Source organism: uncultured Chloroflexus sp., assembly GCF_937129525.1.
Lineage (GTDB): Bacteria > Chloroflexota > Chloroflexia > Chloroflexales > Chloroflexaceae > Chloroflexus.
Genome location: NZ_CAKZNK010000051.1, coordinates 1 through 57,671 on the forward strand (window position 1 = coordinate 1; position 57,671 = coordinate 57,671).

Consider the following 57,671-nt stretch of genomic DNA (forward strand, 5'->3'; position numbering starts at 1 on the left):
TCGAAGGGGTGACGGTGACGTTGAGCGGCACGACCGGCGCGGGGGTGACGGTCAATCAGACCACGACGACCGATGCGAACGGCTTCTACCGGTTTGATAACCTCGCGCCGGGCACATACCAGATTCGCTTCAGTGACCTTCCGTCTGGCCTGACCTTCAGTCCGGCAGATAGCGGTAGCGATGATGATCGCGACAGCGACGTGGTCAATGCTGCTGGCGAGACGGCAAGCTTTGTTCTCAGCAGCAATCAGACCGATCTGAGTCGCGATGCCGGTCTCTATCCCTTACTCAGCCTGGGCAACCTGGTATGGGTAGATGCGAACAACAATGGCATTGTTGACAGCGGAGAAGAGGGCGCAAGCGGTATTCAAGTTCGTCTCTACCGCGATAGCAATGCCAACGGATTGTGGGATACGACCGATCACCTGGTAGCGACGACCTTGACCGATAGTGATGGCCGCTATCGCTTCTCTAACCTGCCGCAAGGTGACTACTTTGTAGTCTTGCCTGGCCGACAGTTCGAAGCCGACTCACCGTGGAACGGTTATCGCAGCAGCTCTGGCGGTCTGGCTTTGGGCAGCGGGCCATACGAGCCGGGTGTTGCCGCCAATAGCGATCAGGATAACGACGACAATGGCAGTCGTCAGTCTGGTACCGAATCAGACTTCAACATCGTGAGCAGTCTGGTTACCTTACGGCCCGATACCGAGCCAGATATGGCGGTTGACGGTGACGGTCGCCATAGCAACCTGACGATCGATTTCGGTATCTTCCATCCGGCTGTGCTTGGCGATCTGGTCTGGAATGACCAGAATGGCAACGGCATCCAGGAGACGGAAGAGCCAGGCGTGGCCGATGTGACAGTTACGCTCTACCACGTTGGAACGGACGGAATTGCCGGCACCGCTGACGATGCGCTCATCGCGACCCGGGAGACCGATGGTAATGGCTTCTACGAGTTTGCTGAACTAACGCCGGGTGATTACTACCTTGTCTTCAGCAATCTGCCGACGGGTGGGCGATTCACCGCAAACGATCAGGGCAGCGACGATGCGCTTGACTCAGATGTCGATCCGTTGAATGGAACCACTGCTGCCTTTACGCTGGTCAACGGCGCGCTTGATCAGGATTGGGATGCCGGTCTCGTGCTGCCATCCAGTGTGGGTAATCTGATCTGGCTTGATGTCAATGGTAATGGCGTCCAGGATGCCAGTGAGCCGGGAATCGAAGGCGTAGTGGTGCGGATTGTCGGCACTGACATCGATGGAAACAGCGTCAATCGCAGCGAAACCACCGCTGATGATGGGCGTTATCGCTTCGATGGTTTGCAACCGGGAACCTATCAGGTAACAATCGAGGTGCCGACAGGTTATCGGGTCACAGCAGCCAATCGAGGTGGGAATGACAGTGCCGACTCAGACAGTGATCTGAATGGCGCAATGACAACGTTCTTCTTACCCGGCGGCGCAAGCGACCTGACGTGGGATGCCGGCCTCTACCAACCGGCCAGTGTCGGCGATCGAGTCTGGCTGGATCTGAACGGAAATGGCGCGCAAGACGACGGCGAGTCGGGCATTGCAGGAGTGACCGTAACCCTGGTTGGTAGCACCGGTGCGGGCGAGACGGTCAACCTGACGACTACCACTGACAGTAACGGGCGCTATCGGTTTGAGAACCTCGTGCCGGGCACGTACCAGATTACGCTGGATGTGCCGGGCGGTTATGCGGTCACAGGCAGGGATCGTGGGAGCGATAATGCCATCGATTCAGACTTTGATCCGCTCAGCGGGTCAACGACGACCTTCACGCTGACCAGCGGCGCGAGCGACCTGACGTGGGACGCCGGCCTCTACCAACCGGCCAGCATTGGCAATCGGGTCTGGAATGACCTCAACGCCAACGGTATTGCCGAGAGTGGTGAAGAGGGGGTCAGTGGTGTAATCGTCAATCTCTACCGGGAAGATGGGACATTGGTTGGCACTGACGTGACTGACAGCAGTGGCTCCTACCTCTTCACTGACCTGCCACCGGGGAGCTACTACCTGGAGTTCATATTGCCAGGCGGCTGGCTCTTCAGTGCGCCGGCGCAAGGTAACGATGACAATCGTGACAGCAATGTTGATCCGAATACCAGCCGCACATCGGTCTTTACAATTGACAGTGGCGAGAGCGATATGAGCTGGTGGGCGGGCATTCATCAGCCGGCGCCGCCGACGGCGATCACGTTGCTCAGCTTTACTGCTGAGCGGCAGGGCAACGGTGTTGTGTTGCGCTGGGTAACCGGTAGCGAGCGCGATACGGTTGGTTTCCTGATCCTGCGTGGCGTCAGTAACGATCGCGCTGAAGCAACGCCGCTCTTCACGCTGCCAATACCGGCACAGGGCAGCGCAGGAAGCGGAGCGAGTTATCAGTGGTTTGACCGAACAGCGCAGTCGGCAACGACCTACTACTACTGGTTGGTCGAACTGGAAAGCGATGGCGATCGCAACGAGTTTATGCTGCACAGTCCAGCAGTGCAATTTACTCATCGCGTGCTGGTGCCGATCATTCTGCGCTAGCAAAGCGCGATGAAACTGCCCGGTCAGCAATGATCGCCGCTCCTCACAATTGCATGAGGAGCGGCGATCAGATTTTAAAGAGTATCAAGCCGGAAGCAAGTGGTGATTGAAGGGGTTGGCGATAGCGCAGGTGTTGTCCTGGCAGACTGGTATTTCCGACTGGCGAAACCAGCGAGAGCGTTTTTCAGACAATTTTTTGACTTCTATGCAAAAAATGCATGCTAAAAGCGTCACAGTATGGTATAATAGGCAAACAAGAATAAAAATAGCCATTTACAGTTAAACAGGTTAGAAGCAGCTAGCCGGAAGACTCTGGTTGCAACTTGTCTGACAAGGGTCAGTACACTGGTGAAACGATAAGAGAGGGTCTCTGCACCACTGCCTGTTCTGACCCTGGTTTCGCTGCAAACACCTGACACGAGATCGGACAATGAGTGCGAGGAGCCAGCGTTATGTACATTCGCTGGGTAGTACGGCGGCACAAAAATGCCGAGATAGCCAATACCAACTTCTATGATGCTTATCTGGTCGAAAGTTATCGTGATGAGCGCGGCCAACCGCGCCAGCGCACAATTGCCTATCTCGGTAATATCCGGCAGATCGGGGGGGAATTTCCGACGATTGAACGAGAGTTGTTTTTACTCCGCGCCGATCGCATTCTAGACTCATTGCCTGACCTTACTGAGCAAGACCGGCAAGATGCGCGCGCAGCATTGCGGCGCAAAGTGCCGCCATTGAATCGCGATGAGGTCATTCGCGGCTTTACCGCCAACCTGAGCTGGTATCGTCGCTGGTGGGAACAGAATGGCAATCCACTGAGCGATGAAGAAGTTTTGAGTATTGTGCGGTCGACGCGAGGAGATATTGGGCCAATTTAGACATGGCAAGCGATCGAATCAATCATTTTTTATACCAATGGTAACCGCTCCGTGGTAGGATATAACCATGGAGCAAAACATTGTCCTTATCGTCGATGATGATGAGCAGATGCGATTGCTGCTCATTGAAATTATGGCCCATCTGAATCTCCGCCTGCTCGCTGCGCAACGCGGTGATCAGGCCTTGCAATTGGCGCGCCAGTACCAGCCCGATCTCATCCTGCTCGATGTGATGATGCCGGATATGGATGGGTTTGAAGTTTGTCGGTTGTTGCGCGACGATCCCAAACTGGCGCAGATCCCGGTTGTTATGATCACCGGTTTGCATGATCGCGAAGCCAAGTTGCGTGGTTTTGAGGCCGGCGCTGATGAGTTCATTACCAAACCGTTTGATCCTGGTGAGTTACAGGCGCGCATCAACACGGTATTGCGGCTCAACCGCTATCGACGACTCCTCAATGAGCAGGCGCGGGTTAATGCTGAACGGGCGCGATTTGAGTGGGTAGTAGAGAAATCTGACAATGCCTATCTGATCATCAATCGCAACGATCAGATTGTCTACGCCAATCCCCGCGCGCGCATCTATCTTGGTCTAGGGGCTGATGAACCGCTGGCTCAGCCGTTTCGCGCGCTGGCCGCGCATCGTTATCGACTGGCGCCGCCGGAGGCATGGGAGAACTGGCCAGATTCAACCGATCTTCAACGTTTTCTTGTGCATCCCGAAACCTTGCGCAGCGCCGAACAGTGGCTTAGTGTTGAGACCGCCGTCGTTCATCCAGTCGATGATCAAATTGTCGTGACGATCCGTGATGTCACGGCGCAAATTACCGCGCAACGTGATATGTGGACGTTTCACACCGTGATTTCGCATAAACTCCGCACGCCGCTGGTGAGTATTATTGGCGGATTAAACATCTTACACGACAATATGGATCAGATCGATCGCGCGATTGCCCGCAATATTGCCTCAATCGCGTTAAGTGGCGCGCATCGCTTGCAACATGCGATTGATGATATTTTGCATTATGTGCGTAGTCCTGGTGATGCCCATCACATGGATACCTGTACAGTGTTTGATTTACCCACGTTGCTGTCATCGCTCAGCCAGGATTTAGGTATGCAGACGGTCAGCGTCTATCTTGATCCAGCGCTTGATACACGACGTTTACGCATTTCGCGTCGCAGTCTGGAAGTAGTATTGCGGGAATTGTGCGAAAATGCTATCAAGTTTCACCCAAATCATTCGCCAGGTGTAACGGTGCGGGTCGATGCCGATCTCGCGCGCGATCAGGTGCGTTTGATCTTCTGTGACGATGGCATCCATTTGCCGCCCGATCAATTACGGAAGGTCTGGCAACCTTATTATCAGGCCGAGCGCAGTTTCACCGGACAGGTCGAAGGCATGGGGTTGGGTCTAGCGCAGGTGGCGCGGGTTATTCTGGCAGTTGGCGGTAGCTATCAAATGCGCAATCGGCCCGACCGACCGGGCATTTGCGTTGAGCTGCGCATCCCCTTCGCTGAGGAGCAAGCGCAAGGCTCAGTGATTGGCTTGACGGAGCTGTCAAGTTGACGCTGATCGGCTCTTCTGCTACTCTGTAAAGCCGGTTCATTGCAGCGAAGGAGCCGATACGTGCGAATTGCCATTACCGGAGCAAATGGGCAATTGGGCCGCGCCCTGATTGCGGCGCTGGCCGATCATCACGAGATTGTGGCCTTGAGTCACGACCAGCTTGAATTGGCCGAACCGGCAACCGCCGATCAGATTGCTGCCACTGGCGCTGATGTAGTGATCCACGCTGCTGCTTATACGAACGTCGATGGATGCGCGCGCGATCCCTTGCTGGCATACCGGGTCAATGGCCTGGGAACTCGCTATGTTGCGCTTGGCTGCCGTCGAATTGACGCGGCGCTGGTTTATATCAGCACCAATGAAGTGTTTGCCGGTGATGCGCAGCGGCCATACCTGGAAGACGATCTGCCTCGTCCGATTAATCCTTATGGTCAGAGCAAACTGGCCGGCGAGCAGGCAGTGCGCGCGTTGTGGCCACGCCACTTTATCGTGCGGGTAGCCTGGCTGTTTGGCGGCGAGCGCAATTTTGTCCGCACAGTGCTGCGATTGGCGACTAACCCGCCTGCCGATGGATTGCGAGTGGTAGCTGATGAAATTGGGAGTCCGACGTATACCGTTGATGTGGCAGAGGGGTTGTCGCGCTTGATTACGACCGACTATTACGGCACGTATCATTTTGTCAACGATGGCATCTGTTCGCGCTACGATTTTGCCGCCGAGATTGCGCGGCAAGCCGGAATAGAGGTGTCGATGCGTCCGATCCGGTTGCGCGATTTTCAGCGTGACAGCACGCCGCCGCCTTACACGCCGCTGGCCAATGTCGCCGGAGCGGCGCTCGGTATCACGTTCCGGTCGTGGCAGGCTGCGCTCGATGATTATCTTTCTCGTTTGCGACGCGAGTCTGCATTGCTATGATCGATGTTATTGTGCCCAACTACAACGGCAGCGCATTGCTGCCAACCTGTCTCGACTCATTGCGGGCGCAGACGCGGCGCGATTTTGTCGTAACGGTGGTTGACGATGCCAGCACGGACGATTCGGTTACGTTGCTGAGGTCACGTTACCCTGAAGCGCAGGTGCTGGTAATGCCGCATAATCGTGGCTTTGCCGCCGCAGTCAATGCAGCGCTGGCGGCAACGCAGCGACCATTTGTGGCTTTGCTCAACAACGATACCGAGGCCGATCCGCGCTGGCTGGAAGCGTTGATCGGGGCGCTCGAACGCTGGCCGCAATTCGCTTTTGCTGCCTCGAAATTGCGGTTATTCGACCGACGTGATGTGTTGCATTCTGCTGGGGATTTCTATCGAATCAACGGTGAACCGGGCAACCGTGGCGTTTGGGAGTTTGATCGCGGCCAGTACGATGCCTACGTGGAAGTGTTTGGTCCGTGTGCCGGCGCTGCCGCTTACCGGCGGAACGCGCTCGATCTGCTGGCGGAAGATGGCAACGTATTCGACGAAGAACTGGTTATGTATTGTGAGGATGTTGATCTCAATCTACGCGCGCGACGTAAGGGTTTGCGGACCATCTTTGTTCCGACTGCTGTGGTCTACCATCGCCTGAGTGCCAGCGGGGGTGGGGTGTTAGCCAGTTACTATTGTGGGCGTAATTTTCCGCTGGTCTGGGCCAAGAATATGCCGGCGCCGCTGGCGCGCCGACACTGGCCGGATTTGCTCGTTTCCCAGGCACGCTTTGCAATGCATAGTTTACTCCACATTCGTGAGCCGGCAGCCCGCGCTCGTCTGCGCGGTCAGCTTGCCGGTTTGCGCGCATTGCCCCGCTTCCTGGCTCGTCGTTCGGCAGAGCCGGAAGAGTCAGCAATGGTTACGGCAGCCCTGGCACTTGGCCAGCCGCCAGTACAGAGATAGCCATGACAAACAACAGCGAACCATTCCTCTCGATTGTGATCCCAGCATACAACGAAGAGCGGCGGCTGCCGGCTACGCTCGCGGCAATTATCGCGTTTTTAGCCACAGAACCATACGGCAGTGAGGTGATAGTTGTTGATGATGGCAGCGATGATCGCACAAGCGAGGTTGCCCAATCTTTCCCTGGCGTGACAGTGTTGCGTTGCGATCATCGCGGTAAAGGCTTTGCAGTGCGAGCCGGCGCGCTGGCGGCCCGGGGCGACATTATCTTGCTTTGCGATGCCGATCTGGCCGTGCCGATTGAAGAATGGCCGCGCCTGCGCGCTGCTATTGAAGCCGGTTATCCAATTGCCATTGGGTCGCGGGAAGGCGTAGGGGCGTCGCGAGAAGGCGAGCCTTGGTACCGTCATGTGATGGGGCGCGTCTTCAACTGGATCATCTGGCTGGTTGCTTTGCGCGGTATCAATGATACTCAATGCGGTTTTAAGGCGTTGCGCCGCGAGGTGGCGCGCGATCTGTTTCGCCGGATGCGCATCTATGGCGATGATGCGCCGATCGTGCGCGGCGCTGCCGTCACTGCTTACGATGTCGAATTACTCTTTCTGGCTCAACGCCGTGGCTACCCAATAGCTGAAATTCCGGTGACCTGGCGCTACGGCGTCGAAACAAAAGTTAATCCGTTCCGCGACTCGTGGCGCAATCTGCGCGATGTGTTGCGAGTTCGTTTCAATGATCTCTGTGGTCGCTACGATGTTACATCCGCTCCGATTGAGGAGGTTGCGCCGCGATGACCCCTGCTCAACGCGCTTATCTGCGTCGGTTAGCCCATTCGTTGCCGGTCACAGTGATGATCGGCAAGCACGGCCTTACCGAGAATATTCTGTCGAAGGTCGAACAAGAGCTTGATGCGCATGAGCTGATCAAGCTACGTTTTATCGACTATAAAGATGAAAAAGCCGATCTGCTTGAAACAATAGTGTCGGTAACCGGCGCCGACCTGGTTGCGATCATCGGCCATACTGCCATTTTCTATCGACAACACACCGATCCAACCCGGCGCCGGATTCATCTCTAGACACTGCTCAGCAGGTGTGGAAGCTTCGCCTTGCCTGGATCGAGGGCAAATGCTGCCAATGATTGGCGGTCGCCTTGCCCGATCTCTGAGGTTGCTGTCGGGTCTATCGTATGGAAAGCCTGCTATGAATACGAAAGCTTTGCAACGTGGGTTCTGGATCTCGTTTTGGTCGGTAGTCACAATAATGACTGTGCGGGGAGCGGTCATTGCGGCGCGTTTGCGCAATCCGCGTGTGACCAGTCTGAGCGGGATCGGGCCGGTCTATGCCAATCTGAGCTGGGGATACAGCGCTGGCGCTCGGCCCGTTAATGTTGTCTTTGATGTGCAGTTTGCCGGCGGCGCAACCGGGAGTGTTACCGTTGACGGCGAGGCGCTCGAGGCTGAGGTACCGTTAATCAGAACGGCTCGGGTCGGTGAAACCTACACCATCACGGCGACTCTGGTCTACCGCCGGTTAGGCTGGACAATTACCCGCCAGATGCAGGTGTCGGGTCAGGTTGGGTAGTCTGCGCCTCGAGTTCGGCGATACGGGCGCGTACCTGAGCCGCCAGGCGTTGCAACTCGCGGTTGACTACGTACTGCCACTCAGCAGCCTCGTGATCTTCAAGCGCGCCACCGCCATACTTTAGCTCCATTGCCAGATGCCAGCCTCTGCGCTCGGCAAATTTTTCCAGTTCTGCGCATCGGCTGGGTGACCAGCGCCGCCGGATAAACTGACGGAATGCGCGCTCCATCCGTCCTGAGCCATCGGGGTTGAGCGCTGGAAGCGGGAAGAAGGGCTCCTGATCGCGTGGATCGGGGGCGGCGGCTTTGCTAAAGTAGAGTGTGCGTTGGGTGATCGAGTAACGCCACTCGCCATCGCCGTGGTAGTTGCCGGGATTGTTGGCGATAGCGCCGGTGAGCATGCGATCAGTGATGGTCATCGTTGCACCTGTTCCTCAAAAACCGATCTGACGATAGCAGCCTGTTCTATACAGCATAGCACAGAGATGGCGTCGCGACAACCGTTTCGCATATTGTGGATAAAGAGATGACCGGTTGTTGCCTTGCCTGATTGAGCCGAATCGGCATATACTTATAAAAGGATAATGTTTTGAAATTAATTGAGCTGTTACATGGCTATCGATCCACGAGAATACCGCGCCACGATGGGCCTCTTTGCCACCGGTGTCACCGTTATTACCGCCGGTGACGGCGACCAGATTCGGGGCATGACGGCCAATTCGCTCACATCTGTATCACTCGATCCGTTGCTCTTGCTGGTGTGTGTTGACCGCCGCGCCCGCATGGCACCGGTTATCAGCACAGCAACCCATTTCGCAGTCAATATTCTTCGTTCTGACCAGGAAGCAATTGCGCGCCATTTTGCCGGCCAACCGCACCCTGAGGTTGTCATTCCGCTGACCGAAATGGCGGGAGCGCCAGTGTTGAGCGATAGTCTCGCCACGCTTGTCTGTCAGCGCGATCAGATCCTCGATGGCGGCGATCACCTGATCGTGTTGGGGCGCGTGATTGCGCTACGCCGCGCCGCCGATGGCGATCCATTGCTCTATTTTGGCGGCGCTTATCGCCATCTGGCCGAGCTTTCATCTTCGCTGGTGTAAACTGCTTCTCCGACTTCTGCCGGCGCGCTACGACGCGCCGGCATCGACATTGGCTACCGCCGGGCCAATTTCACCGGGTACGCCTCACAACGATGCGCTAGCCTGTCACCAGCGCTGATTGCCATAGCGCGCGCTCATCTGCGCTAGCGCGAATCTGGTCAGCGTGCTACGATAGTAGGTGTGGGCATGCGGTTGCGTGCTGGTGTGACGATTGGAGTTGGCGGCGATGACCCATTTTCGCCGACGCGCCCTGATTGGCCTTGGCTTTATATACGCCATTCTGATCTGGGCAGGCGCTCAGCCGATCCTGGTGACGCGCGGCTTGCCGCTCGTCTGGTTCGCGGCAGGAGTTGCGGCAGGAAGTGCGCTATTGTTTGGGCGTCGGGTGTTACCGGTCATTTTCGGTGGCGCTCTGGCAGGATATAGCGCTGTCTTCTGGCAATTGGGCGTCAATGACCAACGCCTTCTGATAATTGGCCTGATCTTTGCCGTTAGCGCAACCGGGCAGGCGTGGCTTATTGATCTGCTGGTGCGTCGATTTGGTGGTTTATTCCCGCCGACAGACGTGCCCGGCGTCTTGCGCGTGAGTGGTTTGTTGACGCTGGCCGTATTGCCGGCGCCTTTCGTTGGCGCCGCGACGATGGCAATAGCTGGCGTGCAATTGGCGTTTGTCTGGCCGCTGGCGGCGCTTCAGTGGTGGCTCAATTTTGTTGCCGGAACCTTGTTACTCGCGCCGTGGATTGTGTTTGGGTTTTACTACTGGCAAAAACGCGCCGTTTCTGATCTATGGCTGTGGCCGATCAGCAGTCTGTTACTCGCACTGCTGCTGCTCAGTCTCCAACTCATCTGGCGTGATGCTGAGCAACGATACACCGTTGCATTGCAAATCGATGCCCGTGAGGTTGCCAGCCTGGTCAATGATCGCTTGATTCGCTATGAGCAAGCAATACAGAGTGTTCGCGCGTTCATTGCCGCCTCGCAGCGGGTCGAACAGCACGAATTCACGACCTTTACGCGCGCCCTGTTCGACCAGTTGCCGGCGTTGCAGTCAGTCGGTTGGGCGCCACGAGTAACGCGAGCAGAACGGTTAGCCTTTGAGCGCCAGATTCAAGAGACGGGCATACCTGACTTTGCCATTCGCGAGCCTGGAGCGTATGGGCCGGTCGCAGCAGATCGTGACGAATACTACCCGCTCACCTACGCTGAGCCGTTTGCCGATCGGCGTCCCGTATTGGGAATGGACATGGCGGTTGAGCCGATCCGTCGCGAGGCGTTAGCGCAGGCTCGTGATAGTGGTCGGACAGTGATGACTCAGGCTATCCGACCGTATACCGGTAATGTTGTTTCACCGTCAGTATTGTTGATCACGCCGGTCTATACGTCGGGACCGTTACCGCAATCGGTCAGCGAGCGTCGCGAACGGATTCGCGGTGTGGTCTTGCTCCTGGTGTCTCCGGAGGAGCTGGTGGCGCAGGCGCTTGGCCCGATTCAGGCGCCTGATCTTGAGATCATGCTGCTCGATCAGACTGAAACACCACCGCGCCTGCTCGCTTTTCTGGCGCCGGCGGCGCCGACATTGCCGGTTCCACCTGATCCAACTGCATTTCTGGCTGATTCCAGCGCGCGAATTGAGCTGGCAAGTTACCAACGCTCATGGTTGCTGGCAATGCGACCGGGAGCGACGTATCCGAGGTTCTGGTTTAATTGGGATGTGATCACGCGCTCAGTGGTCGCCGTTGCCAGCGTCGTTGTTTTCTTCATCTTCTACAATGAGCGCCAGCGCCATGAAGCGCGCCAGCGCCGACTTACCCGCACATACATGCTATTGAGCGCAATCAATCAGGTTATCATTCGCGAACGCGATCCGGCCCGAATCTTGCAGGCAGCCTGCCAGATTGCAGTGAAAGAGGGCGAGTTTCGGCTGGCGTGGGCCGGGGTCAGACAAAGCTATGCAGATGGTGATTATCTGGAACCGGTAGCGATCGATGGCGCAGGGCAAGACTGTGCTGGCGCGTTGCGCGCGCGCATGACCGAAGATAGTTCTTGTCCAATGGTTCAAACGTGGCTGACCCGGCAATCGTGCATCATCGACGATGTTGCCACCGATCCGCGAGCCGTGCGCTGGCGGGAATGGGCGTTGCGTTGTGGCTTTCGCTCGCTGGCCAGCTTTCCGCTGATTGTGGAGGGCAAGGTATATGCCACGCTGGGTTTATATGCCGATCAACCAGATTTTTTCACCTCAGAAGAGCTGCGCTTACTTGATGAGCTGGCCCAGGATATTGCTTTTGGAATTACCGTTTGTCGGCAAGAGGAGCAGTTGCGGGCCAGTGAGCAGCGCAACCATATGATTGTCAGCGCGCTGCCTGACATTGTTTTCCGGTTAACCCGAACAGGCTTGATTATCGATGTGGAGTCGCCGGCGGGTGTGAAGCTGCTGAGCGAACCGGAAACGTTTCTGAACCGACCATTGGAAGTTGCGCTGGACGAAAAGCTTAGCCGGCAGGTGCGCGCGGCGCTGGATGCGGCCTTCACCAGTGGTGAATTGCAGGCTTTTTCTTATCAACTGACAATCGATGGTCAAGAGCGCTATTTCGAAGCGCGGATTAAGGCCATTCCGGTTGGCGATGAAGCGATTGCGATTGTGCGCGATGTAACGGCGTGGCGCGTGGCCGAATTGCAACTACAGGCTGAGCGCGATCTGTTGAGCCGGCGGGTAGCCGAACGCACTGCCGAGCTGAGTCGGGCCAATGCCGAATTGGGGCGCGCGGCGCGGGCTAAGGATGAATTTCTGGCCAATATGAGTCATGAATTGCGCACACCACTCAATGCCATTCTGGCCTTGAGCGAGAGTATGCTGGAAGAGTTGCGCGGCCCGCTGAATGAACGGCAGCGCGCCGCGATTCAGACGATTGAAACGAGCGGTCGCCATTTGCTGACCTTGATCAACGACGTGCTCGATCTGGCTAAAATCGAAGCCGGTCGCATGGATATTATCAAAGAAGTGGTAGCGCTCAGTGATATTTGCGAAGCGAGCATGACTCTCGTGAGAGAGCAGGCCAGGAAGAAACAGATCCGGCTCACGCTCCAGCTTGCCGAGCCGCAGGCGCGTTTTCTGGCCGATCCTCGCCGTCTCAAACAGATTTTGGTCAATCTACTCAGCAATGCAGTCAAGTTTACCCCTGCAGGCGGTTCAGTGACGCTGCGAGTTGACACTGATGTGGCGCAGGGTACGATTACCTTTACCGTGAGTGATACCGGGATTGGTATCGCCCCCGACCGGTTACAGCAACTGTTTCAACCCTTCGTTCAGCTCGACAGTGGTTTGAGTCGTCATCACGAAGGCACCGGATTGGGGCTGGCGCTGGTTCGACGGCTCGTCGATCTGCATGGTGGGAGTGTCGCAGTTGTCAGCGAAGTGAATAAAGGCAGCGTGTTTACGGTTACGTTGCCATATCAGGCAATTACGTCAGGACTGGTCGTATCGCCGATGGAGAGTCAGCTTCCACCGCTCCGACTGGCGCTAGTGATTGCAGCATCGGCAACGACAGCCGATCAACTGGCGCGTTATCTGGAAGAGCAGCAGACTCAACCGGTGATCTGCTCTTCCGGGCAAAGCGCAGTTGCGCAGGTGGCGGCGCTCCATCCCGATCTGGTTATCCTCGAGCTGCAATTGCCTGATCGGTCGGGATGGGAGATTATGGCCGATCTTCGACACGATCCCGAATTGCAGCACATTCCGGTCATCCTGGTCGCAGAGACGGATGAGGTAGAGCGCGGTCTGTCAACCGGCGCGGTAGCATGTCTGGTAAAACCAATCGATCGGATGGAGGTACAGCAAGCATTGCGTCAGATCACAACGGCGCGACCGTCAGCAACGGGTGACATTCATCTCGGAGCGCGCGTGCTGTTGGCCGAAGATAACGAACTCAACCTGATGACGATGAGCGAATACCTCCAGGCGCGTGGGTATGAGGTGCGGGTAGCGCGCAATGGACGTGAAGCCATCCAGATGGCTGTCGAATGGATACCTAACCTGATCATCATGGATATCCAGATGCCTGAAATGGATGGTCTGGAGGCCATCCGGCAGTTGCGCGCCTATGAGCAGTTTGCGACCACGCCGATCATTGCCGTGACTGCGCTGGCCATGCCTGGCGACCGTGAACGATGTTTGCTGGCCGGCGCGACCGACTATCTGGCCAAACCGGTGCGGCTGCGCAATCTGGTTGAGCGGATCGAGCGATTCCTCAAACAACGGCAACATGCAATATAATTCCACGGATATTGGTATGAGGCATGTGCTACAATCAGACATAAGGTAAAAGCCGGTCTGGCCATTTCGGCGCTACCGTCACAGCCCTCGCGTAACACCAGGCAATGATCCTTGTTCACCGGCTACCACGCTTTCGCTACGAGTGAGTGCAGCGATTGCTGTAACGTTCGTCACCGGCGTCACTACGCAGACGTATCAGCCCCACAACCAGCTTTGTTGCGAGGGACGCGCCATTTTACCCAACCTGAGCATTCAGCCACTCCCTCGAGCGATTCAGACAACACCTGCAACCACAACCCTGAGAGAGGAGCCGCTATGCTAGCCCGAATAGCGCTCAGTTTACTGCTTGGCTTCATCTGTGGCACAACCGGTCTCGTCTTTATGCCAGATCTGGCTCGTGTCATCGGCCCGTTTATCTGTGTAGGCGAATTGCAACCGGTGCGCAATGAGGGAACTCTCCACTTTCGTTGTCGCACAATTAATGGTGAGGAGCAACGACTTGATCTCAAGCAGATGCTGCCATACGCGATTCTCAGCACTTCACTGCTGTTGATACCGCCGGTACATACTGCTATACGTCGTTTCGAGCGACGCTACACAGCGATTCGGCAAGCGATGGAGCGCGACCTATCGACATCGGTACCGGTGCGGGCCGAACTGTTAAAGGTTGAGATGGTTGGTTCGTACAAACGAGCGATTCTGATGCGCGCCGTGGAGGTTGAGTTAACGCTATGGGTATACCCGCCGGGGAACCGCCCTTACGAAGCGCGGGTGGTGTGGCTGGTTGAAGAAGCCGGTTTGCCGAAATTGCGACGTGGCGCATTGCTGGCATCCCGGATCAATCCACTACGACCACAGCGGGTCTATCCAGCGGAGGAGTGGGCAACATATCTGTGGAACGAAGCGACGCCAGCCGGATAAAACGAGGATCAGCATGCGGGTAGTGTAACGACCCGCATGCTTGCTGTTATGATTGCCCATTGTGGGCGAGGCGTCCTTCTGACTGCCGCTGATCAAGGAGGATCCAGAGTATCAGTGCCAGCAATAACCAGTGCAACTGATCACGAATCAATGCAATGACACCAATGAGTTCACGCGCGAAAGGCATCGTGTCGTAGACCATCTGCAACAGGCGCGCAGGCAATGCTTCGAGTTGGGCCAGCAGATAATCAGCTCCGAGCTGGAACCAGACAAGCTGGTACAGGTAGCTGGCGCCGATAATCGATACCAGCGCGGTCACTACAATAAGCACTACGGCCAGGTAAAAGCGCCAGCGCGGCAGCGGCGCTGGATCGGGCGCTGTGATTGAGGTGCCGGGCACCAGTTGGAGCAGGCGACTCGTCAGCTCAGGTGGCGCTTCCCAGCGCAACTCGTGGCGCAGGGCTGCATCGAGCAGCTCGTCGGGTGGTGGTGTTGACAATGGAGCGCTCATCATTCACCTCCTTCCCCACTCCGGCAATAAACGCAATGGAGTAATTTGCAACAGCCGGTCATCGGCAGGCTTGCGCGGCGACTGATTGACGGCGCGAGTTGCCGGTGGTTCATGCGGTTGCAACAATTGCGCCAATCGTTCTTTACCGCGCCGGATGTGACTTTTCACCGTATTGAGGGGCAGGTCAAGGATCTCGGCAATATCGGTATACTTGAGATCTTCAAAATAGTACAACGTCAAGACAAGGCGATAGTGTGGTTCAAGTTGTTCGAGCGCGCGCCGCACTTCGAGGCGGAGCTGGTTTAGATCGAGAGATTGCGCCGGATCGACCAGGCGGTCGGGATCGGCGACGGTATGGAGTGCATCAAGTTCTTCATCGTCGGATGCAGGCGGCACGAGCGGCGCCTGACGGCCCCGTCGGCGCAATTCATCGCGGCACAGATTGACCACCAGTCGATACAGCCAGGTTGTAAAGCGGCTCTCGCCGTTGTATTGTGGCAAGGCGCGAAAGAGGCGGATAAATGCCTCTTGGGTCAGATCGGCAGCATCGTCAGCGTTTTTTAGCACGCTCATCGCGATGCTATAGACATAATGTTGCTGACTGATAATCAGATCAGTCAATGCCTGTTGATCGCCCTGTTGGGCGCGCACAATCGTCTCGCGAGATGGTTCAGCCACCGATGTATAACTCCCGGCGCTGATGATCAGCGCCATACGTTTACTGCGGTCATGCAGCAAACAACCGGCTGATAAATAGACGAAGGCGCGGAGAATAAAGTTGCAGGCAACACGAAAGTCTGAGCGCCATATGGTGAATGGCGCTCAGACTTTTATCAAGGTACCGGATCGTAGCCGCCGCGAGCGAAGGGATGGCAGCGCGCAATCCGTTTGATCGTCATCCAGCCACCGCGTAGCGCGCCGTATTTCTTAATCGCTTCGTAGCCGTAGTGCGAGCAAGTGGGAGTATAAATGCAGCTCGGTGGTGTCCACGGCGAAATAGCGACCTGATAGAAGCGAATAAGCTTAAGCAGCAACCAGCGGATCATCGGCTTACTCCAGGGGATCCTTGCCGATCGCGAAGGCGCACGACGAGCAATTACCTTGCCCCATGCATGATATCTGCTCGACCGAGAAGCGGCGACCACCGCTCACCCAGGCGGTTGCCTCTTCGAGAATACCGCGAGCGATATAGAAGACGGGACCTGGCTCAGGGCGCGTGATACAGTTCGAGCAACGAGTAATGTGATAGACGAACCGTCCGCGCTCTTCTTCGACATGGCTCGACTGGTCTGAGAAGCGATCAAATGTCTGGGCAGTGGCATTGAGCACGATCTTGAGCTTCATGGTGATCGGCATCAGTTTCAGTGCCAGATCAGCCATTCCAAGCAGCGGACCGAACTCTTTCAGACCAAGCGAGAAGGCAACACGTCCGGCGCGCAACTCAAGACCGCGCGCTCCACGCGGCCCGTACATCGTGCCGAGCGCCACCGAGTATTTCGAGATGGCCTCAAAGGGGAACTCACGCTTGAGGTCATTCGGTGGGTAAGCGTCGATGTACTGTTGCAGATCGGCAAGCCGGAGGAGGGCCTTCACGCCGTTCTGACCCATGACTTCCTCCAGCGACAGGAAGCAGAGTCGGCCGATCTTGTTAGGATAGTACAGGCCGCGGAAGGCTTCTACTGACGTCATGGGTTCTCTGGCTCCTTCTCACAGCTACGAAGAGAACGGTTTCTTGCAACAACGCTCATACTATAACAGAAAATAGCGATCAGCGCACAGTCTCCCATACTAGATGCGCCAATTCGGGCAAGATGAGACGGTCAAGACCAAGCTGTACCGCGTTCGGCGAACCGGGCAGGCAGAAGATTAGGGTCCCACCGAATACGCCAGCAGTTGCGCGTGAGAGCATCGCTGCCGGCCCTATTTCAGCAAAAGAGAGCATACGAAACAGCTCGCCAAAACCGGGCAACCGCTTTTCGAGTAAGGCGTCAATGGCTTCAAAGGTGCTATCTCGCCGGGATATACCGGTACCGCCATTCGTAATGATAACTTTGCACCCTTCAGCAGCAAAACGACGCACCATCTCAACGATTTGCGCCGGTTCATCTCGCACCACGGCATATTGTACCACATTGTGGCCGTTTTGCGTCAACGATGTGCAAATGTAGCGACCACTGTCGTCGGTGGCCTCAGTGCGACTGTCGCTAATGGTGAGAACGGCGCAGGGGATGGACGCCGTTTGCTCTGCTGCCAACTGGCGATGTTTTTGATGCCCCATAATACGGTTCCCTACCGTTGGTTCACTTGCTGTATCCTACCACAATTTGGGGGTTTGTGTCCAATCAAGATTGATGTCTGCTTCCATGGATACGAGAGTTTCTGGGTGCGGGTAGCAGCGATACATCTGTCACTCTATTGCTTCGCCTTTCCGATTATGGCATTCGGTGCCTGGGCCGTAACGAGGTTTGCTTTCCAGGCCGGGTATGCCGATTGGTTAAGATTTTGCGCCGTTACCTCGCAAAGTCTTGTATTCACAAACGATATTTGATATATTTATGCCAGATCTTATCTGCTCAAACCGGTATTGATGCGGCGTAGCATCGTTATCATTCATCACGCTCCGGCATCGCCGCGAGCGTGCTGTTGTTTTCGAGCGTTGCTGCCAGGGAGGTGTTAATGGCAACCACCACAACGGTCAGGATCAATCACGACGAAGTGATGGCCGCGCTGCGACGGTGCTACGATCCGTGCTGCAAAGAGCGGCAGGTGAGCGTGGTCGATATGGGGCTGGTGGAGCAAGTTCGGGTGGAGGACGCCAGGGTCGATATTGACATCATTTTGACGACCGGATGGTGTCCATTTGCGCTGCATCTCTTGCAGATGATGGAAGCGGAGGTGAAAACGCTGCCTGGAGTAGAACAGGTGCAGGTCAATATTACGTGGGATACGCCCTGGTCGCCTGATCGGATGTCGCCGTTAGCCCGTGAGCGGTTGCGGTTGCCGCTTGAGCAGTTGTTGCCGTTGCGCGAAGCGCGATTGCGTCGCGCGCAGCAGGAGGGTGCGCCATGATCGAGGATACTTTTGTGTTCGATGGGGTGTGCCACGTCTTCAATTTTGACAAGGCGAACGCTTTTGGCAAGCCGGGTGAGATGTTTATCGAACACCTCTACGCCTTTCATCAGGTGCTGAACGCGCCCGGTGAGAAGACGCTCAGCCGCGAAGAGTATATGCGTGAGTGGCACGCTGATGAGATTGCGCGGATGGTGTTTGATGAAAGCCCCACCGATATGATCATCGCTCAACCGTTGCCGCTGACCGACCTGTTTAAAGATGGTCTGTCAAGTTGGGAACGCTGCGCTGATATGGCGCGTCGCTATCCTGACCGAACGATCTTCTGGGGGTCGGTTAACCCGCTAGAAGGGAAAAAGGCGCTCGATCTGATGGAGATTCAGGTTAAGGAATATGGCGCGCGTGGCTTCAAGCTCTACAATGTGCGCTATGACTATGGTCAGCCCTTCCCCTGGCGCATGGACGATCCACGGGTGGCGTTCCCTGTTTTTGAGAAGGCGCTGGAGCTGGGTGTCAACATCATCGGCGTGCATAAAGGGGTGCCGCTCGGCCCGCAACCGGTTGAGCACACTCAGGCCTGGGATATGGATGGCGCAGCGGCCAATTTCCCTGAGATCAACTTTATCATCTTTCACGTGGGTCTGCCGTTTATCGATGAAATCTGCTGGCAACTGGTGCGCTATCCCAACCTCTACGCCTCGATTGCCGCAACGGTGAACTTTGTGGTGCGGTCACCGCGGGTATTTGCCGAGACAATGGCCAAACTGCTCTTCTGGTGCGGTGAAGATAAAATTATCTATGGCGGCGAAACACCGATCTGGCATCCTCGCGGAGCGTTGAAGGCGTTCTGGGAGTTTGAGCTGCCTGAGGATATTGTGCAGGGGTATGGCTGCGGCCAGTTGACGAAGGAGGCGAAGAAGAAGATCCTTGGGCTGAATCTGGCCCGTCTGCACGGGATCGATGTCGAGGCGAAGAAGCGTAGCCTGGGGTTGGTTGCATAAGGTGAGATTGGGGCGCCGATGGTGCTAGAGCGCATTGTCGGCGCCTTTTCGCCGGTTTAGACCGTTTCGTATTCGGCCAGTAACCATTCTAGCGCCAGCAGATAGCCACGCCAGCCCAGGCCGGTGATCTGGCCGCGCGCAATTGGCGCGATGACCGATGTGTGGCGGAACGCTTCGCGCTGGTAGACATTCGACAGGTGGACTTCGATGATCGGCGCTGACAGCATCGCTAATGCGTCGCGCAATGACAGTCCGTAATGGGTAAGCGCACCCGGATTGATAATAATTCCCATTGCCTCCCAGCCGCGTGTTTGAATGGCATCAACCAGTTCCCCTTCGTGATTTGATTGTATGCATTGCACTTCGATCCCGGCAGCCGCGCCGCGCTGTTTGAGCGCTTCATTAATTGCATCGAGTGTCATGGCGCCGTAGATGTGCGGTTCGCGACGGCCCAGCATATTCAGGTTGGGGCCATGGATGACCAGAACTGTCTTGCTCATGTGGCAATATCCCCTTGCGGACTCCTAGCGACTGACGACGGGAATGAAAATCGGGTCACCAAAGATTGACTGACGTGTCAGATAAATGAGCGAGAGTCGAACACTGCTGCGCTGATCGGGATCGCGCCGTGAAGTGGCAGTGAGAATGAGATCGTTGCGCAGCGCAACCGGCTGAATTGGCGGCAGATTGACGGTAACCCGCAGACCATAGTCAATGGCACCGCCGTTGAGAGTGACACTGTCCGGGACGACGATGACCCCGAATTTGCTGTCAATTCCGCTGACCGTCAAATCAAAGGTATCGGTGTCATTTCCTAGATTCTCTAACGTCAAACCGGTGAAGGTGATGCTGGAGATACCGTCGGGAATTCCGCGAAGCTGCGGGCTATTGAGCGCTACGCCGGTTACCAGACCCACGCGCACCCGGTCAAAGATAGTAGCGCTGACACTGCTATCGCTCTGCGAGACGACGGTGACCCGAATACTGCTCAGGGTCGCGTTAGCCGGCAGTCCCGGTGGCAAGGTGAGAAGCACGGCGATGTCGCGACTCTCGCCTGGCCCAAGACTGATCAAATTGGGTGTGGCAATTGCGCTTAGTCCATCACCCTGCACTGCGCTGATCGTGTAGGTGTCGCTGCTGAAACCGAGGTTGCGCACCGTATGGGTAATTACTGTTGTTTGATCGGGGAGGGCGACTACCTCACGCTCCGGTTCGATCTCTACATCACGGAGCGCGCCAACCTGAACGGTATTAGTTGCGCTGGCGAGCGCGGCGCTGGCGCCGCTGGCGCGAGCCACTACTGTGATGGAGTTGCTCGTGCCGACAGGCGCTGTGGTTGGTATGCTTACTGTGACAGTGATGACTGTACTGCTCCCTGGCGCCAGGACGGAGCTGGTGGCCGGCGTGACGACTGGCAATGGCCAGGTTGAGTCTGCGCTGCTGGCGCTCAGATCGTAGACGATACTGGATGAGCCGGTGTTGCGCAAGGTATGCGTAAAGACGATGGTTGCGCCAGGGACGCTGTTGCGCGTCACGCCGGATGAGAGTTCGGCGCTATCGACACTGTTGACCGTTACACTGTCAATGACTTCGGCGCTGACCAGTGGATCGCCGCGCGAGATGGCCCGCGTAGTCGCGGTGGCGGTTGTTCCAGCCGGAATACTGGTTGGAACGGTGATTTGCACGGTTACGGTCAGGCTGGCATTGCGCGCTAAGACCACGGTTGCGATGGGATTGACCGTTGCCGTCCAGCCTGGCGGTAGCCCCTGTACGCTCAGATCGAAGATGTCAGGAGCGTTGCCGGTATTGGTAAGGGTATGGGTAAAGGTGACAACTGCGCCCGGATCGCCACCTGCATTCAATGGCGTTGGTTCAAAGCTAAGTCCTCGCAGCGTGGCAACGGTGACCGTTGCGGTGGTGGTGCGCTCGGTGTCGGGTGCAGGAGGGGTAAGACCACCGTTGCGCGCGATAGCCCGGATCGTCACCGTAGCATCACCACCATCAGCCGTAGCCGGGACGTTGAGCTGGATGGTGTACGCGCAGGTGAACGTACCGGTTGGCACAGGAGAAGGGCAGGTATTGTTTGCGCCAGCCAGACTCCAGCCGACAGGCAGGGTCTGGGTAAAATCGAATGGCACGGCAGCGTTGCCACTATTGCGCACAGTGACGGTGACGGTGGCGGTGGCGCCAGGCAAGACCGGGTTGGGGGTAACGGCTGGCGCGCCAACGAACGTCGGGGTGCCGCCGCCAAGAACCTGCACGGTACCGCTCGCGGTGCGGTTTGGTGGTGGATTGGCGCCACCGCTGGCAGCAGCCGCTATAGTGAAATCATAACTGCCGACCGGTTCGGCAGGAGTGGCCGTGACCGTGAGCGTGATGGGGCGGGACTGACCGGCGGCCAGCGTGAAGGTACCGGTGGGAACACTGGCGAAGGTAAGTCCTGAAGCAGGTGTGGTTGTGGTAGGCGGCGTGATGATGAAGGTGTCGGTGAAATTACCGGTATTGGTTAATGTGTAGGTAAAATCAACCGCGCCACCGGGAGTGACCTGGCGACTGGTTGGAGCAACTGCGCTAAATTCAAAATTGCGAACGATGGGTACCCGAACCGTATCGACTGTTGCCGGATCGCTCTGTTCGGTAAAGGTTTGGGTTCCTTGTTGGCTAACAGCGCGCACTCGGAAGGCGAACGAATAATCACCGGCGAGCAACAGTCCACTATCCGGGGTATTGGCAACAATGGTCAGTGTGGTTGTTGCGCCAGGAGCCAGGATGGAAGTCGCAAATGTTGCCGACGCGATACTCCATCCCGTCGGCGGCGTTCCGTTGAAAATGGGTAGGCCGCTGCTCCCATCAGGACGGATGACACTCAGATTGCCGGTAAGCTGACCGGTGTTGGTTACGGTGTGCGTGAAGGTGACGGTATTTCCCGTCCGTTCGACGATCTGGCCAGGAGAGACAACCGGTTGCGCAGGGATAATGGTTACCGCCTGAGCAGTCGTAGTCAGTGTAACGCTATTCGAGACCGTCTGATCGCTGCGCGCCGTGACAGTTGTCGTATCGATGTCGCCTGGGTTGGCGGTCAGCGGCACTGCTGCGCCGATGATGATCTGCGCACTGCCGGTAGGGGGCACTTCAACCAGAGCCGGCCCGCTTGTCCAGCCGCGATTGCTCTCCAGGGTCAGGTTATAGGTGCGCGTCACAGATGCTGTATGCGAAAGCGTGAGCGTATAGGTAGTTGAGCTACCTAGACTAACGGCGCGGTTGCTACCACCGGTGACAGTGAGGGTGGCTGTTGGAGTGCTACAGGCATCGGTAGCAAGGACATCAAGAGCGTTCGAGAAGGGTGAACTGTTGCCAGTCGCAGGGTTGTGGACGGACGCAGTAATATACCCCAGACAACCGGTAATATTGGCGCTAAAACTACCATCGGCGGCAGTGACTGTACTGGTTAGGAAGACCGGCCCTTCGCGGTTGCGATCTGTGATACTGGCGCTGCTGGTGAAGATCTCAACCACGCAGTTAGCGCCGCAGCCGGTACTGCCGCTGATGATCGGCGATCCGGCAGTGATCGGGTTGAACGCCGGCGCAGCGAGATTGCCATTGGCGCCGCTACCAAGACTGATTCCATCGCCAGCATTGTCCTGCGTGGTATTGCGCGACATGAGCACGCCGACAACGCCATCAGCCACGAAGATGCCGTGACCGAAGCCAAGCCGACCATTCCGCACCAGCCGATTCTGCACGAGCTGGTTGTTACTGCTACTGACACTGATCCCGTGGGTAGCGTTAAATGCGGAAGTATTGCCCTGACCGCTAAACGCTATCAGATTGCCCTCAATCCGGTTATTATTTCCGCTCCCGATCAAGATCCCCTCTTTGCGCGTGGTGGTACCGCTGCCGGGTGTGTCACTGCTAGAAGCGCGCACGCCGATCCGATTGTTGATAATCTGATTATTGCTGGCATTGTTGCGCAGATTGATCCCTCGATCGACACCACCGATCAGATTGTTGCGCACCGTGGTGTTGCCGACAGTCGAGAGGCGGATCCCTTCACTATCGGACGCAATGCTGCTGGCCAGAATGCCGTTGCCGTCTGCCCTGACACCAAGGTAGTTGCCCTGAATCGTGTTGCCGTTAGCGACGCATCCCGATCCACAGGGTTCAATCAGCACTGCTGCGCCTGATCCGGTATAAGCGAAATTGCCTGCTGCGATCACATTGCGGTCAGCGGGGTTGGGGCCACCGATCAGCGTATTGCTGCCATTTTCAATGTAGATGCTGGCATCGCCGGTGCCATAGCCAACCGCAGGAGCGTTAATTGTGGTAGTGGTTGTTTGAGCGCCGGTCGGATCAACTCCGACATAGTTACCGCGCACAACCGTATTACTTGCCCGGATTCGAATTCCGTTGGTGCGCGCGCCGGCAATGACATTACCCGGCCCGATAGTCGTTGTGATCGAGTTGTCGTTACGACCAACGAAGATGCCCTCGCCGCCAGCGGTCTGGTTAATCGTGCCGTTTCCGACCGGAAAGGGATTGCCACTGCTGTTAAGCGCTACCCCGATATAGTTACCGGCAATCACGGTAGGACCGGTCGCAAAATTGGTGTCGGCAATGACAATTCCGCCGTTCGTATTGCCGCTGATGTAGTTGCGGCCTGCAACGGGATTATTCGGATCGCCGATTTCTGTATTAATTGCGCCATACGTGGCGCCACCGGCCAGCAAAATGCCAATCCGATTGGCAATCACGGCACCGGTGGGATTGACCCCGATCCAATTGCCGGTGATACGAGTGTTACGCGGAATGCTGGCCGATCCGCTGCTGGTAGAATTGCTAAACAAAACGATACCGGCAGCGTTAGCGCCGGTGTAGCCGCCGATCAGGTTGCCGCTAATTAACGTGTCGCGGGCATAGTTCTCGACTGAAATCCCGCCAAGGTTACCTGCTGCGGGGGTGGTCACCAGCGCCGCAGTTCCTGCTACGTTCGTGCCAATGTAGTTACCCAGGATTTGATTTCCGCTCAAGAAGGACGTGCTCAAGTTGTTATTCAGGCCGATGTCAGCCGTTGCATTGCCACTGATGACGTTGCGGTCAGTCGGATTGCCGGTTCCAATCTGGTTATTGCTGGCGCCGCCATCGATGAGAATGCCGTAGCCGGCATTGGGTTCGGGCTGGCCATTCAGGTGACCGATCCAGTTGCCGACAATGAGATTGTTTTGGGCATTGCTGCGTAGATAAATGCCAGATCCACCGTTGACGAAACCGGCGCTGCGATTGAAGCGCACGATGACCAGCCCGCGAATGACATTGTTGTTTGACGCAATGACGAGTCCGTGCGCCGGGATAGGTATATCGTCATTGGTGCGCAGTTGTTCGCCACTCAGAATAACGGAATGGTCGCTCCCCGCATCAATCGTTGTCCCTCCCTCACTTAGCGCCGGCAATCCTTCGTTGCGCACATAGATCGTGCCACTGACGCTAAACGTAATCGTATCGGGCACGCCATTGCTGTTTGCCGCCAGAATCGCCTCGCGGAGCGTGCAACCTCCCGGTGTGACAGTGCAGGCGCCATCGTTGGTATCGGCCAGTGAATTGACAGTGAATGTGGCAGCCAGGACCGGCGGCGCTGCCGGCAACAGGCTAAGCAGGAAGATCACCAGGATGGCAAAGCGATAGTGTCGGTGCATAGCGCGCCGCTCCTACTGCAAGATGAGGGGAATCCAGACCGCCGGTATCAACAACCCTGAGGGATCACGCACAATGGCGACATCCTGCACTTCCGCGCCGCTCAGCGCCTCATCTGAACCGGGAACCGAGACCCAGATCCGCAATGTCTCACGGGTATCGGGCAGGATGGTCTCGCTGATCCGCACGCGCACACGCAGGGTGATCTGATTGATCCGGCCACTCCCGGCAATGTTGTCGAGGGTAACGGTATTACTGCTAATCGTGACCCCACTGGTTCCCGACTCGAAGGCGATCAGGGTGCTGCCGCGGCTAGCGGCAAAGTTGAGCTGGAACGTTGCCCGGCCATTGCCAGTATTGCGCAACGTATGGAGGAAGACAACTTCGCGCCCAGCCTGCACATCTTGTTCGTAGCTGCTGCGCAATTCGGCGGCGTAGCGCAAACCGGTTGTTGTCACGTCGGTCATGGTGATGGCCTGGCCGCTGAAGCCGCGCGGTGTGGCAGTGATAACGGTAGTTGCGCGCACCGGATTCCCACTGGCATCGGTCGTCTGTGAACTAAGCGGCACGGTGATAGCGACCGCGATTTCTGCACTGGCACCCGGCGCCAGCGTCACGGTGGGGGTCAGCACAGTCGTGTTGTAGGTGTCGAGACCAATCAGATCGCTGGTGGTAGCGTTGACATCAATTGTGGTCGTGACGTTGCCGTTGTTGGTAAGCTGATGACGGTAAATATGGGTGACTCCAGGAAGCACGATAGCGCTACCGCTAGCAGGAGATGCGACGATTACCGGCAGCGCTTGCACGGATGTGCGAAGTGTCTGCGTGACCGGATTGAACGCAGGCGCGGTAAGCGTCAATGTGGTAGTGTCGGTGATCGGCACCTGTACCGAAGGATGGGTTCCGGTTGGAAGAGACAACGTTACCGTCACCAACTGACTGGCGCCGGGCAAGATATTGAATCTATCAGCAGGTTGGGCAGTCACTGTCCAGCCGGATAACGTACCTGACGTTGAGAGACGCAACCGGTTAAGCCCAAGCGTGCCATGATTTTCCAGTCGCAGGCGATACGTGATGCTGCTGCCTGGCGCGGCGCTCTGCTCGACGGCATCGATGGGTACCAGGCGCAGATCGATGGTTGGCGTGAAGACGCTAAACTCGGAAGTATTGCCAAATCGGTCGGTCGCAGTCAAAGCGATCTGGCGATGGTTACCGGGTGGTTCGGTCAAGATGGCGCTAAACTCGCCGAGGCTATTAACCTGGTGAATATCCTGGCGCGGGATGCCGTTGACAAGCACTTCGAGCAGTTGCCACCCCTGACCATCAGGAGATGGCAGGGCTGGATCGGTGCTGTAGACGTGGATCACGCAGCCGGCGCAGGCTGAAACCGGATCGAGGCTCGCTTCGCTTTCGGCGTTACTGGCAAAGACTTGCCCAACAAGTTGACCGTCCTGGGTGAGCTGAAGGTTGAACGGAGGGTCAATACTGTGGTTGGGCCGGTTGAGACTCTGATCGGGATCAGGTGGAGTGCCGTTGTAGCGAGTAGCGTTTTGAAGTTGAATGCCACCGGCGCTATTAGCGGCGATCTGGTTTTGGGTAATACGCACCCGGCGCGCATTATCGGCAACCAGCACGGCATAACTGTTGTTAGCGCGCAGGCGATTCCCGCTGATCGCAACCCCGAGACTTCCGCCACCAACCTGAATGCCATTGCCGCCATTTTGTTCGATGACATTGGTGTTGGTAATGGTCACGCTGGTTGTATCGGTCAGACGGATTCCATCAGCGACATTGAGTCGGATAAGGTTTCCGCTCACTGTCGCTGTGGTAACTCCCGTCATATCGATTCCGACTCCGGCAGGACGGGCCAGAAATGTGTTACTGTCGTCAGGATCGACAATCCAACCGATCTGGTTTTGCTGGATGGTGGCTGATTGCGTTGCGGCGAGGCTAATCCCGGCGGCGCTACCGTTACCGCCAATCACATTGTTAGCGATAGTAATATTGCTGGCGCCATTGACCTGTATCGCCGGGCCAGTATTGGGTGCAGCGATGTTGAGCGCATCGCCAGACGTATCGCGCCGCAAACCAAGGATGTTGGCGCGCGCTGTAATGTTAGTGCCGCCGTTGATGGCAATTGCCGGGCCACTGGCAGCCGCGATCACGTTGCCACTGGTGTCGGTACCGATGGTGACATCAGTGCTATTGGTCACTGCAATCCCGGCAGCGAAGCTGCCGGGCGCGCTGCGTCGGTCAACACTCAACCCTATCGTGTTGCCCGCAATGGTGACGGCGCTGGCATTCTCGATCCGAACATCGTAGGCAGTGTTGGCGGTGATAGTTGAGGCGGTCATTGTGATTTGTGATGTGTTTGCAATCAACACACCGCCATTGTTTGGGATGCTTCCGGTTACGTTGTCGAAGACACCGATCTGCGTATTGGTTACCGTAACCCCGCTGCTGGTAATCGTCAGGCCGGGTCCGTTATTACCGCCAATCCGAACGATGGTATTGGCGCTACCGATGGTAGTCGTGCCGGCGCTTTCGCTAACGATGATACCGCCAAGCGTGTTTGGGCGGGCACTCGAACCGCTTCGGCTCAGACCGATAGCGGCAAAGCCCCGGATCGTCGTATTGATCGGCGCATCGCCATTGGCCCGCAAGCGAATACCGAAACCGGTATTCCCACTGATGATGAGCGGTTGGGTTGCGCTGGCGCTCCCGATGATCGTGCTCTGCGCACCGTCTTCGATGATGATGCCATCACCGTCATTACCAATAGCTGGATCTGCATCGAGATTGAAACCGATCAAATTACTGGCAATGGTGGTGGTAATGGTGCGAGCGCCACTTACAAGAATTCCACCTGCTTCATTTGCAGCGATGATGTTGCGTTCAAGGTTTGCAGCGCCACCAATGGTGTTCAGTTCGGATCGGCCATTGGGATCGCTGATCAGATCACTGATGACCTGTATGCCATACCCACCGTTGGGCCGCGCGAGTGTGGTGGTCGTTAGCAGCACGCCAATTCGATTCGTTCGAATGGTGTTTTGGGAAGCATTGTTGATCCAGACCCCATTTGCCACATTGCCGGCAATCGTATTGGGATTGCCAGGAACGCCGATCTGGTTGTTGGTAGCCGCGCTGCCATTGATCACGATGCCGTTGCGATTGGGAACGGACGGCACATTTCCATCTAAATCCAGGCCGATCAAACAGTTGCGCACTTCATTACTGGCGCTTCCGATAAAGATCCCGCTGCCGCGGTAGATGCTATCAGCGTTACTGGCGCCGTAGATAGCCAATCCGGACACGATCGCACTGCCGCCATTGAGGGCCAGCCCAACATCGTTACCATTGGCATTGATCGCAACCTGGGGTAGGCTCCCGGCGAGATCGGCGAGTAGCCTGACGTGGGAGCGGGTGATTGGGGGCAGTCGCCCGTTTGTGAGCGTGATGATATACGGGGGTGCGCTAACCTGCCCCTCGGTAATCAGCTCAAAACTCACGATAATAGGATTCGTTTCCGCTGTTTTATTGGCTTTCGTGAGTGCCTGGCGCAGGCTACAATTCGCGTTAGCAAGATTGTCTGTGCAATGGCTAGAGAGATCGGTGACCGGATTATCAGCCAGGGTATCAACATAAAAGATCGTTTCACTATCCTGACCGTAACCATTGTTTGGCCAGGTCAGCATACTGCTTAGCAAAAGCAGCGCTACCAGCCACCACCAATACCTGCGGGCACGCATGAGAAAACTCCTTAAACAACGTTCATAGATTGCGCGCAGTGGAAACAGATAACCTTTGCAGGTTACTCCGATTGTATCACGCGCTGATGGAAAGTTGGGCGAGGCGGGAAACAGGAATTTAGTCCTGATTTTTACAGTCGCGGCAGGATACCAATCGCGCGGAGGTACGCGAGAGAAGCAGCATACTGTTGATCTTCGTACAGGCTGATCTGCTCCTCGCCCGCCCCGCGTTCCCAGGGGGTGCGCCAATCGTCATCGCGCAGGCGCATCGTTTGAGCAAACAGGCGCAAGACCGGTAATACCTCGCGCACATCGCATGGAGGATAACCCTGCCACCAATCATCATCGAGGATGCGCACATGACGAGCGCTATGGCTGACCAGCTCGATCTGGCAGGTGATCTCTGGCGCAGATTGCTCGATAATACCAAGGAGGCGGCGAATATCCAGATCGCCCTCCCCGAGAGCGCAGCGCACCAGGCGCCAGCCCTGCGATGTGGGGTAGGTTTCGTAATCGGCGAGGTGAACATTACGAATGAGGGGGCCAAGCCGTTCGGCGGCGGCATACGGCGTTTCGCCAACAACCAGACAGTTCACCGCGTCGAAGCAGACCCCGATGGCCGGACTATCCACCGCTGCGCACAGTTCGGCCAGGTCGGCGCTCGTCGCATCTTGATGATTCTCGACGGCCAGTACCACATTGTGTTCGCTGGCCAGTTCGGTGACTGCGCGTAACCGTTCGGCTATGTCGGCCAGGTGAGCGGGCCAGTTATCGGTAAACGGTCGGCGATAACCTTCCAGCACCGGACTGATCAGAACACGCAATACCCGCGCGCCGAGCATTGCTGCTGCAGGAATGTGCGCGCGCAGTAGTTGAACGTCAACGATATCGCTATCGACTACCGGCATCAATCCGCTCAAGCTCAACCGATCACGCAAAGCATGCAATCGGTCGGGAGAGAGATCGGGCAACAGACTCAATGGGAATTCAACACTCTGCAAACCGGCGCGAGTAGCGAGGGTAATGATATCCTCGACATCGAGCGGGTGGCTGACTACGCGGAAGGTGCCGCGCCCAATCAACCCGCAACGATAACTAAAACTCAAAGCGGAAAGACCGATCAACACGGCCAAACCTCATCACAATCTAGTAGGCATACATTATATCACGCCTCTCGACGGCTATTTTCATCGTTGCTCAGGCATTTGGTGATAGTATCTTTGCATCAACAGGTTCTCGACCAGCAGGGATTCGCTTCGCGTGCATGAACACTGCTCGGAATCCGCTATCGCTACGCGAACTGGTTTCGGTGGCAATAATTACCCGACTGCCTGTTGGCTCGCGCTGGCCGGCGCGCGTTGTTCAGCAATCGAAGCAATTGCAATACCGCCGAGCAGGAGCACGATCCCGCCAAATTGCAGAGGCGCCAGTGTTTCGCCAAAGAGCAGAAAAGCGAGCAATGTGGAGCCGATCGGTTCTCCCAGAATAGCCACTGCAACATAGGTTGCCGAGAGGCTGCTTAGCGCGTAGTTGAAAGCGGTATGGCCGAGCAATTGGGGGCCGATTGCCAGGCCAAGCACGAAGAGATAGACATACGGTGGGAAGCCGAAAAATTGCTGTCCGGCGACCAGTGCCCAGATCACCAGGACGACTGCTGCGCTGGTGTAGACCAGCCAGATGTAGGCGAGCACAGATAGGCGGCGCCGAAGGTCGCGCCCAATCAGGAGATAAGCGCTGGCCGTCGCTGCTCCGACCAGCGCCAGCGTATTACCGAGCAAGGGATTACTCTGGGTGGAATTGGAGCTATCGCTGATCCCGATGGTAATGGTGCCGATCAGCGTGAGCGCAATTCCCAGGAGCGTTGTCCAGTGCAATCGTTCACGGAAGAAGAAGAGTGAGGCTAACCCGACCCATAGCGGGTTGGTAGAAACGAGAGCGGCGCTGCTAGCGACCGAGGTGTATTCGAGCGAGCTGATCCAGCTTGCGAAGTGAACAGCCAGAAAAGCGCCCGATCCGATGCCAAACAGGATGTCACGCCGACGCAGGCGGCGAATCTCACTACCGGCGCGACCAAGCGCCAGCGGTGTCAAGATCAGCGCGGCCAGGCCAAGGCGTCCGGCGGCAATACTCAGTGAAGACATACCGGCGCTCTGCGCATAGCGGATCATGATGGATGCTGTTGAGGCGATCATGACGCCGGCAAACAGAACGGTGTAGAGCCACAGGCGATGTCGGTTCATGCGGTTGCTTTCGTCCAGCGCACCAGCGGCGCAGCCACCCAGGTAGGCGGTGGCGTCTGGTAGAGTTGAGTCGCGTCACTTGCGACCAGATCGATAATCTGACCTTGCAGAGGTCCTCGTAAAAAGCGGAAGACCTGACCGGCATCGCGCGCATCGCTTTTTGCGCGCACACAATGCTGGTTATACCCCCAGTAGTCACCGGCAGCCAGCAATGCTATGCCCTCTTCGATGGTGCGACGGGCCAGTTCGAGTCCGCCAGCGTCGGGCGCAAACGACTGTTCCGGGGGATCGCCATAACCGATGCCGTGGTGAAAGGGATCGGCTGTTGAAACAATCACTGCATTACGCGCCAGCTCAACCAGTTCGTCGATACCGGGCAGCAATTCGGGATGTCCACCGGCCAGATAGGGATAACGCTCAATGACCTGTGGCCCACGAATACCGCGGCGACGGGTTTCGAGTTCCCAGAAGAAACGAAAACTGTAGAGAGCGTGGTCGAGCTGCCACTCTTCACCGCGATTGAGACCCGGCCCCTGAATACCCCAATAACGCTCTGCGGCGGGCGATCCGCCGGCAGCCACGCGCCGGCGCGCCTGTTCCATTTCATCGTTCCAGGCGTGCAGCACACTGATCACCAGAACCTGATCGGCGCCACTATCGAGGCAGGCATGCACAGCAGCCGCAATCTGATGCCCACAATCAGCGACACCAGCGTGTGGGAAGACAATCACCCCTCCAGCCGCCAGATCGGGGGCTAAATTCCACTGCCGCGCTCGTTCGAGCAACTCATAGCCACCACGTTCGCCGAGCGCTTCGTGTTCAGAACGGTACAGATCGTGAATAGCCTTGTTTAGTTCTGCGCGGCGCATCGCTCACCCAAACTGCTCAACGAAGCGTTGATCCCCACTATAGAACCAGCGAATATCGTCGATGCCATACTTGAGCATTGCCACTCGTTCGGGGCCGAATCCGCCAGCGAAACCGCTAAATTCAGCCGGATCGTAACCACCGTTGCGAAGGACATTGGGGTGTACCATCCCGCAACCACCAATTTCAAGCCAGCCGGCATACTTACAAATCCGGCAACCGTTACCGCCGCAAAGGAAGCAGGTAACATCCATCTCAGCGCTTGGTTCGGTAAAGGGGAAGAAGCTCGGGCGCAGCCGCACCTGTGTGCCCGGGCCAAACATTCGTTCGGCAAAGAAACTGAGCGTGCCTTTGAGATCAGCCATCGTCACATGGCGCCCAACCGCCAGAAACTCAAACTGATGGAACATCATCTCGCTGCGCACCGTGACCTGCTCGTTGCGGTAAACCTTGCCGGGGATCAGCACCCGCAGCGGGTTAGGTGCATTACGCCGCATCGCATGGATCTGGCCAGGAGAAGTATGGGTACGCAAGAGCACTGATGGCGCGCCCGCCGGCATTTCGATATAAAACGTATCCTGCATATCGCGCGCCGGATGGTCGTCGGGGAAATTGAGCAAGCTGAAATTGAAGGCATCGTACTCTACTTCAGGACTCTCCCAAACTTGAAAGCCCATTTCGGCAAAGATCTGCTGGACCTGACGCAAAATCTGGTTGGTGAGATGCACATATCCAACCGCAGGTCGGCGACCGGGCATCGTCACGTCGATCCGTTCAGCGGCCAGTTCAGCGGCAACAGCCTGAGCTTCGAGCCGTTCTCTGGCGGCGGCGAAAGCTGTCTCGAGCTGTTCGCGCAGCGCATTCACTCGTTGGCCGACCAGTGGCCGTTCCTCGGCAGGCAACGAACCCAGGCCGCGACTCAGGCGCGACAGACGGCCTTGCTTGCCGATATAGCGACTCTTCCATTCGGTGAGTGCCGACAGGTCGGCAACCGACTCGAGCGCAACGAGTGCTTCCTGTTCAAGTGCGGTCAATTCGTCGAGCAGTGTGGTCATGCGGCACCATCTTGTTCCAGTTGCGAATGGCAATTGCGTTGCTATTATACATTGTAACGACGGAAGCAAGAGCGTGAAGGCGCAAACACGAGGAGAAAAGGCAAGCCAACTGAGATGTGGTCTTGCCATCGTCTCACCGGTCAGCTTTGACCGACCGTCCGCTGACGTAACGCCTCGAACAGGATGATACTGCCGGCAACGCCAGCATTCAACGACTCGATAGAGCCGATCATTGGAATGGCGATGAGCCGATGGGCTAACGCGCGAGCGGCGGCGCCGAGACCGTGGGCTTCGTTGCCGATGATCAACGCTGCCGGTTGCCGCCAATCGACAGCATAGTACGGCTGTTGGCCTGCGCTATCGGCGGCATAGACGGTATAATCGGCCAGTTCTACAGCGATCTCCTCCCATCCCATCAGGCGCAGCGGCAGCAAAAAATGAGCACCCATTGCTGCGCGTGCCACTTTTGGACTGAAGGGATCAGCAGTGCCGGGGGCGCAAATCACGCAACCCACACCTGCCGCTGCTGCCGAACGAAGCAAGGTACCGACATTGCCAGGGTCTTGAATTTCATCAAGCACGAGGCGCAAGCCGGGGCGAGGCGGCAACATTGGCCAGGTTACGGCAGCAATGATGCCCTGTGGTTGTTCGGTATCGGCGGCGGCAGCAATCGCAGCCGGAGTAGCCGGAAAGCAGTGTGGTAGCGAGCGCAGCCGGTCAAGCAAGGCAACGCCGGCCTCAGTCGTCGCAAGCTGATCGGGCGCGTAGAGCGCCAGGCGCAGTTCGGCGCCGGCAGCGAGTGCGTCAGTGACAAGGCGCACCCCTTCCAGCACAAAACTACGTTCGCGTCGCCGGTGGCGCGATGACTCGACCAGAGCGCGAAGCCATTTCACATGCTGATTGGCAGTGCTGGTGATCATGATAACATCTGCTAAAACCGGCTTCCATCACAGGAGTGCATACCATAAAAATATGTGACCGGCAGCGAATTCACCCCGCGCTGCCGGCCAACAAAATATCAGAAAAAGCGAGCTACAACGCTATGCCGTCACCGCAGCCTGAGCCTGAGCAACGATGCGGGCAAACGCTTGCGGATCGCGCACTGCCAGATCGGCCAGCATCTTACGGTCGATCACGATATTAGCCTGCTTGAGGCTATTGATCAGGCGGCTATACGTTGTGCCGTGCAGCCGGGCAGCAGCGTTAATGCGCATAATCCACAAACGGCGGAAATCGCGCTTGCGGCGGCGGCGGTCGCGATAGGCATCGGCGAGCGCGTGCATCACTGCTTCATGCGCAACCTTATAGTGGCGGCTGCGCGCGCCGCGATAGCCTTTGGCCTGAGCTAACAGTTTCTTGTGGCGCTTGCGCACCATCATGCCACGCTTAACACGAGCCATGCGTTTTCTCCTTTGGCGGATCGGTCAGGAGGTGGCAAACCGAACCCTGAACTTCATCCGCAGTAAAACATTAACACACAACAACCGATCAGGCTTACAAAGACCCTACGCGCAGCGTAGGGCCATCAGCGGTAACGGGAAGCCCATAACCCGTTCGGCAAGGAATTAATCTAATCCGTAGGGCAATGCAACCTGCAACATACGGCGGTTAGCGGGCGAAGTCGGTTGCCCCTTACCCCAGGCGCGCTGCGAGCGGCTAGGGCGGTTGCGCTTGTTGCCGCGCACACCCCTCTGTTGGAGGAACTTGCCAGACGCGGTCACTTTAAAGCGCTTTTTCGCGCCCTTGTGCGTCTTCATCTTCAGCTTAGACATCGAAAGTCTCCTTTAAGCCCAGGCAGATCGTGACTGGCTGCGCATTCATTCAACGATCAGCGTCGCCGACGATCTCGCTTATCATCGTCATCAAACTCTTCGTCGTCTTCCTCTTCATCAAAATCCTCATCGATGAGATCTTCGTCTTCCTCTTCATCAACATCGTCGCTCTCATCGATAAGCTCTTCTTCTTCCTCAGCAGTTTCAGCGTCTGTCTCAAGCGCCGGTGTCGGGGCAGGGCTGGCCGCAGCCTGGCGCTGAGCGGCAGCTTTCTGCGCTTGCTGCGCTGCCTTCAGTACCTTTGCGGTTGGCGCCAGCAACATCGAAAGTACCCGCCCTTCCATCAACGGTTTTTGCTCGATGACGGCGATGTCACTCAACTGCTCGGCAATCTCATCGAGCATCTTTCGCCCAATCTCAGGGTGGGCCATTTCGCGGCCACGGAAGCGCAGGTTAAATTTCACCTTGTCGCCGGCCAGCAAAAAGCGCCGCGCCTGATTTGCTTTCACGGCGATGTCGTGGTCATCGGTTCTCGGCATCAGCCGGATCTGTTTCAACTCCGACTGTTTCTGATTACGGCGCGCTTCACGCTCCTTCTTGCTCTGTTCGTAGCGGAATTTGCCGTAATCAAGCAAGCGACACACTGGCGGAACCGCATTAGGCGCGACTTCCACGAGGTCATACCCTCGCTCTTCAGCCATTGCCAGAGCTTCGCGCAAGGAAACGATGCCGACCTGCGTACCGTTTTCGTCGATCAGGCGCACTTCACGGGCGCGAATGCGATTGTTAATGCGAAACCGGTCTCTGATAGCGCGACTCCTTCGTCTTTCGAGCAGTGATAGCTGTGGATAGATTGCATTATCTTGACCAGCCCATCACCTTTAGACAACAATCAACTGCTGTGAAGCTTCGCTCACATCAAGCGTGCATTATACCAGTCTCGCCGGGGAGAGTCAAACAGTTGAAGCAACGTTATGCCATATGTCCGAGAATGAGGTGCGCAATCTCACTCGCCAAAGCTGTGGCCGTTTGCTGGTCTGGATTGCGTTTCACCGCTTACCATGGTAACATACAAGAAATTCCATCCAGGGGAGCCTGGGCGAACCGGGCTGAGAGGGCGTTTCTGGCCAGTGCCACCGACGCCGACCCTTAGAACCTGATCTGGGTTATGCCAGCGGAGGGAGGAGCAGAACGCAGTCCACTTTCGGATCTGCGTCAACGGTGTAAGCTATCACCGTCCTGCCGCGGCAGGACGGTTTTTTGTCTGCATCGCCATCTCGTCTCCTTCGTCGTTGGCCGACGGGAGGTTGCAATGACGCTGGTTGAACGGATTGCTGAGCTGCGCGAACGGGTGCGACAACAACGGCCTTTGCTCCATCACATTACGAACTTTGTGGTGATGAACGATACGGCAAACGTCACTCTCCACATCGGTGGTTTGCCGGTGATGGCGCATTCGCGCGAAGAGGTGGCCGAGATGGTGGCTGCCGCCGGCGCGCTGGTGCTCAACCCCGGTACGCTAGAGTGGCTCGATGCGATGTTGCTGGCCGGCAACCGGGCCAATGAACTGGGCATTCCGATTGTGCTCGATCCGGTGGGGGCAGGCGCGACAAGGCCACGCACGGCGACGATGCTGCGATTGCTGGAAGAGTTGCAGATTGCCGTAGTGCGGGGTAATGGCGGTGAAATCGGGGCGTTGTCCGGCATGGGTGGTGAGGTCAAGGGCGTTGAGGCAGTGGCCGAGCCGGAACATCCACTGCTGGCAGCCCAAGAGCTGGCTCGTCGTTATGGAACAGTTGTTGCTTCGACAGGCCGCCAAGACATTGTGACTGATGGTACCCGCGTTATGCTGGTCGATAACGGTCACGAGTGGTTGCGTACCTTGACCGGTACCGGTTGTGCGGCGACGACCGTCGTGGCCGCGTTTGCTGCCGTTGAGCGGGATTATGTCCTGGCGACAGCCGCGGCACTCGCCTGTTTCGGTCTGGCTGCCGAACTGGCTGCGCCACAGGCACAGGGGCCAGCCAGTTTCAAAGTGGCGTTCTACGATGCAATCTACCACCTGTCTGCCGATCAGATTCGGGCCGGCGCGCGGGTATCGGTGGATTGAGCATCGCGCCTGACGTTCTCTTTCCCCACTGTAGGGTAGTACGATGAGCCTGTGAGACGTTGTACGGAGGTGACTAATGAATCTTAACGAGCAGATTGCCGCATTGCGCGAACGGGTGCGCCAACAACGCCCCCTGCTTCACCACATCACGAACTTTGTGGTGATGAATGATACGGCAAATGTTACTCTGCACATCGGTGGTTTGCCGGTGATGGCGCATTCGCGCGAAGAGGTGGCCGAGATGGTGGCTGCCGCCGGCGCGCTGGTGCTTAATCCGGGCACGTTGTCGCCGGAGTGGGTCGAGTCGATGTTAGTCGCCGGTAAGCGCGCTAATGAATTGGGTATCCCGATTGTGCTTGATCCGGTTGGTGCCGGCGCTACAACGTTGCGCACTACGAGCAATCGACGTTTGCTGGAAGAGTTACAGATTGCGATTGTGCGTGGCAATTCGGGTGAGATCGGGGCGCTGGCCGGAATGGGTGGCGTGGTCAAGGGAGTCGAAGCGGTGGTCGAGGCTGATGATCCGGTGGCCGCAGCGCAAGAGCTGGCCCGTCGCTATGGCGTGGTAGCGGCAGTAACTGGCCGACGCGATATTGTGACCGATGGGAAGCGGGTGATGATGGTGGATAACGGTCACGAGTGGCTGAAGACGCTGACCGGTACCGGTTGCTCGGCAACCACTGTTGTCGCCGCGTTTGCTGCCGTTGAGCAGGATTATGTCCTGGCGACAGCCGCGGCGCTGGCCTGTTTCGGTCTGGCTGCCGAACTGGCTGCGCCACAGGCGCGGGGTCCGGCCAGCTTCAAAGTGGCGTTCTACGATGCAATCTATCACCTGTCCACCGATCAGATTCGGGCCGGCGCGAAGGTGACGGAAGCACAGATGTAGCGTTGCGCTGATGAAATGGGTTTGTCTGGCGGGTGCAGCGTAGACTGCTGTGATGTGGCGTAGCGCAAGACGACAGAAAGGGAGTGGACTGTTTGCGACTTCAGAGCTGTCGCCGCGCGTCACACAACGGAAGGATGAAGTCTATGGCATGGCAAGGCGCAATAACCTGGGATCTCTACGTCATCACCGACGCTGGTCTAGCGCGCGGTCGCTCACATCAAGCGGTACTCGAAGCCGCAATTGCTGGCGGGGCAACGGTGGTTCAGTATCGGGAGAAAGCTGCCTCAACCCGCCAGATGGTGCAGGAAGCGGGTGAGTTGTGTGCCCTGGCCCGGCAAGCCAGTGTGCCGCTAATCGTGAATGATCGGATTGACGTGGCCCTGGCTGTTGATGCTGACGGAGTGCATATCGGTCAGGACGATATGCCTGCTCAACTGGCTCGTCGGTTGATCGGGCCGGACAAGATCCTTGGCGTATCGGTCTCGACGCTGGATGAAGCTTTACAGGCAGTTCAGGATGGTGCCGATTATCTCGGTGTAGGCCCTATCTTTGCGACTCCGACCAAACCTGATGCGGCGCCACCGATTGGAATGGAGGGATTGCGGCTGATCTGCCAGCAGGTCTCTATCCCGATTGTCGCGATTGGCAGTATCAATGCAACTAACGCGGCAGACGCTATCGCCGCCGGGGCTGATGGAGTGGCGGTGGTATCGGCAGTTGTAGCCGCAGATGATGTTGCCGTAGCAGCCCGCCAATTACGGGCTATTGTCGTTGACGCGCGCAGTCGCCACGCTGAGCAGAGAGGAAAACGATGACTCTACCCCGTTGTTTGACGATTGCCGGTTCCGATTCGGGAGGTGGGGCCGGCATCCAAGCCGATCTCAAGACGTTTTCCGCCCTCGGTGGGTATGGGATGAGTGTTCTGACCGCTATCACGGCCCAGAATACGGTGGGCGTACAGGCCGTCTTTGAGCTGCCGGCAACGCTGGTAGCGCAGCAGATCGATTCGGTGGTGACCGACATCGGTGTTGATGCGGTCAAGACTGGAATGCTGGCAAATGCCGAGATTATTGCTGTTGTCGCGGAAAAAGCGCGCCTGTACCGGTGGCCACACCTGGTCGTTGACCCGGTGATGGTAGCCAAGAGTGGCGATCCGTTGCTCCGCTCAGACGCACGCGCGGCCCTGATCTCGTTGCTCTTTCCACTCGCTACGGTGGTGACCCCAAATCTGCCTGAAGCGCGCGCGCTGACCGGTTTGGAGATTACCACGATCGGCGAGATGGAGCAGGCAGCCAGAGCGATTCACGCTATGGGGCCGCGCTGGATCGTGGTGAAAGGCGGTCATCTGGAAGGCGATAGCGTTGATGTGCTCTTCGACGGCGAACGGTTTTCTTACTTCTCTTCTCCCCGGATCGAGACGCGCCATACTCATGGCACCGGCTGCACCTTCGCTTCGGCTATCGCCGTCGGGCTGGCGAGGGGTTTGTCAGTGCCTGAAGCAGTGCAACAGGCGAAAGAGTACATCACAACGGCGCTACGTCATGCTCCCGGTCTGGGGCAGGGGCACGGCCCGGTGCATCATTTTGCTTCGTGGTATCAGGCGCATTCCAATCAGTGACTTGTTCGTTAATGGGAGAGAGGCGGACAATCGGCCCGCCTCTCTTTCCTGCGCATGCTCTGTTAGCTTATGGTTGATTGTTTTGTCAATTATGGACAGAGCGACCAATTGACGAAAGTGCCATCAACTGCGTATAGTATCCTCATCGGGCATGCCGGCGTGCAGCGTGTTTGCGTGTCGGGTTCATGATGAGGAGTAACGTCATGCGGGCACAAAACAAAGTGATTGTGGTTACCGGCGGTGGTAGCGGAATTGGGCGGGCTCTGGTCTTGCACTTGTTACGCAAGGGAGCCCGGGTTGCGGCGGTTGATTTAAATTCGACGGCACTCGCAGAGACGGCGCAGCTTGCTGGCGCGGGATCGAGCCGGCTATCTACCCACGTGGTCAATGTTGCCGATCGGGCGGCGGTAGCGGCGCTTCCTGCGCAGGTGATAGCCGCGCACGGGGTGGTTGATGGTGTCATCAACAATGCGGGTATCATCCAGCCTTTTGTCCGGGTGAAAGACCTCGACGAAGCGACCATCGATCGGGTCATGAACGTCAATTTTTACGGCACGGTCTTCGTGACCAAAGCCTTTCTGCCCACGTTGCTGACCAGACCAGAAGCGCATATTGTCAATATTTCAAGCATGGGCGGATTCTTGCCCGTTCCCGGACAGACGATCTACGGCGCGGCGAAAGCTGCGGTGAAGTTGTTTACTGAGGGCCTGTACGCTGAACTGCTTGAAACCAACGTGCGGGTGACTGTTGTCTTTCCCGGAGCAGTCAGTACGAATATCGTCTCCAATTCCGGGTTACAGACGGCGCCGATGGCTGAGGGTAATCAAGCGCGCTCGCTCAAGCCATTATCTGCCGAGCAGGCAGCGTCGATCATCATTGATGGAATGGAACGAAACCTGTACCGGGTTCTGGTCGGCAAAGATGCCCGGATGATGGATCGGCTGTATCGTTTGAATCCACGTTTTGCCGTGAATCTAATCTTGCGCCAGATGAAATCGTTGCTGGCCCGGTCATGATCATTGGGTGCTGTAAGCCGGGATCGCTGCTGTGTTCTGGATGCCCGCTGAGCAAGGGGGAGCCTCCCACGAGTTGTTGGCATGCTTTCCAGAGATGACCAGTCAATTCTCGCATTGAGTGTTCTTCACTGCGGCAGCGAGTATGGTCTGGCGGTGATTGATGGAAAAGGAGGGTGATAACCGATAACCGCACTCTATCCGACCCAGGGGAGTCGGATCGCGCGATTGAATCGCTATGTGCTGCCTCTTGCGATCTCGATCTAAACTAACTGCGCATGATCAGCGGCAGATATGCCCGCGGGACGAGTGGGCTGCCGCCGGTGGTGAAAGGTGTATCGTTTGACCAGTGCTGATCGGCGCCGCCTGGGCGCGGTTTGAGTTCGCCGGGACTTTGCCCACCGGTAGCGCTGTCGCCGATAGTTGTCCCGCTCCCTTCGTCAAACCGATAGAGTGCCAGTGTGTCAGCATCTGCTTGATGTGGTGTGTCTGGACGAGTGAAAGGCGCCGAATAACGCGCGATCCGCGACAGGCGCACATCATCGAGCCAGCCGTTAAAGTAACGACTACCTGGATAATCATGCTTTTCCGCGCCGAGTACCAGGTAGGGATCGCTGTTGGGATAGGATGTTGTCCGGTTCAAGCGGTAATCGATCCGTCCATCTGGCCCATTCATCGCGCCGTCGAGTTGACCATCAACAAATAAGCGCACTTGTCCGCTACTGGCCCGGGTGACGGCAATGTGATGCCATGCTCCGTCGGTAACTGTCATGGTGCCTTTCAGCAAGCGATCATCACTGCCCACACTCACGCCGACAACCAGCTTCCCATCGCAAATCGCGATGCCGTAATCGCCATAATCGCCTTCACCGAAAATGTCGCGGTCGATGACAATGTTGCCGTAGTACCATCCATCGCAATCAGGCGCGGTATTGTCGGCTGCATTTGCCTTCATCCAGAACTCAATTGTCATGTCGCCGCCAGCATTGACCGGGCGTGAGCTGGTCAAGCGTCCGGCGCTGTCAATCGTCCCCAGCGGAATTTTAATCCGATCCTGATCGTTTGTGCTGCTGCCAAAGAGTCTGATCGAAAAACCGGTGGTGGCAGGCCGGGCAATAGCCGGTTGTGTTGGCGCCGTTTCAGTTGCAATTGATGCTGGTGAGGATGGTTGTGCGACCGTTGGCAGAGCACTTGTCGGTATGGTTTGTGCGTGTGTTGGTGTTGGTGCGGGTGAAACACTGCTGGCGCTACACGCAATTAACACCCAGCAGAGCCAGCCTGCCAGGAGATAGATCAATCGGTACTGGCGCATGATTACCCCCTCCCGTTGCCCAAACGGTAATGATGTCTTCGTTGTAGCATAAACGCGACGGGGGTGTTAATAGCCAGAAGGTACCGGTTGAGCATAACGAGCATGTTCGTGGATGATCTGAGCGGCGCGCCGTCCTAATTCGACAGCATAATTCGTGCCGCGATCCCACGGGTAAACCTGACTCATGCTGGCCCAGTAGAGACCGGTGAGCGGGGTAGGAATTGGCGGAATATTTCGGCTATGGTTTACCGGTACGATTGGTTGCGCGTAGGTTTCTCGATGTAACCAGTAGCCGCGCACCCATTCTCGCCGGAAAGCCGGGTTGATCTGATGGAGTGCCGGCATGAATCGTTCGAGCAGTTCGGCTGGTGTGAGACGAAAATATTCGTGATCGGGGTCAAGATAGTCGCCGCAGTAAATCAGATGGTCGCCGCCGTAGTGTTGCGACTCGATAAAGTTGGTGTGCTCAACTAACGCCAGAAACGGGAATTCGGCTTTGGGTAGATTGAGCCAATAGATCCCGTTGGTCAGCGGTTGACGCAGGGCAATGGTAAGTGCCACGGCCCCCATCGAGCGCAACGTTCGCAACTGACCGAGATAGCCGGTGGGGAGTTGTGGAACCAGGCGAGCCAGCAATCCCGGTGCTCCGGTAACCAGGAGCGCATCGTAATCGGTTGGTGGGTGGTTACCAGCCAGCACCTGCCAGCCGGTTTCAGTTTGAGCGACCGTCTTTACCGGCGTTTGCCGCCATACTTGCGCGCCACGTCGCGCGCACGCTGCGCACAGTTCATCAGCGAAGGCCTGAAAGCCACCCTCGAAGTAACCGAGCTTGAAGCTACGCGCTCGCAACCGTGCCCATAGCCATGCCATGTTGACTTCATCGGCGTGTGGGCCAAATTTCCCTTCCAGCAACGGACGCCAGATCACGCGCGCCACATTTCGCCCTGAATACCGTTCAGTCCACTCAGTTGCTGTCACTCGCTCAAGTTTCTGCCAGTTGTTAGTAATAAACTTCAGGTAGAAGGCGCTGATCCCAAAGCGTAGCCGGTCGAGCGGTGGCAAGCCGGGGAATCGCAACACCGGCAGCACACCATCGAGGGCATACCCGCGACCATTCCACCATTGCGCAGTGACCGGCGCGCGGAAGAAGAGCCGGTCGCGCATCCCGATCTCGCTGGTGAGCTTGATGATGGCATGGTCGGTCGTGAAGATGTGGTGGTAGAACCGTTCGAGCGGCCACTCCCAGGCCGGATCGCGAAAACCACTGGCCAGACCACCGACCTGCTCGCCAGCCTCATAGACCGTCACAGCGTGGCCTTGTCCGGCCAGATCGTAGGCGGCGCTCAGGCCGGCGATACCGGCGCCGATAATCGCAATCCTCATGGCAGCACCTGTTGGGTGGTCGGAGTGTCTTCAGGAGTGGCAGGAGCTGTCTGTTCACGAAGGGCTGCCGCCCGTTCCATATCGCGCCAGGACAGGCTCTGACGCAGCATGTACCAGCCACCGAGCAAGGTTACCGGCAGCCAGAGGGCAACGTGCAGCACCAGCGTATAGCCGGCGGCGAGCGCATGGGGAACGCCGAACTGGGTCAGAATGGCGATACCGGGCGCATCGAACGTGCCGATATAGCCGGGAGTGGAGGGAATGGTGGTAAAAAGATTGACAATGGCGGTCATCAGCATCAAGACCAGGAACGAGACTTCAAAGGGAAAGGCGTGCATGACAAACCAGTATTTGAGCGTTTCGCCCAGCCAAATCAGGGTTGAAGTCGCCAGAATAATCATCATTTCGCGTGGACTGCGCAATGATTGTAAGCCTATGATGAAGCGGTCGAAGAGGCCGTGGATGTGTGGGCGCAGCACGGCAGGCGCAAAGCGATCGACCGCAACGGTGTAGAGGCGACTCATCCGTTGGGGGTGGGTGGCCAGCGCAATGAAACCGATCATTGCCAGGATGAACAAGGCACTAAATCCAAGCACCAGGGCGCGGAAGGTGTCTGGTAGGGGGGCGAAAGGTAATGTTATTGCGACAAAGAGCAGCATCACCAGGCCGTCAAACAGTCGTTCGAGCACGACGGTAGCCAGTGAGGCGCTCATAGCAATACCACAGTTGCGGCGCAACACATAACTGCGCAATACCTCGCCGGCGCGGGCCGGGTAGACATTATTGCCCATATAGCCGATTACAACAATTGGGAAGAGCACGCGGAGCGGTACCGGCGCGATATGATTGAGCATCGACTGCCAGCGCCAGGCGCGTGCCCAGACTGTCGCAAAGTAGATGGCGATGCCTGGAATCAACCACCAGTAATTGGCCTCGCGCAGCGACTCCCAGAAATGAGCCAGATCGAGACCGTAGAGCGCGATGCCGAGGAAGAGCGCACTAATAATCAGGCCAAGCCATAGTTTCCAATGTCGCACTGAAGTTCCTTTGGCTGTGACGTTCGTTTAGTATGGGTAATAGTGTATCGCATGCCGTTCTGTCAGGATGACAGGCTGCGTCACCGGCAAACGGTTTGCCTTTTCTTTGCATCTTAACCCGCCTGTAGCGGCCTGTCAAAGCGGAAGCACGAGTAAGGCAAATGGAAGCGGGACAAGTGAGTCGATAAGCCTTCCCGTCTGTTCGCCCGGCGTGATCAAACCGGTTGACGACCCGCCATCAAGGTTCATGGCAATGGCAATATCGAGATCGGCAGCAGCAAGAAACTGTGACCATTCGGCAAGGCTAAAGCTGGCCGCAGGGGCAACGATGAACAATACCCTGCCAGACCGATCGAGCGCAATGGCACTGCGACGGGCGCGCTGAGGATCTTCTCCGGTATAGGCGGCTTCTCCGTTGGTTCGCACTAGCAATGGCCACCCTTGCACGGCCTGCGCGAACGGTGAGCCGTCATACGGTCGCTCTGACAGCGCCCAAAGATAGGGAGTGCCACTTTCATCAACGGCAAACATACCGCCTTGACCGACATAACTCGCGCCAATGGCGCGTTGATCGCTGATCAAGAGCGCGACCGGTTCGCCCTGCTGGTCGAAAAAGCCGCCGTTGATTGCTGCCAGCGCGCTGTATTGGGCAGCCCATGCGCTCAACATGCGCGGCGCGCCCGGATCGTAGCCTACCACAAAGCGGACTTTGGAGGGATCGATTCGCGCAACCTGCACCGGTAACACCGGCGCCTCCAACTGACGTAGTTCAATTCCATCAGCAATCGTATGCCAGACTTCCGTGGGCGCCGGCATTGGCCCGGTTGTTGTAGGCATCAACGTCGGCACGATGTTTGGCGTACTGATCGGTGGTGGAGTTGCCGCACACGCGGAGAGGACGAGCAGCCAGCACAGTCCAATCGACAAGATGAGACTATATCGACGACGCAGCCAGCCAGAATGCTGTCGTGGAGCGCAAGGTCTGCCTGAGGGAGGTTTGTCTGCGCGCTGGTTCATCGCAAGCATCTTTGCATAGAATATGAATGGCGTAGATCTGCCAGTACCGCTAGTCGGCTTGTGGTTCTATCGCCAGCACAAGTCTACCCGGCGTCGATCCTACCCCAACTGATGATAGCCTGACCGATAATACAATAGTGGCCGACCACCGAAAACGCGCGCGTCAACGATCTCACCGACGAAGATGGTATGATCGCCGCCGGGCAACGCGCTGTGCAATCGGCACTCGATGTGGGCGAGCACGCCGTTGAGGAGCGGAAGACCACGGGGTGATAGCGTATAACTATGCGGGGCAAACTTCTCGCCATCGTGCATTGCAAAGCGACGTGAGAGATATTCTTGATCTTCGGCCAGAATATTGACGGCGAATTGTCCGGCTTCTGCGATCACATCGTGACTGGCGGCAGTGTGGTCAATACAGATCAACACCAGTGGCGGATGCAACGATAGCGATGCAAAAGAGCTAACGGTCAAGCCGGCCAGCCGTCCCTTGTGGGCAGTGGTAACCACGGTTACGCCCGAAGCGAAGTGGCTCATCGTCTGGCGAAAGAGTGATTCGTCAATCATCGTCTTCCTGCGTTGCGGCGGGCAGCAATTGCGGCGTGAATCTCGGCGCCGATAGCGTGTTCAGCGCGCGCTTCGTCGTCGAGCAAGAGCAGTTGCGGCACGGTAGGCGAAGGACCACCTTCGCGATTGATCGCCACCATACTGAAATAGCCGGTGGTGCAAAGGCGGCGGTCGCCGATAAGCGGATGTTCAGCAAAAAGATGGACGCGCACAACCATTGAGCTGCGTCCCACATAGATAACCCGCGAGAAGGCTTCAACAATCTCGCCCTGCCCAATCGGGGTGCGAAAATCGATCCGCTCGGTAGAGGCGGTCACGACGGGCAAACGGCAGAAGCGCAGCGCAGCGATTGCAGCGGCCTTGTCCATCAAGGCCATCACATCACCGCCAAACATAGTACCATAGCCGTTCGTCTGATGAGGCAGAATAATCTCAGCCATTCGTTCTTCGGCAGTCGGCTTTGCCGGTCGATTTTGGATGGTCATATTGTCCATAGGCAACCGTAAGGTAAACGACGGCGCTCGCGTGAGCGCCGTCTTCGGCGGTAGTCAGAGTGACGGGTATGGAACAGGTGCCTGCCAATGCTATTGGGTCATCCACCCCATCCCTTTGAGAGTTGGGTCTCTTCGCCGGGCTTGCGTTTAGGCAAGCGATAAATAAAGCGCACGATCTGATCGGCGGCGACAAACATGATGATCAATGCCTGCACGATCTTGATCACATCAATTGACAAACTGGCGCGCACCTGCATCAACCGCGCGCCGGTGAGCAAGCCGCCCCAGAGCAAACCGGAAAAAATGATACCAACCGGGTTCGCGCGCGCCAGGAGCGCCACGGCAATTGCATCAAAGCCGAGGCCCGAGAAGAAGTCGGCACTGAGCGAACCGCGCACGCCGGTCACTTCGATGGCGCCGGCCACGCCGGCCAGGGCGCCGGCGAATGCCATCGCCAGCACAATCGTGCGTGGCACGCTAATCCCGGCGTAACGGGCAGCATTCGGATTAACGCCGGCAGTGCGCATCTCAAAGCCGATGGTAGTGCGATATAGCAGCCATGCGATGACGAAGACCAGCACAAGCGCCAGTGGAATACCCAGATGCAGGATGGTTGAACTGCCTACCTGAATGCCAGGTAAACGAGCTGTTTCAGCAATCAGGCGTGAGCGAGCGCCGGTCGTGTCTTCGGGATCGCCCAGGATATAAGGAGTTTTACTGCGGATCAGCCAGTCGGTCATGCGCAAGGCAATATAGTTGAGCATGATCGTATTGATCACTTCATGCGCGCCGGTGCGGGCTTTGAGAAAACCGGCAATCGCGGCCCAGGCCGCGCCGCCGAGGGCGCCGGCAATCAACGTCGCCGGGATGTGGAAAATAGCCGGCATTTGCAACGTTGTGCCGATCACAACCGAGGCGACTGCCCCGGCGTACAGTTGCCCTTCGGCGCCAATGTTAAACAGGCCGGCTTTAAAGGCCAGTGCCACGCATAGACCGCAAATGATAAATGGGGTGGAACGGACAACCGTATCAGCGAGCGCTCGCGGCGAGCCAAAAGCGCCTTCCCAAAGACCGATATATGCCGCTCGCCAGTCAGCGCCGGTGATACCGATGATAAAAGCGCCAACAACCAGTGCGCTAAACACTGCCAGGATTGGAACCAAGATACCCGACCAGCGATCCCAAAATTGGCGGATCACCGAGGAGCGAATCGCCGTTTCGGTGGCTACCTGCGCCATGACATTCTCCCCAACTGCGTGAAGATGATCGCTATGCTATGCCTCAACCGGTACGGAACGATCAAGAGTAGCGCCGGCCATTAATAGCCCTAACTCTTCGCGGGAAAGTTCGCCATTTTTGACGGTGGCGACAATCTGGCCGTGGTACATCACCGCAATCCGGTCGGCCAGAGACAGGATTTCATCGAGTTCGGCTGAGATCAGGAGCACGGCGACGCCTTCATCACGCTTTTTGACAATCTGGTTATGGATAAACTCAATGGAGCCAACGTCAATCCCACGAGTGGGTTGTGATGCGATCAAGAGTTTGAGCGAGCGCGTAAACTCGCGGGCAACGATCAGCTTTTGCTGGTTGCCACCGCTGAGTGAGCTGGCTGGCACGTGAATGCTCGGTGTGCGCACATCGAATTCTTCAACCAGGCGCGCGCAATGCTGATTGATCGCCTGATCGTTGCGCACAACACCGCGGGCGAACGGCGGTAAATAATACAACTCCAGCACAGAGTTGTCGGTCAGCGGGTACGAGGTGACCAGCCCATCACGTTGACGATCTTCGGGAATGTGGGCTACCCCCAATTCGCTAATCTGGCGTGGGGTGGCGTTAGTCACATCAACGCCAGCGATTCGGACTGTGCCGGCTTCGCTGGGTCGCAGACCGGTTAATGCCGCCACCAATTCAGTCTGGCCATTGCCTTGCACGCCGGCGATACCGAGAATTTCGCCGGCACGCACTTCGAGATCAACGCCTTTGACGGCCAGCAGGCGACGATCGTCGCGCACCTGCAAGCCGCGCACTTCGAGCACAGGCGCTCCCGGTCGAGCCGGTTGCTTCTCAACCTTCAGAATCACCTCGCGCCCCACCATCATTGCCGCCAGGCTCGCTTCGGTCGCTTCTGCCGGCGTGGTCTCGCCAACCACCTTGCCGCCGCGCAGCACAATGATCCGGTCGGCTACTTCAAGCACCTCGCGGAGTTTGTGGGTGATAAAGATGATTGATGCGCCTTGCGCCGTCAGCGTGCGCATCACCCGCACCAGATCATCAGCCTCTTGTGGGGTCAGAACAGCAGTTGGCTCATCGAGGATCAGAATATCGGCGTTGCGGTACAGAGCTTTGATGATCTCAACTCGTTGTTGCACACCAACATCGAGATCGGCAACAAGAGCGTCGGGATCGACGGCAAGACCGTATTGCTCAGAGATAGCGCGGATACGCTCAGCAGCTTTTTTACGATCAAGAAAGGGGCCATTGGTCACTTCATTCCCGAGAATAATGTTCTCGGTCACAGTCATTACCGGCACGAGCTGGAAGTGCTGATGCACCATGCCGATCCCGCGAGCAATCGATTCGTGGGGGCTGGTGATGCGAATTGGCTCGCCTTTGACGAAGATTTCTCCTTGATCTTGATGGTACAACCCGTAAAGAATGTTCATTAAGGTTGACTTTCCGGCGCCATTTTCACCGAGTAGGGCGAGCACTTCACCTTTATGAAGTTTCAATGATACGTTATCATTGGCAACGACACCGGGAAAGCGTTTGGTTATGCCGCGGGCTTCAAGCACAACCGGACGTTCTTGGCCATTCTGCGTCACAGGCGACCTCGTTACGGGCGTATCATACGGATGAGCAAGCGCGACAGTCTTATCGCTCTGCCGGAAACATGGAGTATTGTAGCATATTCTGACGGTTCTTTCGGCAACGGTTTGACAGCCTGCGTTTGCGCGTTGTATGCCAGTTGTTGGGTTAAATGCCCAGCTCGGCGCGCAGGCTGGATTGCGCTTGTTCAATCGTCTTCACCAGCATCATTTGCGCTTCTGGTGGGAGAAAGGTTGCGCGGGCGGCAGTGCGCGTCATGGCGCAGAAGTCGTCGGCGGTGAAGTTGAGATATTGCGCCGCGCGGCGAAACTCTTCGGTGATGGTAGTCTCGAAGAACGTGGGATCATCGGAATTGATGGTCACCGGCACACCGGCTTCGTACAGTTGACGGAGGGGATGGCTGGGCCATCCCGCAACGGCTCTGGTGCGGATGTTACTGCTCGGGCAAACATCGAGCACAATGCCGCGCGCAGCCAGTGTTGTAACCAGTTCTGGATCATCGATACTGCGAATGCCGTGACCGATCCGACTGACTTCCAGCACATCAATGGCGCCCCAGACACTGGCCGGCCCGACCACTTCGCCAGCATGCGCCATCACTCCCAATCCGGCGTTGCGCGCTGTGGTGAAGAGAGCCGCAAATTCTTCGGGTGGATGCCCGATTTCATTCCCGCCAATCGACCAGCCGACCACACCAAGCGAACGGCAGGCAATTGCTGTTTCAAGGATTGGCCAGGCCGCTTCTGCTCCATACTGACGACCATAATCGAGCACAATCCCGACGCGCGGGCCGTTGTAACGGGCAGCGCGGGCGAATCCAGCCGCAGCGCCAGCCAGTACTTCGCGCAAATCCAGGCCACGCCGCACATGTTGCATCGGTGAAATCATAACCTCGGCGTACACAACATTTTGGGCTGCGAGGCTCAGTCCAAGTTCGTAAGCCAGCAGTTCAAAATCTTCGCCATGGATGACGGTGGCAGCCAGCGCCATAAACGTATCGAGGAAGGCATGAAAATCGTCGTAATGGAAGAGAGCCTGCAATTCCTGTTCGGTGCTGGCCGGAATCGGGATGCCATTGCGCCTGCTCAAGGTCAGAAAGGTTTGCGGCGCAACTGATCCTTCGAGGTGCAGATGCAATTCGACTTTGGGCATCCGGGCAATAAAGCTCTCAAGCGTTGGCGATACCATGCTGCGCTCCTTGTACGGAGAGCGGATTTACGCCATATTTTACCGGATGTAGGAGAGGAAAATGGCGCAATCGGCGCAAAAGCGCTTGATATTTGTGTCGCGCGCGGAAGCAACAGGTTGCGCGGGCGCAGAGCGTATGTGGCAGCTCCTTTACCCGGCAAACTGCGGCTTGAGCGATGAAGGTATATCTGGCAGCATTTTGCCGGATGACAGGCATCATCCGCAGCGCCGGTGAGATAGCCTGGGATGGGCAAAGATCACAAAGAACATCGATCAGTTATTGCTAATCCCGCTTGCGCGCAGCCGTTCGGCATTATCGTAGACGATCAGCGCCTCGATAATCTTATCCAGCTCCCCATCAAGCACTGCCGGCAGGTTCGAGAAGTTCTGACCAATGCGGTGGTCGGTGATGCGGTCTTGCGGAAAATTGTAGGTGCGAATCTTTTCGGCGCGTTCACCGGTGCCAACCTGTGCCAGCCGCGAGGCGCCAATTTCGCGTTGCCGCTTCTCTTGTTCGCGAGCGTAGAGCCGGGCACGCAGCACAGTCATTGCCCGTTCGCGGTTCTGGATCTGCGAGCGGCCATCCTGGCAGGTAACAACAATCTCTTCAGGAGTGCCTGGCTTGTAGACAATGCGTACTGCCGAGTCGGTTGTGTTGACCCCTTGCCCGCCGTGGCCGGCGCTGCGGAACACATCGATACGCAGATCTTCTGGCTTGATCTCGATCTCGGCTTCTTCGACTTCGGGTAGCACGGCGACGGTTGCAGTCGAGGTATGGATGCGACCCCGCGCTTCGGTGGCCGGCACGCGCTGCACCCGATGCACGCCACCTTCGTATTTCAACTGGCTGTATGCGCCTTCGCCGTGGATCTGGAAGATCACCTCTTTGATGCCGCCGATTCCGTTTTCGGTTAAGCTGTCAACTTCTACCTTCCAGCCGCGCGACTCGGCGAAACGGGTGTACATACGGAAGAGGTCGGCGGCAAACAGGGCCGCTTCATCGCCACCTTCGCCCTGCCGAATCTCCATAATCACGTCTTTCGAGTCATTAGGATCGCGCGGTAGCAGCAACAGTTTCAGTTGTTCTTCCAGCGCAGCGAGTCGTTTGCGCTGCGTCTCCAGCTCTTCTTGAGCCAGCGCGCGCAATTCAGGATCACTCTCGCCTAGCATCGATTCTGCCTCGGCAATTGCGCGCTCGGTGGCCTGATATTCACGATACGTGGCAACAATGTCTTCTAATTCACGCTGTTCGCGCGCGTATTGTTGCAGAAGGGTGACATTGGTTGCCACTTCTGGTTGGGCCATTAATTCAGTTAATTCATCGTAGCGCGCAGCAACCGCAGCCAGTTTGTCAAACATAATTGTCTATTCCACTGCCCGAATCGAAATATTTGATCAAGGCTGATTATAGTACCTGTTCGTCTCGTAAAGTGTGTAGACTGATGGCAATCAGCGCTAGTCGTCTTGCAGACTATGGCTCGCATCGCGCCAGCAGTTCTAACAGATAGCCAATGGCACAATGCGCAAATCACAACAGAACGCATCGTGCCATCGGGAGGACGGTCATTACAATCCCATAGCGGCGGCTTTGGCCAGCTTCTTGCGGCGATTTCGCTCGGCGCGGCGGCGCTTCTCTTTGCGCTGCTCGCTCTTCGAGATAAAGTGCATCTTCTCGCGATAGGTCTTGGTGATCCGCTCGGCGACGACACCCTTATTAAAGCGGCGAATCAGTTGCTCAACGGTTTCGCCTTCACGACGCTCAACTCGCATAGCGCTGCTGGATCGGCGGCACGGCGACCGGTACACGGCACGGAACCACTCGCTGGCGTGGGGCAACGCCCGGTTCCATGGTCGTATCCGCGATCCTCTGCTATCACCTCCTTCGCTGTAGATTTGGTGCGCCCCTCATTACGACAAAATCATCGTTCCTGACACCAATATGACAGTATAACGGAAGGTACGTAGATGCGCAACTGGTCTGGCAGAATAATGGTTTCTACCGGCTCGATGCTGCCTGAACCCGACGCGGCTGTTCATATGCCGGCGAACTGACGCTAGCGCTCCGGTTTCGACTTGAGGCGAATATGCGATCGATTCCAGCGCAGGATTGAGCTACATTTATTCTCTGTGATCCATCAAATTGCTCTACATCACCGGCGCATGACCTTTTGCTGACCTCTTTGCCCCGCGAGAAGTTGTTCATCAGCAACAAAACTTCTGCGCAGAGTCAGTAGTGAGGAAAGAAACAGGGCAGATTACGTCTCGGTTGGTTCCGTTAGCAGCGGATGCGACATCACAAACATGCGGCGCTTCACCCGACCCTCGCCGGGTGAGTTTGCTTCCAGTGAGCGCAAGATGGCATAAATGGTCTCACGCGCCTCAAGAAACTCCTCTTCTGTAGCGTAAAAGAAGTGATCGCGCGCGGCAATATTGTTTACAGCCGGTTTGCCTGCTTCCAGCGCATATTCCGCCAGCGCTTGCGCCACGCCGGAACCGTACAGCCGCACGTGATCGGCAAATTGTTGCAGACCTTCCGGTGTGTCAAGACTGGCCGGATCGATTAACCCGGAAACTGCCATGTAAAAGCGCTCTTCGATGCCGTGAACGTAACGAACCCGCGTTACCTGGACAATGCCGGCGTCGAGCATCAGGCGAATATGCCGGTATAGCGAAGGTTTGGGTACATCGGCCAGGTGTTGGGCCAACTGGTTGATGGACATTTCTGTGTGATTGAGCGTTTGAAAGATCCGCATTCGCACCGGATGATTGATAATCGCAAAGTTCCTGAGAGTCATGTGCCTCCTTGCAACAATATGTCGATCATTATCAAAAATAATAACAAAGATGATCCCCCTGGTCAAGCAGGCGGCAGAAGTTGCTATTTCCTTTCGGCGATCAGCGGCGCAGCGGTTCTGTGCCAGCGCTGTCTGCCGGATATTGTGGCGGGGCGATCTGGTCTGATCCGCGCTCACCGGTTTGCTTTGTCGCTGGTCCAGGATTGTTTCGTATCTTCGGCAAGGTATCCGCCACGCGGCGCCAGAGGTGAAGTTGAAGAGGTGTGTGTACATCCAGCCTGCGCATCTGTCTGCCAGATCGCAGATTGCGCTGCGACCTGTGTTAAACCAGGTCGCAGCGCTTTTCATGTTCCGATAGTTTAGTGGTTATCCTACCAGCGCGCCGGGTTTTTAATTTGTCATGCGCGCATGGTAGACACCTTCCCGGCAGGCAATCAAAAATGGCCTGCGGGAAAGGGCAGCCGATCAGCTCAGTTTGCGCAGCAATGCCCCGCCGAACGCTGGTAACGTTACCCAACCACGATCAGCCTCGGCGGTTTGGGTGGTCAGCATCACTTCCCAGCGTCCGGTGGGCAGTGGGATTGTTCCGGTATGTGGCGCGTTGTTGAGCGCGACCAGCCAGGTTTCGCCGTTGGCGGCGCAGGTGTAGGCCAGTTGTCCGCGTTGATCATCGAGGTGTGTAAACGCTCGTTGACCGCGCCAGATCGAGGTGGTAGCGCGGCGGAGCGCGCCTAGTTGGCGGTAAAAGCGCAGCAGGTCACGGTCTTGATCGTCGCCCCATAGCATCGGCAGGCGTGATTCTTCGGGATGGCCGCTGCCGTCGGCGTGCCGCACATCGAGACGCTGGCTCAGCCCGACCTCAGTGCCGTAATAGAGCACCGGCGGATGCGGAAGCGTATACTGGCAAAGTGCAGCCAGTCGCAACCGACGGGTATCGCCGCGCGTTATCCAGAGAAAACGGTTCATGTCGTGATTGTCGAGAAAGCTCGGCAGCGCGAATCCCGACGGAAAGTAGGCCAGGTGTCGGTTGAGAAAGACGGCGAAGCTGCTGGCGCTTGTCTCATCAAAGGCGAAAAAGCGTCGTATTGCCTGCAAGAGCAGGAAATCGAGACACCCGTCCAATCGGCCTGTATACGACCGCAACACTTCAGCAGTATCGACCGCTTCTCCCAGCAAGACGCAATCGGGTTTGACAGCGCGCATCGCCGCTCGAAAGGCTGTCCAGAAGTCGTGTGAAGGACCGATGGTGTAATCGAGCCGGTAACCGTCAACCCCCTGTTCGAGCCAGAAGCGCGCAGCGTCGATCATAAAGTGGCGCGCAGGTGGGTGATCGAGGTCGAGTTGCGGGAGCTCGGCTACTCCGAAGAATGAGACATACCGGTCTGGATACCGGGTAAAGATGAACCAGTCTCGTTCCGGGCTGGTCGGGTCATTGATGGCACGCTGAAAGATCGGGTGCCGATTCGAGAAGTGGTTGGCTGTGTAGTCGAAGATCACTCGCATGCCGCGATCGTGGGCCGCAGCGATCAGGGCTTGCAAATCGGAAAGGGAACCCAGTCGCGGTTCAACGCTGTAGTAGTCGGTGGCATCGTAGCCGTGGTGCGAGGGTGATGGAAAGAGCGGTGAGAGCCAGATCGCGGTTGCGCCAAGGCTGGCGATGTAGTCAAGGTTGGCGGTAATGCCGGCCAGGGTACCGCCATAAATGCCCATCGGGGTTGGCGGGTTGGCAAACTGTCGTCCTGGGCCGGGATGGAACCGGTCAATGAAGACATGGTAAATGAGCGCCTCATCAAGCCATGTTGGCGCGCCTTCATCGCCAACCCGGTAGGCGCAGGTGCGGGGCCGGCGATAGAAAGTGAGGTTGAACTCGGTTCCTATCTCGCGCAGATAGTGGTCGCCGGGGCCAGGTTGACCGACAACACTCCCGTCGCCTTCGGTAGCACCGATAACTTCGCTGTACCAGATCGATCCTTCACCTTCGCTCAGCCAGGCCTCGATGCGATAGCGCACAACCGTGCCTGCCGGTTGCGGTGGCAGCTCTGCCACCCACTCTTCCGCATACCCCCAGAGCAGCGTATCCCATTGGCTGGCAAGCCGTTGCCCGGCTACCACTGCGCTTCCCGGCGCCGGAATGCCGCGTTGACCGGATGGTTCGCTCCCATCAGTGGTGTAGTAGACACTGACGCGATCGACGGTAATCGTCGGGCCAAGCGTCACAAACAGGCGTACCGCATCGCCGGCCTGCGGCGCAGCCGGTTCCATGCGATAGCGGTGGGAAATACCGGCCATTTCGGCTCGCACATAACCGAGACGGCGGCTATCGGTCGCCATTGTCCCGAAGATGAAGTCGGCAGAGACGTGAATCTGTTCCACAGTGAATGGTTCCTTGTCTGGTTACTGAACGATTGATGCTGATGCAACGATACATCACGCCGGTCTGAAACTTTGAGGTCGGCAACTACACAGGCTGTCAGAGACGCCGATCACCCCTTCACGCCACCCAGGGTCAGGCCACCGATGATATACCGTTGCAGCAACAGATAGACAATTGCTACCGGTAGTGAGAGCAAGATTGAGAAAGCGGCGAACCGCGACCAGGGGATTTGCCCGGCGTACTGACCGGTCATATTGTAGAGCGACATCGCCAGGGTAAAGTCTTTCGGATCGGTCAGAAACTGCCAGGACAGAAAGAATTCCGTCCAGCCGCCGGTAAAACCGAGGAAACCGGTCACAGCCAGCGCCGGTGTTGATAGCGGCAATACAATCTGGAAAAAGACCTGACTGGGAGAAGCGCCGTCGATGATTGCAGCCTCTTCTAGTTCTTTGGGAATGGTATCGAGATACCCTTTCAGGTTCCAGATTGCGAAGGGTAACGCGCCGGAGACCATCGCAATCCCGACGCCGAGCAACGAGTTTCGCAAGATGAACACATCGCTGCGTGCCGGCGATAAGCCGCTATAGATTAATCCAAGACTGATCGCCAGGCCGACGGCGCCAAAGAAATAGTTACCCGGCCCGGCGGAACCGAGGCGGATGGCCGGCGCAACGGCGAAGATGGTCAGCCCAAGCAGCATCAATCCGGCCAGCGTCAAGACAATGCTCATAATTGCGCTACTGATGCGAATGCTATTGAGCAGCGCAAAGAGCGGAGCGATTGTCGCCACGCTGGGCAAGACGGTAATTGCCAGCACTGCAATCATCATAAACTGCCGGCCCGGAAACTTAAACCGCGAGAAGGCATACGCGGCACTAACGCCGATCAGCAATGAAAAAGCTGAAACGCCGCCGGCCAGGCGCAGGCTGTTGAAGGCCAGTTCGGTAAAGGTCACCGGATTAGCGGTAGGTCGGTCGAGTACCTGCAAGTAGGCCTGCAACGATGCGCCGGGAGGAATCAGGTTCAGCTCGGTTGGACGCGAGATGTTGCGTGGATCGAGCGACATGCTGACAATCCAGAGCACCGGGAAGAGGACGGTGGCCGCGATAAACAGGCAGATCGCCTGCAATACCAACTGCTGCCACCACTTTAAGCGGCGTCCGGCGGCGGTGCTGCCTGCGCGGCGGGAAGGAGCGGTGACACTAGACATCGTAGCTCTCCGTAGCGCGTGAAATCTTATTGGTAATCAAGAAGATTGGGATCAAAACGAGCGCAATGATGACCGAGAACGCAGCCGCTACTCCGTAAAGCTGGTTCACATTGATTAGCTTAAAGGCCTGCGTCACCATAATCTCAGTGCGACCGAGCGGCCCGCCACCACTCATAAAGTAGATGACGTGGAAAAGGTTGAACGTAGTGACAATCCCAACCATTGCAGCCGGCACCATTGCCGGGCGCAGCAAGGGGAGCGTAATCCGCCAGAATTGCTGCATACCGGTGGCGCCATCGATACTGGCCGCCTCGTACATCTCTTTCGGGATGGATTGCAGCGCGCCGGTGGCCACAATTGTCATAAAAGGCCACCCTAGCCAGATATTGGCGATCAGCATTGCGTAGTAGCTAAGCGGCAACCCAATGCCGGGGATCGGATCCTGAATCTGATTGAACCAGCGGATCTGGACTGGATCGAAACCAAACGGTGTAATAAAGAGATTGATTAACTGATTAATCGAGCCATACTGATCGTCAAACATGTTGCGCCAGACGGTTGCCACGACGATATTGGGCAAGACCATGGGAAGAATATAGATAGCGCGGTAGATTTTTCGTCCCCATAATCCTTCAACGTTCAGCAAAACAGCAATAATAATTCCCAGCGCAACGTGAAAACCGACATTTGAGAACGTCCACCACAAGTTGAAGGTAAGCAGGCGCCAAAAGTCGAAATTACCGCCAAGGCGAGCCACGAATTGCGGATTGTTGGTAATGATGTCAAGATAATTTTTGAACCCGACAAATTGAGCCGGTCGATAGTTGGGTGGGGTTGTTCCTCCCGGCCCAAAGGGATTGAGCGTCTGCTTGCCCTCCTCCTTGATCACTCCATAGTCGGTAAACGACATCCAGACCTGAAAAGCCAGCGGGTAGAAGGTAACGATCATCATAATCACCAGCGCCGGCAGCAGGTAAACAAGCGGGGTGCGAAGCTGTTTCCACCCCTCGCGCAGAGCTGAGCGCGGCGCGCGCGCGACCGGTGACACCAGCTCTGGATTCGTGGTTGCCATGCGGCTTCCTCCCTGCGGTTCGATAATTCTTTCGGTGGTGTGTATGATAACACTGCCAGACCCT

General features: G+C 57.0%; 50 protein-coding genes and 1 riboswitch. Of the genes, 18 read left to right on the plus strand and 32 right to left on the minus strand.

Annotation, left to right across the window (positions count from 1 at the left end; translation table 11 throughout):
- From Q0650_RS05435 to Q0650_RS05470, 8 genes are all read left to right on the plus strand, one after another.
- Positions 1–2,558 (plus strand): SdrD B-like domain-containing protein (locus Q0650_RS05435; protein WP_298816691.1); only part of this gene is annotated, 2,558 nt, incomplete at its 5' end.
- Between the two features lie 452 nt (positions 2,559–3,010).
- Positions 3,011–3,436 (plus strand): hypothetical protein, encoded by a 426-nt coding sequence (locus tag Q0650_RS05440; protein ID WP_298816693.1) that lies wholly within the window; start codon positions 3,011–3,013, stop codon positions 3,434–3,436.
- A gap of 67 nt (positions 3,437–3,503) precedes the next feature.
- On the plus strand, positions 3,504–5,006 hold the full coding sequence (locus Q0650_RS05445; protein WP_298816695.1) for a response regulator: 1,503 nt from the start codon (positions 3,504–3,506) through the stop codon (positions 5,004–5,006).
- 60 nt (positions 5,007–5,066) lie between these two features.
- Positions 5,067–5,921 (plus strand): dTDP-4-dehydrorhamnose reductase, encoded by an 855-nt coding sequence (rfbD, locus tag Q0650_RS05450; RefSeq protein ID WP_298816697.1) that lies wholly within the window; start codon positions 5,067–5,069, stop codon positions 5,919–5,921.
- The gene (locus Q0650_RS05455) at positions 5,918–6,874 is read left to right on the plus strand and encodes a glycosyltransferase family 2 protein (RefSeq protein WP_298816699.1); all 957 of its coding nucleotides are present in this window, start codon (positions 5,918–5,920) and stop codon (positions 6,872–6,874) included. The genes rfbD and Q0650_RS05455 overlap by 4 nt, the downstream gene beginning before the upstream one ends.
- A gap of 2 nt (positions 6,875–6,876) precedes the next feature.
- Positions 6,877–7,665: a dolichyl-phosphate beta-glucosyltransferase gene (locus Q0650_RS05460; protein ID WP_298816701.1), complete on the plus strand. Its 789-nt coding sequence runs from the start codon at positions 6,877–6,879 to the stop codon at positions 7,663–7,665.
- Complete coding sequence (locus tag Q0650_RS05465; RefSeq protein ID WP_298816703.1) at positions 7,662–7,949, plus strand: YhbY family RNA-binding protein; 288 nt, start codon at positions 7,662–7,664, stop codon at positions 7,947–7,949. Before Q0650_RS05460 ends, Q0650_RS05465 begins: the two co-directional genes overlap by 4 nt.
- A 124-nt stretch (positions 7,950–8,073) precedes the next feature.
- Positions 8,074–8,454 (plus strand): hypothetical protein, encoded by a 381-nt coding sequence (locus tag Q0650_RS05470; protein ID WP_298816705.1) that lies wholly within the window; start codon positions 8,074–8,076, stop codon positions 8,452–8,454.
- Here Q0650_RS05470 and Q0650_RS05475 read toward each other — a convergent pair.
- Positions 8,417–8,872 carry a hypothetical protein gene (locus Q0650_RS05475; protein ID WP_298816707.1) on the minus strand — a complete coding sequence of 152 codons (456 nt, stop codon included), beginning with the start codon at positions 8,870–8,872 and terminating at the stop codon, positions 8,417–8,419. The genes Q0650_RS05470 and Q0650_RS05475 overlap by 38 nt on opposite strands.
- Positions 8,873–9,064: 192 nt before the next feature.
- Here Q0650_RS05475 and Q0650_RS05480 point away from each other — a divergent pair, with 192 nt between their 5' ends.
- The 3 genes from Q0650_RS05480 (at position 9,065) to Q0650_RS05490 (ending at position 14,747) form a co-directional block, all read left to right on the plus strand.
- Positions 9,065–9,553 (plus strand): flavin reductase family protein, encoded by a 489-nt coding sequence (locus Q0650_RS05480; protein ID WP_298816709.1) that lies wholly within the window; start codon positions 9,065–9,067, stop codon positions 9,551–9,553.
- A gap of 226 nt (positions 9,554–9,779) precedes the next feature.
- Positions 9,780–13,826 carry a CHASE domain-containing protein gene (locus Q0650_RS05485; RefSeq protein WP_298816713.1) on the plus strand — a complete coding sequence of 1,349 codons (4,047 nt, stop codon included), beginning with the start codon at positions 9,780–9,782 and terminating at the stop codon, positions 13,824–13,826.
- A gap of 315 nt (positions 13,827–14,141) precedes the next feature.
- Entirely contained in the window at positions 14,142–14,747 is a 606-nt protein-coding gene (locus Q0650_RS05490; RefSeq protein WP_298816715.1) for a hypothetical protein, read from the plus strand.
- A 46-nt stretch (positions 14,748–14,793) separates the two neighbouring features.
- Here the strand turns inward: Q0650_RS05490 and Q0650_RS05495 are convergent, their stop codons facing one another.
- The 5 genes from Q0650_RS05495 to Q0650_RS05515 all read right to left on the minus strand — a co-directional run bounded on the left by Q0650_RS05495 (position 14,794) and on the right by Q0650_RS05515 (position 17,536).
- Positions 14,794–15,258: an anti-sigma factor gene (locus Q0650_RS05495; RefSeq protein WP_298816717.1), complete on the minus strand. Its 465-nt coding sequence runs from the start codon at positions 15,256–15,258 to the stop codon at positions 14,794–14,796.
- A gap of 3 nt (positions 15,259–15,261) precedes the next feature.
- Positions 15,262–15,972 carry an RNA polymerase sigma factor gene (locus Q0650_RS05500; RefSeq protein ID WP_298816719.1) on the minus strand — a complete coding sequence of 237 codons (711 nt, stop codon included), beginning with the start codon at positions 15,970–15,972 and terminating at the stop codon, positions 15,262–15,264.
- Between the two features lie 119 nt (positions 15,973–16,091).
- Entirely contained in the window at positions 16,092–16,304 is a 213-nt protein-coding gene (yidD, locus tag Q0650_RS05505; protein ID WP_298816721.1) for a membrane protein insertion efficiency factor YidD, read from the minus strand.
- Positions 16,305–16,308: 4 nt separating this feature from the next.
- The gene (locus Q0650_RS05510; RefSeq protein ID WP_066788492.1) at positions 16,309–16,947 is read right to left on the minus strand and encodes a 4-vinyl reductase; all 639 of its coding nucleotides are present in this window, start codon (positions 16,945–16,947) and stop codon (positions 16,309–16,311) included.
- 79 nt (positions 16,948–17,026) lie between these two features.
- On the minus strand, positions 17,027–17,536 hold the full coding sequence (locus Q0650_RS05515) for a molybdenum cofactor biosynthesis protein B (RefSeq protein ID WP_298816723.1): 510 nt from the start codon (positions 17,534–17,536) through the stop codon (positions 17,027–17,029).
- 398 nt (positions 17,537–17,934) lie between these two features.
- Here Q0650_RS05515 and Q0650_RS05520 point away from each other — a divergent pair, with 398 nt between their 5' ends.
- Complete coding sequence (locus Q0650_RS05520; RefSeq protein WP_298816725.1) at positions 17,935–18,327, plus strand: metal-sulfur cluster assembly factor; 393 nt, start codon at positions 17,935–17,937, stop codon at positions 18,325–18,327.
- Positions 18,324–19,328: an amidohydrolase family protein gene (locus Q0650_RS05525; RefSeq protein ID WP_298816727.1), complete on the plus strand. Its 1,005-nt coding sequence runs from the start codon at positions 18,324–18,326 to the stop codon at positions 19,326–19,328. Before Q0650_RS05520 ends, Q0650_RS05525 begins: the two co-directional genes overlap by 4 nt.
- 56 nt (positions 19,329–19,384) lie before the next feature.
- Here Q0650_RS05525 and aroQ read toward each other — a convergent pair whose 3' ends face one another.
- The 11 genes from aroQ to infC form a co-directional block, all read right to left on the minus strand.
- Complete coding sequence (gene aroQ, locus Q0650_RS05530) at positions 19,385–19,828, minus strand: type II 3-dehydroquinate dehydratase (protein WP_298816730.1); 444 nt, start codon at positions 19,826–19,828, stop codon at positions 19,385–19,387.
- 24 nt (positions 19,829–19,852) lie between these two features.
- A complete protein-coding gene (locus Q0650_RS05535; RefSeq protein ID WP_298816732.1) occupies positions 19,853–25,018 on the minus strand; it encodes an NEW3 domain-containing protein in 5,166 nt (1,721 codons plus the stop codon).
- A gap of 12 nt (positions 25,019–25,030) precedes the next feature.
- The gene (locus tag Q0650_RS05540) at positions 25,031–28,765 is read right to left on the minus strand and encodes a right-handed parallel beta-helix repeat-containing protein (RefSeq protein ID WP_298816734.1); all 3,735 of its coding nucleotides are present in this window, start codon (positions 28,763–28,765) and stop codon (positions 25,031–25,033) included.
- A gap of 131 nt (positions 28,766–28,896) precedes the next feature.
- Complete coding sequence (locus Q0650_RS05545; RefSeq protein WP_298816736.1) at positions 28,897–29,892, minus strand: sugar phosphate isomerase/epimerase; 996 nt, start codon at positions 29,890–29,892, stop codon at positions 28,897–28,899.
- Positions 29,893–30,084: 192 nt separating this feature from the next.
- The gene (locus Q0650_RS05550; RefSeq protein WP_298816738.1) at positions 30,085–31,005 is read right to left on the minus strand and encodes a DMT family transporter; all 921 of its coding nucleotides are present in this window, start codon (positions 31,003–31,005) and stop codon (positions 30,085–30,087) included.
- A complete protein-coding gene (locus Q0650_RS05555; protein ID WP_298816740.1) occupies positions 31,002–31,874 on the minus strand; it encodes a hypothetical protein in 873 nt (290 codons plus the stop codon). The genes Q0650_RS05550 and Q0650_RS05555 overlap by 4 nt, the downstream gene beginning before the upstream one ends.
- A 3-nt stretch (positions 31,875–31,877) precedes the next feature.
- A complete protein-coding gene (pheS, locus tag Q0650_RS05560; RefSeq protein WP_298816742.1) occupies positions 31,878–32,927 on the minus strand; it encodes a phenylalanine--tRNA ligase subunit alpha in 1,050 nt (349 codons plus the stop codon).
- A gap of 140 nt (positions 32,928–33,067) precedes the next feature.
- Positions 33,068–33,847 carry an RNA methyltransferase gene (locus Q0650_RS05565; protein WP_298816745.1) on the minus strand — a complete coding sequence of 260 codons (780 nt, stop codon included), beginning with the start codon at positions 33,845–33,847 and terminating at the stop codon, positions 33,068–33,070.
- Between the two features lie 120 nt (positions 33,848–33,967).
- Complete coding sequence (gene rplT, locus Q0650_RS05570; protein WP_298816747.1) at positions 33,968–34,327, minus strand: 50S ribosomal protein L20; 360 nt, start codon at positions 34,325–34,327, stop codon at positions 33,968–33,970.
- A 165-nt stretch (positions 34,328–34,492) separates the two neighbouring features.
- Positions 34,493–34,699: a 50S ribosomal protein L35 gene (locus tag Q0650_RS05575; protein WP_298816749.1), complete on the minus strand. Its 207-nt coding sequence runs from the start codon at positions 34,697–34,699 to the stop codon at positions 34,493–34,495.
- Between the two features lie 56 nt (positions 34,700–34,755).
- Positions 34,756–35,553: a translation initiation factor IF-3 gene (gene infC, locus Q0650_RS18830; RefSeq protein ID WP_367280796.1), complete on the minus strand. Its 798-nt coding sequence runs from the start codon at positions 35,551–35,553 to the stop codon at positions 34,756–34,758.
- 223 nt (positions 35,554–35,776) lie between these two features.
- Positions 35,777–35,899: riboswitch (TPP riboswitch) on the plus strand.
- A 112-nt stretch (positions 35,900–36,011) separates the two neighbouring features.
- Between infC and thiM (Q0650_RS05585) the strand changes: the two genes are divergently transcribed.
- The 5 genes from thiM (Q0650_RS05585) (at position 36,012) to Q0650_RS05605 (ending at position 40,329) form a co-directional block, all read left to right on the plus strand.
- The gene (gene thiM / locus Q0650_RS05585; RefSeq protein WP_298816751.1) at positions 36,012–36,809 is read left to right on the plus strand and encodes a hydroxyethylthiazole kinase; all 798 of its coding nucleotides are present in this window, start codon (positions 36,012–36,014) and stop codon (positions 36,807–36,809) included.
- A 76-nt stretch (positions 36,810–36,885) separates the two neighbouring features.
- Positions 36,886–37,695, plus strand: a complete 810-nt coding sequence (gene thiM, locus Q0650_RS05590; RefSeq protein ID WP_298816753.1) for a hydroxyethylthiazole kinase — start codon at positions 36,886–36,888, stop codon at positions 37,693–37,695.
- A 143-nt stretch (positions 37,696–37,838) separates the two neighbouring features.
- Positions 37,839–38,510: a thiamine phosphate synthase gene (thiE, locus tag Q0650_RS05595; protein WP_298816755.1), complete on the plus strand. Its 672-nt coding sequence runs from the start codon at positions 37,839–37,841 to the stop codon at positions 38,508–38,510.
- Complete coding sequence (gene thiD / locus Q0650_RS05600; protein ID WP_298816757.1) at positions 38,507–39,313, plus strand: bifunctional hydroxymethylpyrimidine kinase/phosphomethylpyrimidine kinase; 807 nt, start codon at positions 38,507–38,509, stop codon at positions 39,311–39,313. The genes thiE and thiD overlap by 4 nt, the downstream gene beginning before the upstream one ends.
- 203 nt (positions 39,314–39,516) lie before the next feature.
- Positions 39,517–40,329: an SDR family oxidoreductase gene (locus Q0650_RS05605; RefSeq protein WP_298816759.1), complete on the plus strand. Its 813-nt coding sequence runs from the start codon at positions 39,517–39,519 to the stop codon at positions 40,327–40,329.
- Positions 40,330–40,594: 265 nt separating this feature from the next.
- On the opposite strand, the gene Q0650_RS05610 is transcribed toward Q0650_RS05605, so the two are convergent.
- From Q0650_RS05610 to Q0650_RS05680, 15 genes are all read right to left on the minus strand, one after another.
- Positions 40,595–41,638, minus strand: coding sequence for a LamG domain-containing protein (locus Q0650_RS05610; RefSeq protein WP_298816761.1), 1,044 nt, complete (start codon positions 41,636–41,638; stop codon positions 40,595–40,597).
- Positions 41,639–41,704: 66 nt separating this feature from the next.
- Positions 41,705–43,021: an NAD(P)/FAD-dependent oxidoreductase gene (locus tag Q0650_RS05615; RefSeq protein ID WP_298816763.1), complete on the minus strand. Its 1,317-nt coding sequence runs from the start codon at positions 43,019–43,021 to the stop codon at positions 41,705–41,707.
- Positions 43,018–44,058: a lysylphosphatidylglycerol synthase transmembrane domain-containing protein gene (locus tag Q0650_RS05620; protein ID WP_298816765.1), complete on the minus strand. Its 1,041-nt coding sequence runs from the start codon at positions 44,056–44,058 to the stop codon at positions 43,018–43,020. Before Q0650_RS05620 ends, Q0650_RS05615 begins: the two co-directional genes overlap by 4 nt.
- A gap of 135 nt (positions 44,059–44,193) precedes the next feature.
- A complete protein-coding gene (locus Q0650_RS05625; RefSeq protein WP_298816767.1) occupies positions 44,194–44,895 on the minus strand; it encodes a phosphodiester glycosidase family protein in 702 nt (233 codons plus the stop codon).
- Between the two features lie 279 nt (positions 44,896–45,174).
- Complete coding sequence (locus Q0650_RS05630; protein ID WP_298816769.1) at positions 45,175–45,642, minus strand: flavin reductase family protein; 468 nt, start codon at positions 45,640–45,642, stop codon at positions 45,175–45,177.
- Complete coding sequence (locus tag Q0650_RS05635; protein WP_367280794.1) at positions 45,639–46,136, minus strand: acyl-CoA thioesterase; 498 nt, start codon at positions 46,134–46,136, stop codon at positions 45,639–45,641. Before Q0650_RS05635 ends, Q0650_RS05630 begins: the two co-directional genes overlap by 4 nt.
- A 98-nt stretch (positions 46,137–46,234) precedes the next feature.
- Positions 46,235–47,374, minus strand: a complete 1,140-nt coding sequence (locus Q0650_RS05640) for an ABC transporter permease (RefSeq protein ID WP_298816773.1) — start codon at positions 47,372–47,374, stop codon at positions 46,235–46,237.
- 36 nt (positions 47,375–47,410) lie between these two features.
- A complete protein-coding gene (locus tag Q0650_RS05645) occupies positions 47,411–48,964 on the minus strand; it encodes an ABC transporter ATP-binding protein (protein WP_298816775.1) in 1,554 nt (517 codons plus the stop codon).
- A 151-nt stretch (positions 48,965–49,115) separates the two neighbouring features.
- Entirely contained in the window at positions 49,116–50,156 is a 1,041-nt protein-coding gene (add, locus tag Q0650_RS05650; RefSeq protein ID WP_298816777.1) for an adenosine deaminase, read from the minus strand.
- A 273-nt stretch (positions 50,157–50,429) separates the two neighbouring features.
- Entirely contained in the window at positions 50,430–51,515 is a 1,086-nt protein-coding gene (prfA, locus tag Q0650_RS05655; protein ID WP_298816779.1) for a peptide chain release factor 1, read from the minus strand.
- Positions 51,516–51,722: 207 nt separating this feature from the next.
- Positions 51,723–51,926, minus strand: coding sequence for a 30S ribosomal protein S21 (gene rpsU / locus Q0650_RS05660; protein ID WP_298816781.1), 204 nt, complete (start codon positions 51,924–51,926; stop codon positions 51,723–51,725).
- Positions 51,927–52,411: 485 nt separating this feature from the next.
- Positions 52,412–52,951 carry a helix-turn-helix domain-containing protein gene (locus Q0650_RS05665; protein ID WP_298816782.1) on the minus strand — a complete coding sequence of 180 codons (540 nt, stop codon included), beginning with the start codon at positions 52,949–52,951 and terminating at the stop codon, positions 52,412–52,414.
- Positions 52,952–53,416: 465 nt separating this feature from the next.
- Positions 53,417–55,324, minus strand: a complete 1,908-nt coding sequence (locus tag Q0650_RS05670) for an alpha-amylase family glycosyl hydrolase (protein WP_298816784.1) — start codon at positions 55,322–55,324, stop codon at positions 53,417–53,419.
- A 110-nt stretch (positions 55,325–55,434) separates the two neighbouring features.
- On the minus strand, positions 55,435–56,535 hold the full coding sequence (locus Q0650_RS05675) for a sugar ABC transporter permease (RefSeq protein WP_298816786.1): 1,101 nt from the start codon (positions 56,533–56,535) through the stop codon (positions 55,435–55,437).
- Positions 56,528–57,607 (minus strand): carbohydrate ABC transporter permease, encoded by a 1,080-nt coding sequence (locus Q0650_RS05680; protein WP_298816788.1) that lies wholly within the window; start codon positions 57,605–57,607, stop codon positions 56,528–56,530. The genes Q0650_RS05675 and Q0650_RS05680 overlap by 8 nt, the downstream gene beginning before the upstream one ends.
- Positions 57,608–57,671 lie beyond the last annotated feature (64 nt).

What these genes read in the sequence shown, in the direction of transcription:
- Q0650_RS05485 (WP_298816713.1), top strand. Translation starts at nt 9,780, where the DNA reads ATGACCCATTTTCGCCGACGCGCCCTGATTGGCCTTGGCTTTATATAC.
- Q0650_RS05680 (WP_298816788.1), bottom strand. Translation starts at nt 57,607, where the DNA reads ATGGCAACCACGAATCCAGAGCTGGTGTCACCGGTCGCGCGCGCGCCG.
- Q0650_RS05555 (WP_298816740.1), bottom strand. Translation starts at nt 31,874, where the DNA reads ATGCGCCGCGCAGAACTAAACAAGGCTATTCACGATCTGTACCGTTCT.
- Q0650_RS05470 (WP_298816705.1), top strand. Translation starts at nt 8,074, where the DNA reads ATGAATACGAAAGCTTTGCAACGTGGGTTCTGGATCTCGTTTTGGTCG.
- rpsU (WP_298816781.1), bottom strand. Translation starts at nt 51,926, where the DNA reads ATGCGAGTTGAGCGTCGTGAAGGCGAAACCGTTGAGCAACTGATTCGC.
- Q0650_RS05575 (WP_298816749.1), bottom strand. Translation starts at nt 34,699, where the DNA reads ATGTCTAAGCTGAAGATGAAGACGCACAAGGGCGCGAAAAAGCGCTTT.
- pheS (WP_298816742.1), bottom strand. Translation starts at nt 32,927, where the DNA reads ATGACCACACTGCTCGACGAATTGACCGCACTTGAACAGGAAGCACTC.
- Q0650_RS05550 (WP_298816738.1), bottom strand. Translation starts at nt 31,005, where the DNA reads ATGAACCGACATCGCCTGTGGCTCTACACCGTTCTGTTTGCCGGCGTC.
- Q0650_RS05615 (WP_298816763.1), bottom strand. Translation starts at nt 43,021, where the DNA reads ATGAGGATTGCGATTATCGGCGCCGGTATCGCCGGCCTGAGCGCCGCC.
- Q0650_RS05535 (WP_298816732.1), bottom strand. Translation starts at nt 25,018, where the DNA reads ATGCACCGACACTATCGCTTTGCCATCCTGGTGATCTTCCTGCTTAGC.
- aroQ (WP_298816730.1), bottom strand. Translation starts at nt 19,828, where the DNA reads ATGAGCAAGACAGTTCTGGTCATCCATGGCCCCAACCTGAATATGCTG.
- Q0650_RS05640 (WP_298816773.1), bottom strand. Translation starts at nt 47,374, where the DNA reads ATGGCGCAGGTAGCCACCGAAACGGCGATTCGCTCCTCGGTGATCCGC.
- Q0650_RS05490 (WP_298816715.1), top strand. Translation starts at nt 14,142, where the DNA reads ATGCTAGCCCGAATAGCGCTCAGTTTACTGCTTGGCTTCATCTGTGGC.
- thiM (WP_298816751.1), top strand. Translation starts at nt 36,012, where the DNA reads ATGACGCTGGTTGAACGGATTGCTGAGCTGCGCGAACGGGTGCGACAA.
- Q0650_RS05510 (WP_066788492.1), bottom strand. Translation starts at nt 16,947, where the DNA reads ATGACGTCAGTAGAAGCCTTCCGCGGCCTGTACTATCCTAACAAGATC.
- Q0650_RS05525 (WP_298816727.1), top strand. Translation starts at nt 18,324, where the DNA reads ATGATCGAGGATACTTTTGTGTTCGATGGGGTGTGCCACGTCTTCAAT.
- thiM (WP_298816753.1), top strand. Translation starts at nt 36,886, where the DNA reads ATGAATCTTAACGAGCAGATTGCCGCATTGCGCGAACGGGTGCGCCAA.
- Q0650_RS05445 (WP_298816695.1), top strand. Translation starts at nt 3,504, where the DNA reads ATGGAGCAAAACATTGTCCTTATCGTCGATGATGATGAGCAGATGCGA.
- Q0650_RS05440 (WP_298816693.1), top strand. Translation starts at nt 3,011, where the DNA reads ATGTACATTCGCTGGGTAGTACGGCGGCACAAAAATGCCGAGATAGCC.
- Q0650_RS05665 (WP_298816782.1), bottom strand. Translation starts at nt 52,951, where the DNA reads ATGACTCTCAGGAACTTTGCGATTATCAATCATCCGGTGCGAATGCGG.
- yidD (WP_298816721.1), bottom strand. Translation starts at nt 16,304, where the DNA reads ATGATCCGCTGGTTGCTGCTTAAGCTTATTCGCTTCTATCAGGTCGCT.
- Q0650_RS05495 (WP_298816717.1), bottom strand. Translation starts at nt 15,258, where the DNA reads ATGAGCGCTCCATTGTCAACACCACCACCCGACGAGCTGCTCGATGCA.
- Q0650_RS05520 (WP_298816725.1), top strand. Translation starts at nt 17,935, where the DNA reads ATGGCAACCACCACAACGGTCAGGATCAATCACGACGAAGTGATGGCC.
- Q0650_RS05515 (WP_298816723.1), bottom strand. Translation starts at nt 17,536, where the DNA reads ATGGGGCATCAAAAACATCGCCAGTTGGCAGCAGAGCAAACGGCGTCC.
- Q0650_RS05635 (WP_367280794.1), bottom strand. Translation starts at nt 46,136, where the DNA reads ATGGACAATATGACCATCCAAAATCGACCGGCAAAGCCGACTGCCGAA.
- Q0650_RS05630 (WP_298816769.1), bottom strand. Translation starts at nt 45,642, where the DNA reads ATGATTGACGAATCACTCTTTCGCCAGACGATGAGCCACTTCGCTTCG.
- Q0650_RS05460 (WP_298816701.1), top strand. Translation starts at nt 6,877, where the DNA reads ATGACAAACAACAGCGAACCATTCCTCTCGATTGTGATCCCAGCATAC.
- rplT (WP_298816747.1), bottom strand. Translation starts at nt 34,327, where the DNA reads ATGGCTCGTGTTAAGCGTGGCATGATGGTGCGCAAGCGCCACAAGAAA.
- prfA (WP_298816779.1), bottom strand. Translation starts at nt 51,515, where the DNA reads ATGTTTGACAAACTGGCTGCGGTTGCTGCGCGCTACGATGAATTAACT.
- Q0650_RS05625 (WP_298816767.1), bottom strand. Translation starts at nt 44,895, where the DNA reads ATGCCTACAACAACCGGGCCAATGCCGGCGCCCACGGAAGTCTGGCAT.
- Q0650_RS05465 (WP_298816703.1), top strand. Translation starts at nt 7,662, where the DNA reads ATGACCCCTGCTCAACGCGCTTATCTGCGTCGGTTAGCCCATTCGTTG.
- Q0650_RS05455 (WP_298816699.1), top strand. Translation starts at nt 5,918, where the DNA reads ATGATCGATGTTATTGTGCCCAACTACAACGGCAGCGCATTGCTGCCA.
- Q0650_RS05675 (WP_298816786.1), bottom strand. Translation starts at nt 56,535, where the DNA reads ATGTCTAGTGTCACCGCTCCTTCCCGCCGCGCAGGCAGCACCGCCGCC.
- Q0650_RS05610 (WP_298816761.1), bottom strand. Translation starts at nt 41,638, where the DNA reads ATGCGCCAGTACCGATTGATCTATCTCCTGGCAGGCTGGCTCTGCTGG.
- Q0650_RS05500 (WP_298816719.1), bottom strand. Translation starts at nt 15,972, where the DNA reads ATGGCGCTGATCATCAGCGCCGGGAGTTATACATCGGTGGCTGAACCA.
- Q0650_RS05565 (WP_298816745.1), bottom strand. Translation starts at nt 33,847, where the DNA reads ATGATCACCAGCACTGCCAATCAGCATGTGAAATGGCTTCGCGCTCTG.
- Q0650_RS05540 (WP_298816734.1), bottom strand. Translation starts at nt 28,765, where the DNA reads ATGCGTGCCCGCAGGTATTGGTGGTGGCTGGTAGCGCTGCTTTTGCTA.
- add (WP_298816777.1), bottom strand. Translation starts at nt 50,156, where the DNA reads ATGGTATCGCCAACGCTTGAGAGCTTTATTGCCCGGATGCCCAAAGTC.
- Q0650_RS05605 (WP_298816759.1), top strand. Translation starts at nt 39,517, where the DNA reads ATGCGGGCACAAAACAAAGTGATTGTGGTTACCGGCGGTGGTAGCGGA.
- Q0650_RS05480 (WP_298816709.1), top strand. Translation starts at nt 9,065, where the DNA reads ATGGCTATCGATCCACGAGAATACCGCGCCACGATGGGCCTCTTTGCC.
- thiD (WP_298816757.1), top strand. Translation starts at nt 38,507, where the DNA reads ATGACTCTACCCCGTTGTTTGACGATTGCCGGTTCCGATTCGGGAGGT.
- Q0650_RS05475 (WP_298816707.1), bottom strand. Translation starts at nt 8,872, where the DNA reads ATGACCATCACTGATCGCATGCTCACCGGCGCTATCGCCAACAATCCC.
- thiE (WP_298816755.1), top strand. Translation starts at nt 37,839, where the DNA reads ATGGCATGGCAAGGCGCAATAACCTGGGATCTCTACGTCATCACCGAC.